Raw genomic sequence first — 56,672 nt, forward strand, 5'->3', positions numbered from 1 at the left:
GCAGCAGGTGGGATAGCAGCAGGCCCGCTGGGCCGGCGCCGATGATGGCTGCCTGGGTACGCATGGTAAGTCTCCGTCTGGTATTAATTTAAGGTCGTGAACGGATCGTAATGCTGCTGTCACAATAAAAAAATGGATGAAGCCTGCAAAAACTTGTACTATTTTGCAAAGGCCTGTGCAGGACGACATGAAAACGCTGCCCAACGAAATTCCCCGGTTCGCCCTGTACGGCGACAATACGCCGATCGACAATGCCGAGTTCGTGCACATCGAGCTGATCGAAACGCGCAGCCGGCTGCACGACTGGCACATCGGCCCGCACACGCACCTCGGGCTGTTCCAGGTGCTGTTCCTGATGGCCGGCCACGTCAGCGCGCAGGTGGAAACCATGCAGTGGGAGTGCGACGGCCCCACCGTCATCACGATCCACCCGAGCGTCGTGCACGCGTTTGATTTTTCCGAGGAAGCGCAGGGCTATGTGCTGACGATGGACCAGAACGTGGTGCTGTCGGTGGACCTGTTCGCGCCGCTGTTCCTGCGCCCGCAGGCCATGCGCCTGCACGAAAACCCGGTCGTGCAGGACCGCCTGGCGGCGCTGCTGCACCAGTTGCTGCTGGAGGCGGCCGGCCCGCGCTATGGCCAGGCGCTGATGGTGGAATGGCTGGCCCGCAGTGTACTGCTGTTGCTGGTGCGGCTGGAAACGGAGCGGCGCATGGCCGACCAGTCGGGCCATGTGGAATTCGAACTGTTCAGCCGTTTCCGCGCCCTCGTGGAAGAACATTTCCGCGAGCAGTGGCTGGTGGGCCGCTATGCCGGCGAGCTGCGCGTGACGGCCGTGCGCCTGAACCGCCTGTGCATGAAGCTGGCCGGCAAGTCCGCCTTCGAGATGGCGCAGGACCGGCTCATGCTCGAAGCGTGCCGCAAGCTCACCTACGTGCCCGCGTCGGTGGCCAGCATCGGCTATGAACTGGGATTCCAGGACCCGGCCTACTTCAGCCGGCTGTTCCGCAAACGGCTGGGCGTGACGCCGAAGCAGTACCGCGAACAGTCTCGAAGCGGCGCCGCCATCACCACCCCGTTATAGTAAAGCAAAACTGGGGACAGACCCTGGTTTCCAGGAAACGTGGCCAGGATACCGGCGAATGGCCACCGATCGCCGCAATGTCCGAGACGTTTCCTGGAAACAGGGGTACGTCCCCTATTTTTCTTCTAAGCAGGGGTACGTCCCCAGTTTTGGCCTACAGCAATGCCGACAGTTCCGCCTGGATCTTGACCATGGCCGGCAGGCAGCGCTCAACCATCGCATCGAGCGGCATCCGCCCTTCGTGCACGCTGACATTGAGCGCGGCCACGATCTCGCCGCGAAAATTACGCAGCGGGACCGCGATCGCCCGCAAGCCCAGTTCCAGCTCCTGGTCGACGAGGGCATAGCCCTGCTCGCGCGCCCGCGCGATTTCCAGTGCCAGCCGCTCGCGGTGCACGATCGTGTGCGCCGTGATGCGCTCGGGCTCCACGGTGGACAGGTAGCGCTCCACCGCGTCCGGCGGCAGGTGCGCCAGCAGCACGCGGCCGTTCGCGGTGCAGTAGGCCGGCACGCGCGTGCCCGGCTGCAAGGTCGTCGACACGAGGCGCCCCGCACTGACGGCGGCCACGCACACGAGCTCGAGGTCGTCGAGCACACCGCACGATGCCGCCTCTCCCAGCGAATACGCCAGGCGGTACAGCAGCGGTTGCGCGATGCGCGGCAGCCGCGCCGAATGCAGGTACGACTGCCCCAGCCGCAGCACGGCCGGCGTCAGCGAAAACAGCTTGTTGTCGTGCCGCATGTAGCCCAGGTGCGTCAAGGTGATCAGGTAGCGCCGCGCGGCGGCCCGCGTCAGGCCGGTACGGCCGGCCACCTCGGCGATCGTCAGCCGCGCGCGTTCCTGGTCGAATGCCTCGATCACCTGCAAGCCTTTTTCCAGGCCGGCGACGAGATCGCGCGGGTGGGGCGTCACTGGGTCCATGAGAAATCTCCTATTTTGTGCGAGTATCGCACATAGTGTGCGCACTGCGCATGGAGCCAGACATTGCCCCGTTGAAGTCGAAGGTGCCCAAGGCCTAACATGGCCTGCATCCGACCACCGCATCCATTACATTGCGCAGTGCGCACGAGGAGACTTTAGTGAAATTCGATCCCGTCCCATCCGGCGTGTATCCGGAACTCGTTCATCCCGAATACAAATCCACCATCAAGCGCGGCCCGTTGCAGCCCCTGCTGCGCCTCGACGCGGCCCTGCCCGTCCGTGACAACATCGCCACGCCCGCCCTCGTGCTGCCGGGCGAGATCGACCTGACGCGGCCGGAAGGCTGCGCCGGCGAAGCGATCGGCGAGCGCATCGTCGTGACCGGCCGTGTCACGGATGAAGACGGCAAGCCCGTGCGCAATTCGCTCGTCGAAGTGTGGCAATGCAACGCGGCTGGCCGCTACCGCCACAAGAAGGACCAGCACAACGCGCCGCTCGACCCGAATTTCAACGGCTGGGGCAAGATGCTGACGGACGACGAGGGCCGCTACCGCTTCGTGACGGTGCGCCCCGGCCCCTACCCGTGGGGCAACCACCACAAGGCGTTCCGCCCGGCGCACATCCACTTTTCCCTGTTCGGCAACGTGTATGCTCAGCGCCTCGTCACGCAGATGTATTTCCCGAACGACCCGCTGTTCGACTACGATCCGATCTTCAACAGCGTGCCCGACGCGGCGGCACGCCAGCGCCTCGTCTCGCGTTTCTCGATCGAGGAGACGATGCACGAACACCTGCTCGGCTATGAATTCGACATCGTCCTGCGCGGACGCGACGCTACCCCGATGGGCCTGTAAGGAGACCAGCATGACGAACCAAGTGAACATCACCACCTCGCAAACCATCGGCCCCTTCTCGCACGAAGCATGGCAATGGGCCGTCGACGCCACCGCCAGCGTGGAAACGACCGCCCCCACCGTCACCGTGCGCGGCATCATCTACGATGGCGACGGCGCGCCGATCAACGACGCCCAGCTCGAAGCCTGGAACCCGCACGCTGCGGCGGCCGAGGCGCAGCAGGCCATCCCGGGGTTCCGCCGCATTCCCAGCGGCGAAGCGGGCGAATTCCAGTTCCGCCTGTCCCGCCCCGCCGATGCGCCGGCCGATGCGCCCGCCGCTTTCGTCACCATCTTCGCGCGCGGCCTGGTGAAGCACCAGTTCACCGCCGTGTTCCTGGACGACGCGCCGGTGTCGCCGCTGCTGGCCCAGGTACCCGAAGCGCGCCGCGACACGCTGCTGGCGCGCCGCCAGCCGGACGGCAGCTATCGCTGGGATATCCGCATGCAGGGCGATGCCGAAACCGTCTTCTTCGACTACACGTGAAGACGGGGAGAAGAAACGGATGAGCGTATCGATCTTCGACAGCTTCCTCACGACGACCGACATGATCGCGGTCTTCGACGATGCCGCGATCGTGCAGGGCATGTTCCGCTTCGAGCAGGGCCTGGCCGCCGCGCAGGCGGCCGAGGGCCTGGTCCCGCACGCGGCGGCACGCGCCATCGCCGGCGTCTGCAATGCGCAGCTGTATGACATCCCGGCGCTGATCGCGGCCAGCCGCCGCGCCGGCAGCCTGGCCATCCCGCTGGTCAAGGAACTCACGAATACGGTCGCGCTGTACGACAAGGACAGCGCGGCCTTCGTCCATTGGGGCAGCACCAGCCAGGATGTGGTCGACACGGCCCTCGTGCTGGCCACGCGCGAGGCATTGACCCTGCTCGATGCCGGGCTGGCGCAGCTGACGGACACCCTGCTGGCGCTGGCCGAAGCGCACATCGACACACCCGTGCTGGCGCGCACGCTGATGCAGCCGGCGCAGGTGACGAGCCTTGGCTGGAAGGTGCTGGGCTGGGCCGCGCCGCTGCTGCGTGCCCGCGAGCGCTTGCGCGACGCGGCCGGTCGCGCGCTGCGCCTGCAACTGGGTGGCGCCGTCGGCACGCTGGCCGTGATGGGCGAAGCCGGCGACGCGGTGGCACGCCGCCTGGCGGACGACCTGGGCCTGCAGGTGGCCGACGCGCCATGGCACACGCAGCGCGACGAATGGGTGCGCCTCGGGCTGGAAGTGGCCGTCATGACGGGCAGCCTGGGCAAGATCGCCACGGACCTGTCGCTGATGGCGCAGGGCGAGATCGGCGAACTGGCCGAACCGTCGGGCAATGGCCGCGGCGGATCGTCGGCCATGCCGCACAAGCGCAATCCGGTATCGGCGATGATCGCGCTGGCCGCCGCCGGCCGCACGCCGCAGCATGCCGCCTCGCTGCTGGCCATGATGGGGCAGCAGCACGAGCGTGGCCTGGGCAACTGGCAGGCCGAGCTTGCCGAATGGCCGCCGCTGTTCATCAGCGCGCACGGCGCCCTGCAGGCGCTGAACGACGCCTTCGGCGCACTCACGGTCGACACGGGCCGCATGCGCCGCAACATCGATGCGCTGCAAGGGCTGATCTTCGCCGAAGCCCTGTCGATCGGGCTGGCAGAATACATCGGCCGCCCGGCCGCCCACGAATTCGTCGAAGGCCTCACGCGCCGCGTGGTGGCCGAAGGCCGTCACCTGGCCGACCTGCTGCCCGAGGCGGTGTCCTCCAGCGATGCGCTGCGCGACCGCTGCGACCTCGCTTCATTGCAGGCGCTGTTCGACCCCGTGGCCGCCGCATCGTCCGCCCGCCGGCTGGCCGTGCGCCAGCTCGCCCGGCTCCGCGAGGAAGCCGCCTCCCTCAACATGGAACCTACGCAATGACCCACGATCCTTTCGATCACGACTTCGAACGCGGCCTGCAGAACCGCCGCACTATCCTCGGCGATGCCTGGGTGGACCGCTCGCTCGACAACGCCAACGCCTTCAATGCCGATTTCCAGAACCTGATCACGCGCTTCGCGTGGAACGAGATCTGGGGCCGCCCCGGCCTGGAATACAAGACGCGGCGCGCGATTGTGCTGTCGATCACGATCGCGCTGGGGCGGTGGGAAGAGTTCGAGCTGCATGTGCGCGCCGCGCTCCGTGCCGGCGCCGAGGGCGGCTTGAGCCCGGACGAGCTGAAGGAAGTGCTGATGCAGTCCGCCATCTACGCCGGCGTGCCGGCCGCGAACACGGCGTTCGCGCACACGCAGCAGATCCTGCGCGAGATGCAGCACCCGCTCGCGCCCACGCAGCCGGGCACCGTGCCGCACCCGGGCGTCGGCAGCGAACGGCGCACCGCCAGCCGCCCCGCCCTGCACTACACCGTTCGCGAGCCGCGCAACGGCCAGGCGCCGCGCCGCACCATCGTGCTGAGCCACGCGCTGGGCATGGACCTGTCGATGTGGGACGGCCTGGGCAATCTGCTGGCCGAGGACTGCCGCGTGATCGCCTACGACCACCGGGGCCACGGCGGCTCCGAAGCGCCGGACGGCGCCTACGACATGGCCGCGCTGGCCGACGATGCCGCGCGCCTGCTGCTGGAACTGGGCACCGGGCCGGTCACGTGGATCGGGCTGTCGATGGGCGGCATGGTGGGCCAGGAGCTGGCGCTGCGCCATCCGGCGCTGGTCCAGGCACTCGTCATCGCCAACTCCTCGTCCGGCTATCCGGAAGCGGCGCGGGAGGGATGGCAGCAGCGGATCGCCACCGTGCGCGAACAGGGCATCGACGCGATTGCCGACACCGTGATGGGCCGCTATTTCCACGAAGCGTTCCGCGCCACGCACGGCGGCACCGTCGCGCGCTGGCGGCGGCGCCTGACCAGCACCGATCCGATCGGCTACGTGGGCTGCTGCCATGCCGTCGGCAACGTCGACACGACCGCCCGCCTTTCCGCCATCACGGTGCCCGTGCTGGTGATCGCCGGCGAACTCGACCAGGGCGCGCCGGTGGCCATGTCGCAAACCATCGCCGACGCGATCCCCGGCGCACAGCTGGTCGTGCTGCCCGATGCATCGCACATCGCCGCCATCGAACAGCCCGCCGCCTTCGCCCGCGCCGTCCAGGCTTTCCTGGCATAAAAACTGGGGACGTACCCCTGTTTTCAGGAAATTTCATCTAGCTTAGGCGGCCTCGCGAACCGGCCCGCCTCCAGCTTCAGCTACTTTCCTGTAAAACAGGGTCTGTCCCCAGTTTTGCCGTGATTACACGTCCGGGTCGGCGAAGTTGGCGACCTGGTCGAACTCCACGTTGAACATGCCGCCATCGACCTGCGCCGCCTTGCGGATGTACACGGTCTGCACGATGTCCCGGCTGGCCGGGTCGATCCGCACCGGACCGCGGACGCTGTTCCATGCCATGCCCTTCATCGCGGCAACGAGCTGTGCGCCATCGGCATTGCCGCCCGCCTTGGCCAGCGCCTGATACAGCAGGTGCATGCCGTCATAGGCGCCGACCGAGTGGAAGTTGGGCCGCATGCCCTTGTTGGCCGCCATGAACGCGCTCACGTAGGCCTTGTTGTCCGGCGACGGATGCGCCGCCGAGTAATGGTGGCTGCTGACGACGCCGTTCGCGGCCGCGCCGATGCCGGCAATCAGGTCGTCGTCCAGCACGTCGCCGGTGCAGATCAGCCGGATGCCGGCGGCGGCCAGGCCGCGGTCGCTGAACTGCTTCAGCACGGCCGCGCCTTCGCCGGAGGGCACGAAGACGAACAATGCGTCCGGCCGGGCATCCTTCACCCGCGCTAGAAACGGCGCGTAGTCGGGATTGCGCAGCGGCACGCGCAGCGAATCGATCACCTTGCCGCCGCCGGCCGTGAAGCGCTTGACGAACACCTTTTCCGCATCGAGCCCCGGGCCATAGTCGGCCACGAACGTCATCGCCCGGCCGATCTTGTTCTTCGCCGCCCAGTCGGCCAGCGGCGCCGTCACCTGCGCCAGCGTGAAGCCGGTGCGCACGATGAACGGCGAGCGCTGCGGGATGATCGACGTGGCCGCGGCCATCACGATCATCGGCACCTTCGCCTGCGTGGCGACGGGCGCCGCGGCCAGTGCCAGCGGCGTGAGGCCGAAGCCGGCCAGCACGCGCACCTTGTCGCGCGCCACCAGCTCCTGGGCGGTGCGCTTCGTCACGTCCGGCGCCACGCCGCCGTCGTCCTTCAGGACGATCTCGATTTTGCGCCCCGCCACGCTGTCGCCGTGCCGTTGCTGGTACAGCTTGACGGCCGCCTCGATCTGCCGGCCGGTGGAGGCGAACGGGCCGGACATCGGCACGATCAGGCCCACCTTGAACGGCTCGGCGGCGGATGCGAAAGGTGGCAGCGATGCGGTCGCGGCAGCGGCGATGCCGGCCAGCAGGGTACGGCGTTTCGGTTGGTGTGTCATGGTCTCCTCCTTGTTGTAAGTATGCAAAACTACAGGTCGAGCACCAGCAGCGCGGACTTCGCGCGCGAGCAGCACGGGGTGAACTGGTCGTTGGCCGCCTGTTCCTCCTCCGTCTGGTACAGGTCGTGGTGTTCGGGAACGCCATCCAGCACACGCGTCAGGCAAGTGCCGCAAACGCCCTGTTCGCACGACACCGGCACGTCCACGCCGTGATCGGCCAGCACCTGCACCACGGTGCGGCCCGCGGGAATCGTGTACGTGCGGCCGCTGCTGGCGATGCGCACGTCGAACGCGCGCTCGCCCCCCTCGGCGACCGCGGGGGCGGCGCCGAAATACTCGCGGTGCAGGCGGTCATCGCTCCAGCCGAGCGCACGGGCCGTGGCCAGCACGTGATCGATGTAGCCGGCCGGGCCGCACACGTAGACGTGCGTGCCCGGCGGACAGGCAGCCAGGGCGGCCGGTACGTCGAGCCCCGTGCCTTCGTCGTCGATGTGCAGGCGCACCCGCGACGCGAACGGCGCCGCCTCCAGCCGGCGGCGAAACGCGGCACGCGCCCCGCCGCGCACGCTGTAGTGCAGCGTGAACGGCAGGTTTCGCGCGTGCAGGTGTTCGGCCATCGCCAGCAGCGGCGTGATGCCGATCCCCCCGGCGAACAGCACGCTGTGGTGCGGCCCTTCGGCCAGCCCGAAATGGTTGCGGGGCTCACTCACCTCCAGCTCCGCGCCTTCGACGATCCGCTCGTGCATCGCGCGCGACCCGCCGCGCGACGCCGGTTCGCGCAGCACGCCGATCAGGTAGCGGTGCGTTTCATGGGGCGCGTTGCACAGCGAGTACTGGCGCACGATGCCGCCGCCCAGGTGCACGTCGATGTGCGCGCCGGCCGTGAACGGCGGCAGCGGCGTGCCGTCGGTGGCGACCAGCTCGTAGCTGCAGATACCCTCCGCCTCGCTGGTGCGGCATGCAACCCTCAGGCGCAGCGTGCTCATGCCGCCACCTGCGCCGATGCGGATGTGGGTGCGGGTGCCGATGCCGGCTCCGGCGCAGCAGTTTCCCGGGCGAGCCAGCGGTCGATGATCTTGCGCGACTGCACGCCGCCGGCATCGATGTTCAGCATCAGCAGCTTGCGCTCCGGATGGCGCAGGATGTTGGCCTGCTGCTGTTCCAGCATGTCCCGGTCTTCGCCGAAGATCTTGCCCTGGCCGGTGCGGATCGTGTCGGTGAGCGCCGCGTCGTCCGCCCTGAAATGGCGCGCCATGCCCCAGAAGTACCAGTGCGTGGTGTCGGTTTCCGGCGTGATGAAGTCCACCACGATCGACGAGGCCTTGAACTCGGCCGGCGCATCGTAGCCCCCCTTGCCGGCCAGCGCCACGCCCACTTCGATCATGACGTGGCTGGGGGGCGTGAAGTGGCAGATCTGCCAGCGGTCTACCGGCACGTCGTCGGGCAGGCCGTTGCCCCGCAGGGCCGCCTGCCAGAATGGCGGCGGCATTACGTTCTCCATGAAGCGGCTGGTGATCACTTCATCGCCCACCGTTTTCGTGGTGACGGGTGCCTCGTCGATTTCCTTCTGGCCGATCGACGAGGCATGCACGTAGGTCTCGTGCGTGAGGTCCATCAGGTTGTCGATCATCAGCCGGTATTCGCAGCCGATGTGATACAGGCCGCCGCCATACGCCCAGCCCGCGTCGACGGCCCAGTGCAGGTGCGGGATCGCGGCCGGATCGGCCTGCGCGGCATCGCCGGGCCAGACCCAGATGAAGCCATGCCGCTCGACGACGGGATAGCTGCGGATGCACGGGAACCCGCGCACGCGCTGGCCGGGCATGGCGACCGGCTTGCCGTCGCAGCCCATCTGCAGGCCGTGATAGCCGCACACCAGCGTGCCGTCGCGCACGAAGCCCAGCGACAGCGGCGCGCCACGGTGCGGGCAAAAGTCCTCCACGGCGGCCACGCCCTGCGCCGCGCGGTAGAACACGATCTTTTCGCCGCAGATCTGGCGGCCCAGGGGCTTGTCCACGATTTCGTCGGGCGTGGCCGCGACGTACCAGGCATTTTTTGGGTACAGGATGGAAGTCATGCAGTCTCCTTGGTCATTATTGTTGGTGCTGAACTTCGATATTCAGTACACTGAATATTCGCGCAGTCGGAACCCAAAGTAAACTGTGCGCGACAAATATTTATCGGCGACCCATGGACAATGAAAACGACAACGGCAAGAACAACGGCAATGAGCTGCTCGACCTGCACGAACACCCCGGCCACCTGCTGCGCCGCGCGCAACAGATCTCCGTATCGATCTTCCACGATGAAATCGGCGGCGAACTGACGCCGGTGCAGTATGCGCTGCTGCGCACCCTGGCCGCGCGCCCAGGCATCGACCAGGTGACCTTGGCCGGCCTGGTGGCGATCGACACGTCGACCGGTGCCAGCGTGTGCGCCCGGCTCGAGGAAAAGGGGCTACTGGAACGCAAGGTGATTCCGCACAACCGCCGCCAGCGGGCGCTGACGATCACCACGGCCGGCACCGCCCTGCTGAAGCGGCTCGACCCCGCCGTGCACCGCCTGCGCGAACGCCTGCTCGCGCCGCTGACGGAGCGCGAGCAGGCGCAATTCATGCGGCTGCTGGATAAACTCGTCCTTGAAAACAACGACCAGAGCCGCGCACCGCTGGCCCGGCCGGATGCAGCAGCATAACGCCGCATGACACGACTGCCCAGGCCGTGTCCACCATGGGGTCAACCCTCGAATCGGACACGAGCTCGTCACTAACGACCGTTGAACGTACGTTGGCAACGATTGCGACTGCCGGGCCCGTGTCCACTTTTGAGGTTGGAAGGAATAATGCCCTGCATGGCATGACCGCGACGCAGGCAAGGGGCAGTGCTCCTTGAAACCCCTGCTGCGCCCCCAAGGTGGACACGGGCTCTGCAGTGGCGGCCGTGCTCAGGCCACCGACACCAGCCGGTCCAGCTTGGCGCCATCGTCCAGCAGCTCGCGGCTGTCCGAATCGTGCACGATGCACCCGCGGTCCAGCACGATGGCGCGCTGCGTCAGCGACAGGGCGAGGCGGGCATGCTGTTCGACGACGATCACGGACAGGCCCTCGTCCTGCACCAGCTTGCGGATGACGCCCAGCAGCTCCTGCACGATGATCGGCGCCAGCCCTTCCATCGGTTCGTCCAGCAGCAGCATGCGCGGGTTCGTCATCAGCGCGCGGGCGATGGCCACCATCTGCTGCTCGCCGCCGGAGAGCTGGTTGCCCATGTTGGTGCGCCGTTCCTGCAGACGCGGGAAGACCTCGTAGATCTTCTTCACGTCCCAGCGGCCCGGCCGCGCGACGACGGTCAGGTGTTCCTCGACCGTCAGCGACGGATACATGTGCCGCTCCTGCGGCACCCAGCCCAGGCCGGCACGGGCCCGCTTGTACGGCGCCACGCGGGCGATATCCTTGCCGGCCCACCGGATCGCGCCCTTGTGCAGCCGCGTCAGGCCCATCAGCGTGGTGAGCAGGCTGGTCTTGCCCACGCCGTTACGGCCCAGCAGCGCCAGGCTGTCGCCCTCGTCCAGCGCAAACGACACGTCTTCCAGCACGACGGATTCGCCATAACCGGCCGTCACCCGTTCCACCGCCAGCAGTTCAGTCATGACCACCCTCCCCCAGGTACACTTCTTTTACGCGCCGGTCCGCGGCGATTTCCGCAGGCGTCCCTTCGGTCAGCACCTTGCCGCCCACGAGCACCGTGATCCGCTCGGCGAACTTGAACACGAGGCCCATGTCGTGTTCGATGAACAGGATCGTCACGTCGCGCGGCAAGCCCGAGATCACTTCGAACAGCTCGCGGCTTTCGGCTTGCGGGATGCCGGCGGCCGGTTCGTCGAGCAGCAGGATCTTCGGTTGCGTGGCCAGCGCCAGCGCGATTTCCACGAGGCGCTGCTTGCCGTAAGCCATGCTGCGCGTGATGCTGTTGGCCTGGTCGGCCAGGCGCAGCGATTGCAGCAGCGCCATTGCCTCGTCAACCATGTCGTGGTGGCGCGCCACGGTTTTCCACCACACGTTCTGCAGGCCGCGCCGCTCGCCTATCGCCAGAACGACCGATTCGAGCACCGTCAGCCCGGCAAACAGCGTGTTGATCTGGAACGTGCGCGTCATGCCGCGTTTCACGCGCTGGTGCTGCGGCAGCGCGGTAATGTCTTCGCCGCCCAGGAACACGCGGCCACTGGTGGGCGCGAAGCCGCCCGTGAGCAGGTTGATGAAGGTGGTCTTGCCGGCGCCGTTCGGGCCGATCAGCGCATGGCGGGCGCCGGGCGTAAACGTCAGCGACACGTCGCTGTTGGCCTTGAAGGCGCCCCAGCTCTTCGACAGGCCTTCCGTCCTCAGGGTTGTATCCATCATTTTGCCTCCTTCCGTTCGCGCCGCCGCTCCATGAGCGCGGCGCAGCCACCGACGATGCCGCCCTTCGCGAACAGCACGATGCAGACCAGCAGCAGCCCGATCCAGAATTGCCAGTACGTGGGATTGATGCCGGCGATCTTGTCCTGCGCGATCATGAACACGGCCGTGCCGATCAGCGCACCGTACAGGCGCCCCGTGCCGCCCAGCACCAGCATGATGAGCAGTTCCGCCGAGCGGGGGAAGCCCAGCATGTCCAGGCCGACGAACTGGGTCGTCTGCGCCAGCAACGCGCCGGCGATGCCGGCCACCACGGCGCCCACGGTGAAGACAGCGCGCAGCCGCCGGTTGACATCCGCCCCGATCGCCGGCATGCGGCGCCCGCCTTCGCGGATACCGCGCAGGCCCAGGCCGAACGGCGAAGCCACGAGGCGGCGCAGCACGAGGAACACGAGGAACAGCACGACATAGCTGTAGACAAAGCCGGTCTTGCCTTCCAGGTCGAACTCGAACACGCCCAGCAGGTTCCCCACCATCATGCCGGACAGGCCATCGACGCCGCCCGTCAGCCAGGAGGCCTTGTTCGCGGCCTCGAACAGCATCAGCCCGATGCCCAGCGTGACCATCAGGCGCGTCAGGTCCTGCCCGCGCACGACGAGGAAGCTGACGATCCAGCCGAAGATGCCGGCCACCACCGCGCCGGCCAGCAGGCCGGTGACCGGCTCGCCCCAGCCATGCACGGACAGCAGGCCGGCCGTGTAGGCGCCCAGCCCGAAAAATGCCGCATGCCCCAGCGACACGATGCCCGCGTAGCCGAGGATCAGGTCCAGCGACAGCGCGAACAGGCCGACGATCATGATCTGGCTGGTCAGCACCAGGTATTGCGGGAACAGGAACCAGCTGGCCACGGGCAGCAGCCAGAACACGATTTCCAGCGGATGCCAGCGGCCATCCGGCAGGCGCGGAATGGGAGACGGCGCCGCGGCGCGCGCCGGCGCATCCACGACGACTTCAGCTTTCGACAATGCGTTCATGCCTTTCTCCTTACCAGGCCGGCGGGGAACGCCAGCAACAGCACGACCATCAGTGCGTAGATGACGAACGCGCCCACTTCCGGCACGTAGTACTTGCCGGCCACGTCGAACACGCCAAGGACGATGGCGGCCAGCAGCGGGCCGGTGATCGTGCCCGCGCCGCCGACGGCGACAACCAGCAGGAAGTAGACCATGTACTTGACGGGGAAGCTGGGATCGAGCCCCAGCACGTCGATACCCAGGCCGCCGCCCAGCCCCGCCAGACCGGAACCCAGCGCAAACGTCAGGCTGAACACGCGGCTGACATTGATGCCCAGGCCCTCGGACGCCGTGTGGTTGTCGACGGACGCGCGGATCTGCGCGCCGAAGCGGGTGCGCTCGATCAGGAGACCCAGCAGCGCGGTGACGACGATGACGACGCCGATCAGGAACAGCCGGTAGGTGCCCACCTCCAGGCCGAACAGCGACACCTGCCCGCGCAGCCACTCGGGCAGGCTGACGGGTTGCTGCGTGGGGCCGAAGAAGTACGTGGCGCCGGCCACCGCCATGAACGTGAGGCCGATCGAGAACAGCACCTGGTCCAGGTGGCTGGCCTTGTACAGCCGGCGGTACAGCGTGCGCTCGAGAACGAAGCCGACGAATGCCGATGCCAGGAACGCCAGCGGCAACGTGGCGAGGAATGGCACGCCGGCGCGATCGAGCAGCATCACGCACACGTAGCCGCCCAGCATCGCGAACGCGCCATGGGCCAGGTTGATGAAGTTCATCATGCCCATCGTGACCGACAGGCCGACACTGATCATGAACAGCAGGCTGCCGTACGCCACGCCATCGAACAGGACGCCGATCATCGCCGGCCTCCAAAGGGGTATTCAGGATGGATATCCATGGTTGTCTCCTCGATTCTCCAAGAATCAAATTTCAAGGCCCGATGCGGCCGCCGCTCTTTGTCGGCTGGCCGCATTGGCTGTATTACCGCTTGCTTACATGCGCATCACACCCGTTCGATCACGATGGCGATGCCCTGGCCCACGCCAATGCACATGGTACACAATGCAAACCTGCCGCCGCCACGGTGCAGCTGGTTCATGGCCGTGGTGACGAGGCGCGCGCCGCTCATGCCCAGCGGGTGGCCCAGCGCGATCGCGCCGCCCCACGGGTTGACGCGCGGGTCGTCCTGCGACAGGCCCAGTTCGCGCAGCACGGCGATGCCCTGCGATGCGAACGCTTCGTTCAGTTCGATGATGTCGAACTGGTCCAGCGTCATGCCCAGGTTCGCCAGCAGCTTTTGCGTGGCCGGTGCCGGGCCGATGCCCATCACGCGCGGCGCCACGCCGGCCGTGGCCATGCCGACTATGCGCGCCTTCGGCACCAGGCCGTGCGCCGCCGCCGATTGTTCGTTGGCCAGCAGCAGTGCGCAAGCACCGTCGTTGACACCCGACGCGTTGCCGGCGGTGACGGTGCCATCCGGACGCACGACGCCCTTCAGTTTCGCCAGCGCTTCCATCGTGGTGGCGCGGGGATGCTCGTCCTGGCTGAACACGACCGGTTCGCCTTTCTTGACCGGGATCGTCACCGGCATGATCTCGGCAGCGAAATACCCCGCCGCCTGGGCGGCGGCCACGCGCTGCTGGCTGGCCAGTGCGAACCGGTCCTGGTCTTCGCGGCTGATGTTGAAATCGTCGGCCACGTTCTCCGCCGTTTCCGGCATCGAGTCGGTGCCATACAGCTTCTTCATCAGCGGGTTCGGAAAGCGCCAGCCGATCGTCGTGTCATAGATCGCGGCGTTGCGCGAGAAGGCGCTGTCGGCCTTGCCCATCACGAACGGCGCGCGAGTCATCGATTCGACGCCGCCGGCGATCATCAGCGTTGTGTCGCCGGAACGGATCGAGCGGGCGGCGAGGCCCACGGCATCCATGCCGGAGCCGCACAGGCGGTTGACGGTGCTGCCGGGCACGCGCTGCGGCAGGCCGGCCAGCAAGGTGGACATGCGCGCCACGTTGCGGTTGTCCTCGCCGGCCTGGTTGGCGCAGCCGTAGATCACGTCGTCGATGGCTTCCCAGTCCACGGTGGGATTGCGGCGCACCAGCTCGGCCAGCGGCAGCGCGCCCAGATCGTCGGCGCGCAGGTCCTTCAGGGCGCCGCCGTAGCGGCCGATCGGGGTGCGGATCGCATCGCAGATGAATGCTTCGGTCATTTCGAATCCTCCTTCGGTGCGGCAATCAGGGGTGCCGCCGTGCGGCGTTGCAGTTCCTCGAACGTCAGGCCTTCGACCATCTCGCGCACGACGAGGCCATCGGAGGTGACGTCGATCACGGCGAGATCCGTGTAGATGCGGTTGACGCAGCCGATGCCCGTCAGCGGGTAGCTGCACTGTTCCACGATCTTGCTTTCGCCGGACTTGGTCTGGTGGTCGGTCATCACGAACACCTGGCGCGCGCCGATCGCCAGGTCCATCGCGCCGCCGACGGCGGGAATCGCATCCGGCGCGCCGGTGTGCCAGTTTGCCAGGTCGCCGGTAGCCGATACCTGGAAGGCGCCCAGCACGCAGATGTCGAGGTGGCCGCCGCGCATCATCGCGAACGAATCGCCATGGTGGAAGTACGCGCCGCCCGTGAGCAGCGTGACCGGCTGCTTGCCGGCGTTGATCAGGTCTTCATCCTCCTCGCCGGGCGCGGGCGCCGGGCCCATGCCCAGCAGGCCGTTCTCGCTGTGCAGGAAGATCTCGCGGTCGGCCGGCAGGTAGTTCGCCACCATCGTCGGCAGGCCGATGCCCAGGTTGACGTAGGCGCCTTCGTGGATGTCCTGCGCGACGCGTTTCGCCATAGCGTCGCGGCTCATTTTCTGGATAGTCATTGCTTGCCTCCTTGTGCGCTCTCCTGTACCACGCGCTGCACGAAGATGCCCGGCGTGACGATGTGCTCGGGATCGAGTTCGCCCAGTTCGACGATGCGCGTGACCTGCGCGATGGTGACTTTCGCGGCGGTGGCCATGATCGGGCCGAAGTTGCGGGCCGTCTTGCGATATACGAGGTTGCCCCAGCGGTCGCCGTGCAGCGCCTTGATCAGCGCGAAGTCGGCATGGATCGGCGATTCGAGCACATAGTTCTTGCCGTTGATGGTGCGGGTTTCCTTGCCTTCGGCAAGCAGCGTGCCGTAGCCCGTCGGCGAGAAGAAGCCGCCGATGCCGGCGCCGGCGGCACGGATGCGCTCGGCCAGGTTGCCCTGCGGCGTCAGTTCCAGCTCGATCTCGCCGGCGCGGTACAGCGCGTCGAACACCTGCGAATCTGCCTGGCGCGGGAACGAGCAGATGATCTTGCGCACCCGCTTGGCCTTCAGCAGCGCGGCGAGGCCGGTTTCGCCGTTGCCGGCATTGTTGTTGACGATGGTGAGGTCGCGCGCGCCCTGTGCGATCAGCGCGTCGATCAGCGCCGCCGGCATGCCGGCATTGCCGAAGCCGCCGATCATCACGGTCGCGCCGTCATGAATGCCGGCCACGGCCTGCGCCATGGTGTCGATAGTCTTGTCAATCACGATGGTTCCTTTTCAAAACAAATGTTCGATAATCGAACTATAATCTGTTAATCGAACACCGCGAGTGTCGCACCGCCGCCTGCGAAGGTCAAGAAAAAAAGTCGGGCGCACAGGGTGTTCCAGTAAAATCCGTCCACTTCGAAAGAGACCGCGATGACGACAACCACCAACAAGACCGCTGCGGCGGAACGCGAACCGACGATCGCCGAACAGATCGAGGCGCTGGCCGATCCCAGCTTCATGACATCGCTGGCGCGCGGCCTCGCCGTGCTGCAGGCGTTTTCCGATTCGCGCCGCAGCCTGACGATCGCGCAGATCAGCCAGAAGACAGGCATTCCCCGCGCCGCCGTCAGCCGCTGCCTGTACACGCTCAAGCAGCTCGGCTATGCCGACTCCGACGTCAACAACTATTCGCTGCGGCCGAAGGTGCTGACGCTCGGCTATTCCTACCTGTCGTCGACGCCGCTGACCGTGTCCGCCCAGCCGTACCTGAACCAGATCAGCCGCACGCTGAACGAATCGTGCTCGCTGGCGGTGCTGGACGATAACGAGGTCCTGTACGTGGCCCGCTCCGCCACCTCGCGTGTGATGTCCGTGGCGCTGAACACGGGCAGCCGCCTGCCCGCCTACTGCACGTCGCTGGGCCGCGTGATGCTTGCGCACCTGCCTGAGGCCGACCTGCAGGCCTACCTCGACAAGGTGCGCCTGAAACCCCTGACCGAGCACACGATCACCACCCAGAAGGGGCTGCGCGCGGCGCTGGTCCAGGTGCGCGAGCAGGGCTACGCGATCAACAACGAGGAGCTCGAGGTCGGCCTTCGGTCGATCGCGGTGCCCGTGCGCGGCGCTTCGGGCACCGTGCTTGCCGCCCTGAACGTCGGCGCCCAGGCCGGCCGCGTCAGCGCCCGTCAGATGGAGGAGCAGTTCCTGCCCACGCTGCAACAGGGTGCACGCGAACTGGCCGTGCTGCTGCCGTAACCACTGCCCAGCCCGTGTCCACCTTGGGGTCAGGCCTCGAATCGGACACGAACTCATCTGCACTAGATCCGAGTTCGTGTCCGAAAACGGGGTTGACCCCATTGTGGACAGCTATTAAACCAGATGAGCTCGTGTCCGATTTCGGGGTTGACCCCATGGTGGACACAAACCCAGCCGTTGGCGGGGCGGGTCGCTCGTTCAGAAGTGGTGGCGGATGCCGGCCATGATGCCCCGCTGCGGCTTGCCGGCGCCGGCGGTGCCGCCGGCGTCCAGCGCGATGGCGGCGACCCCGTCGTTTTCCATCAATCCCAGCGCGCCGTAGACGGCGGTGCGGGTCGACAGGTAGTACGTCAGCCTTGCCACCGCCATGTCGGTATCGTCGCCGCTGCTCTTGACGTTCTTGCGGGCCACCTGCGCATCGAACGTGAGCAGCGGCGTGACGGGATGGCTCACGCCCAGGTAGGCCAGCGTCGATTCGGTGATGCCGGTGGCGGCATCGGTCTTGCGGTCGATGACGCCGGCGCCCAGCTTCGTACCGCCCAGCATCCAGTAGCCATTGACGGTCACGCGCCGGTCGAAATTGCGGCTGCTGGTCAGCCCCCCGCCCGCGCCGGTGTTCCCGTGCAGCTTGTCGAACGATGCGTTGATGCCGAACGCCTTGACTTCATAGCCCAGCAGCGCCGTCACCTGGCGGCAGGCCTTGGAGTCGACCGGCGACTCGCCCGCGCAGCCGGTGGCGGCAGGCCCGCCGGACGACGAGGTGTCGCGCCCGAAGCTGTACGTGGCGCCGGCCACGAAGCCGTCGAAGTTGCCCAGGTAGCCGATCGCGTTGTCGCTGCGCGCGTTCGGCAGGTAGGGATCGATGCTGCCGATGGCGAACAGGTTCGGCCCCAGCACGTCGGCCTTCAGGCCGGCGATGTACGTCATGTTGACCTGGCGCCCCAGCGTCAGCGTGCCCCACTTGCCTTTCAGGCCCACGTTCGCGGCGCGGCCGAACAGGCGGTTGCCCTGCCCCATCGTGCCGGTATCCGGGCCGAAGCCGCTCTCCAGTGTGAAGATCGCGGACAGGCCGCCGCCCAGGTCTTCCGTGCCGCGAAAGCCGATGCGCGACGGGAACGATCCCGTCAACGATGCCATCCGCGTGACCGAATCGCCGTTCGCGTTGGTGTTGTCCACGTGCGCCACGGCCGTATCGATGATGCCGTAGATCGTGACGTTGCTTTGCGCCTGCGCCGCGCCCGCGGCCAGCAGCGCCAGTGCGCCCGCCACCGCCATCCCCATGCGCAGGCTGCCGCCGCGTGCCCGTTCGCCAGTCGTTTTGTCCATGCTGTCTCCTGTGGTTTTATAGTCGTCGGATCATTACCGACAGTCGTTCGATAATCGAACAATAGATTGCCTATCGAACGTTGACCCGATACTATGGCCGTTGCCGGGCCTTGTCAAGAATCTCAAGGAGCCTGATGATTGGCGCGGCACAATAACCAAGGAGACACACCATGAAGTACACGATTGCCGCCGTGCTGGCCGGCGCACAGCTGTTCGCCCTGCCAGCGGTCCACGCGCAGGACACGATCAAGGTCGGCGTGATCGCCGCGTTTTCCGGCCCGTTCGCCGATTACGGCAAGCAGATGGAAGGCGGCATCAAAGCCTATATGGCGCAGCATGGCGACGCGGTGGCCGGCAAGAAGATCCAGCTGATCTTCAAGGACACGACCGGGCCTTCGCCGGAGATCGCGAAACGCCTGGCGCAGGAACTGGTGGTGCGCGACAAGGTCGATTTCCTGGCGGGCTTCGGCCTGACGCCGGAAGCGCTGGCCGTGGCACCCATCGCGCAGCAGGCGAAAAAGCCGATGATCATCATGAACGCCGCCACGTCGGTCATCACGACGAAATCGAACTACATTGCCCGCTTCTCGATGACGCTGCCGCAGATCTCGGCGCCGATGGGCACGTGGGCGGCAAAGAACAAGCTCAACAAGGTGGTCACGCTGGTGGCGGACTACGGCCCCGGCCTCGATGCCGAAGCGGCGTTCAAGAAGACACTGGAAGGCGCCGGCGGCAAGGTGACGGAATCGATCCGCGTGCCGCTGCGCAATCCGGAGTTCGCCCCGTTCATCCAGCGCATCAAGGACGCCAAGCCGGATGCGATCTTCGTGTTCGTGCCGGCAGGCGAGCAAAGCATCGCCTTCATGAAGGGCTACCGGGAACGGGGCCTGGCCGCGGCCGGCATCAAGGTGATCGCCACGGGCGACCTGACGGACGACCACGTGCTGCCCGCGATGGGCGACGCGACGCTGGGCGTGATCACCACCTTCCACTACTCCGCCGCGCACGACTCGCCGGAGAACAAGGCATTCCTGAAGAGTTATGCCGCGGCCAATCCGAAAGGCGGCCGACCCAACTTCATGGCCGTCGCCGCCTATGACGGCATGGCGGCGATCTATGACGTGTCACGCAAGCTGAACGGCAAGATCGACGGCGACAAGGCGATGGCCGTGCTGAAGACGATGAAGCTGAACAGCCCGCGCGGCCCGATCGCCATCGACCCGGCCACCCGCGACATCGTGCAGACCGTTTACGTACGCGAAGTGAAGAAGGTGGGGAACGAGGTCTACAACATCGAGTTCGACAAGTTCCCCGACATGAAGGACCCGGGCAAGCAGTGATTACCCCCGCGAAAAACTGGGGACGTACCCCTGTTTAGCGGCAACTAATCAGCGCAATGTCGTTTCCTGGAAACAGGGCGGTCCGGCGTTCCGGTCCGTCCCTGTTCTCCAGGTGATCACGCCACCGGCGTCAGCAGCGGCCGTCCCGCGAAATGCGCCAGCAGGTTGTCGACGACCAGCTGGCCCATCGCATGGCGCGTTTCCACGGTGAGGCTGCCCACGTGCGGCGTGAGCACCACGTTCGGCAGCGCGGTGAGTGCGGCAGGCACGGCAGGTTCGTCGGCGAACACGTCCAGCGCCGCGGCGCCCAGCCGGCCATTCGCGAGCGCGGCGACCAGTGCGGGCTCGTCGACCAGCGAACCGCGCGCGATGTTGACCAGCGTGCCCTCCGGCCCCAGCGCTTCCAGCACGGCCGCGTCGACGGTTCCCTTCGTGGCGGCGCCGCCCGGCGCGCAGACGACCAGGTAGTCGCTGCCCTGCGCAAGGTCGGCCAGCGATGCGGCGCGCGGCACGTCGACACCCGCCTTCACGTTCGGCTGCCAGTAGCGCAGCTGCATCCCGAAAGCGGCCAGCCTGGCCGCGACGGCCTGGCCGATGCGCCCGAAACCATAGATGCCGGCGACCTTGCCGCGCAAGGCGCGCGCCGGCTTGACCGGCACGCCAGCCTGCCACTGCCCGGCGCGCACATACGTATCCAGCGTGGGGATGCGGCGCGACGCCGACAGCAGCAGCGCGACCGCCAGGTCCGCCACGTCGTCCGTCAGCACGCCGGGCGTGTTCGTCACGCGGATGCCACGCGGGCGCAATGCGTCGAAATCCACCGCGTCCACACCGATGCCGTTCACGGCCACGATCTCAAGCTGCGGCAGTTGCGCGGCCAGCGCCGCGCCGATGCCCGCCATCCCGGTGGTGGCCACGCCGCGCACGGTGGCGGCAACGCCGGCAATGAATGCGGCGCGCTCCCCGGCCGGCACCCGCCACACGTGATGGCAGGTGAAATGCTGGTCCAGTTGCGCCATCACGGACGCCGACGGACTGGCGGCCATCACGAGGATTTCCGGTTTCATCTGAATTTATTCATGAGTGAACGATCAGTGATTCTAGAACGTCAGTCGCATTCTTACAATTTCGGAATAACTCGATATTAACCACCGGATATTTTTATTCCTCAAATGAACATTTTAATGCATGAAGCAAACACACTGACCGCAGATCGATGCTGATAAGCCATTTTCAGTCACGCTCATCTGTCGGAAAATTTTACAGTCGAGTCTACGCGACGGCACCCCAACATGGCATGTAAGACAAGTTTATGATTAAAATCAAATGCTTAGCATTTACGGTTGAGCTAAGGCACGCTATTTGCTTATCGATATACGCAATAAGAATAACAAGAGCCTATTCTGAAAGAGCACCCAAAGTGCAACCTAATCAAACCTGGAGCTAATAGTGAACCAATTCAAAAAAGCAGTACTGGGCGCAGCAGTGGCAGTGGCAACGATGGGCGCGGCAGTTGCAGCGCCACAGACCGTGGGCGGCGTGACGTGGGATCCTGACTACCTGCTGGACTTCGCTTCGTCGTCCGTGCAGATGCACCAGATCATCGATGCCAACGGCACGGTGGGCGGCTACGGCGTCGTGTCGACGATGAACGGCACGGGCCAGGAACAGTTCTGCGCAGGCTGCGAGCTGACGATCGTGTTCGGTGGCTACACCCCGACCGCGGGCGGCACCGGCGCCACCACGAACTACACGGGCGGCTTCGTCAACATCTACGTCAACAACGGCCCGTCGACGATCAATCCGTACGATCCGCTGACGGTCAACGCCGGCAACACCGGCGTGGGCACGCTGTGGCTGAGCCTGGCTGGTCACGAGTACAACGGCGCCACGCTGCTGGGCACCGTGAACTCGATGATGCCGCCGAACCTGAGCGGTCTGGGCCAGCTGGACGTCGTGGGTGGCGTTGCTGCTGCCTACTTCGACACCAACGCGCAGATCGACGGTTCCGACCTGGCGTTCTCGGCCAGCTTCACGCAGCCATACCCGGGCGAGCCGAACCACGTGGTCGGCACGGGCAACTTCTACGGCATGACGTCGCCGGTTCCGGAACCAAGCACCTACATGATGCTGGGCGCCGGCATGCTGACGCTGGCTGCACTGCGTCGCCGCAAGCAGCGTTAATGCCTGGCTGCCGGCTCCGGCCGGCAGCTTTGCCTAGCCCGACTGTCGGAAAATTTTACAGTTGATTACGCAGCTTGATCCGTAACCCGCTGTTTCCGGCAGCAGCGACCCAAGTCAGGCGCTGCGTGTGTTTTCCAGGTAAATCACGCAGCGTCCTGCACACGAACACCGCAGTGCATCCCCGCTTTGCCCTCCCCTGCTTTACATCCGCTTTACATCTCGCCTTGCCTTCCCGCCTTGGAACGTCGCCCCGCCCGCAAACCGTGCCCGGCATCGCATGCCGCCACGTCCCGGCCCGCGCGCCATCCTTCGGCGTCAGCAGGCTGCCGCGCTGCGGATGAACTGCACCGTCAGGTCCGCTTGTGCGACGGGCAGCATGTGCCCGCCGTCCACCACTTCCAATACCGCATGCGGTACCTTGCAGGCCAGCGCCTCGCCGTGCTCGCGCCACGACAGGATGCGGTCGTGCCGTCCGAACAGCACGGCCACCGGCATGCGCAATTCACCATACCGGCTGCTGTAGCCGGGCAACTGCCCGGGTAGCGCTCCCATATCCTCTGAGGCGGCGAGGAACTGGCCCGGCCGCAGGCCGAGCAGGCCCCGCCGCGGGTGGCGAAGTCATGGGGCACCGGGTCCGGCGCAAATACCTGTTCCAGCACTGCCCCACCGCGGGCGATTGCCCCAGGGGTGGCCACCGTCCACGCCATCAGCCGGCGCAGCAGCGGCGAAGGCGTGTCGAGGACGCGGAACGCGGCAGGCGTCTCGTCCGGAAGGTGCGTGAGGGGGGCGAGCAGCGACAGCCCGGCAACGCGCTCCGGGTAATCGAGCGCCAGCGCCAGCGCCACGGCGCCGCCGTAGGAATGGCCGACAACGAGGGGCTGCTCCAGTTCCAGCCGGTCGATCAGCGCGGCCAGCGCGGCAGCCTGTTCGCGCAGCCCGGCCGGTGCGCCGGGGTGGCGCGTCGAATACCCGGAACCGGGCCTGTCCACCGTGATCACGCGATGATGGTGCGCCAGACGCCGCGCGACCTCGTAGGTGAAATGCGACATGTGCCCGCCCAGGCCATGGATCATCAGCAGCGCCGGCCCCCGGCCCTGCTCCCGCACATGCAGCCGGGCGCCCGGCACGTCGACGAAGATGCCCTGCGGCGGCAGCGCCGCCTCGACCTTGCGTTCCACGTGCCGCGTGAACAGCGCCAGCCCGCCCGCGATGGCGGGGACTGCCAGGCCGGCCGCGGCCGCCGCGATTGTCGCCAGCGCCGGCATCAGCGTGCCCCCTTGCGCGCGGCATTGCCGATACGGCGGGCGACGCCGGTCACCACGGCGGCTCGTCCAGGTAATGTCATGTGCCTCTCTTCCGTTGCGCCGTGGCGCAACCCGCCGCCGCGGTGACGCCGGCCGGCGAAAGTTATTGTCGATGGAAACTGCTTGTTGTTGACTTCTTGGCGATACTTTAGCCAATCGGAATAAGCAATGCAACGACCACGCGGGGTCCGGGGGAAACTAGGAGGACGGGACCAGCGTGTGCTGGTTGCGCTGGCGGATCGCCGCGGCCGCGTCGTCGTACAGGAAAGGCAGGAAGGCGAAACGCCGGCCGCGCGTGACCGGCGTGGCTTCGTGCAGCAGCGAGCAGGAAAACACCACGGCGCCGCCGGTCGGTGCCCGCCAGGTCGCCGGGCCGAACTCCGGAAAGCGCAGGTCGCCGCCGTCGTAGTCGTCGGCATTCAGGTTGATCGTGCAGGCGAAGCGGCGGTGCGCGGTGCCGGGCGTGGTGTTGTCCCGGTGTGCGCGAAAGAAGCCTTGCCGGTCGCCGTCGTAGCACGCGACGACATAACGTTCGATGCGGGTCACGTCGAACTGGAATGCCTTGCGGATTTCCGGCAGCAGCCGGCGCGTGAGGCGCGCACGCACGGCGGCGCGCAGCGTTTCCAGTTCGGGCACGCCGTCGAACACGAAATCCTCGCGCCGCTTGAAGCTGCTCTCGAGCACACCGACCGTCCTGCCGTCCACTTCGCGCATGAAACCGGATTCGACGCCACCATGCCGCTCGTACAGCGCCACCAGTTCCCGGCAGAATCCGGGCTCGAACACGCGGGGCACGACCAGCACCGGCGCAGGCACCGCCAGCCCGGCATGCAGGGCCGGCGCCGGCAGGTTGCCCAGCACCCGCTCCAGCGCCTGGGCGTGCTGCGTGCCGGACGCTGCCGGAATGCAGGCAAGTACGCGCAGCGTCGGGTCCAGCACCAGCGTGAAGGGCGCATAGCGCACCTCGCCATCGGCCGCCCGGCGCAGCGCGCCATAGCGAGCGCTGACGGCACGGTCGAAGTCCCAGAAATAGCGCACGCCAGGCTGCGCCTGGCGCACCCGCCCCTCGCTCTCATCGCGCGGGTCGACGCTGACACCGAACCAGCACACGCGCTCGTCGTCGAACAGCGCGCGCCGCTGCGTGACGTGGTCGTTGACCGCGCGCCCCGTTTCGCTGGCCGCGCTGCCAAAGAAGGTCAGCACCACGTAGCGGCCGGCCACGGTGTTGAAATGGAAGCGTTCGGCATTGCTGGAGCGGGCCGTAAAATCCGGCACGGGATCTCCAGGCAGCCAGGCGTGGTCGTTCATGAGGCAAGGATCATGCGTTGAAAGTGCCATTATCGCAGGCCGCACGACGCGCCATTGCGCCAGCGGCATGCATCAAGTCCCCCGCATCACGCTGGATCAGGTTCCTGCGTCAAGCCCCCTGCATCGGGGCCTGCATCACCGCCCTGCATCAGGCCGCGCGCAGCTTGAACACGGCCACCGACGCATCGAGCTGGCGGGCCTGCTCGCGCAGCGACTCGGCCGCGGCAGCCGCCTGCTCGACCAGCGCGGCGTTCTGTTGCGTCGTGGTGTCGATGTGCGCGATCGCCTCGTCGATCTGTTCGATCCCCTGCTGCTGCTCGCCGCTGGCCAGCGAGATCTGCTGCACCACGGCCGCCACCTGCTCCACGCTGTCCAGCACTTCGCGCATCGTGGCGCCGGCACGGTCGACGAGCGCGCGGCCCGCTTCCACTTCCGCCACGGACGCCGTGATCAGCGCGCGGATCTCCTGGGCAGCCACGGCCGAGCGCTGTGCCAGGCCACGCACTTCGCTGGCCACCACGGCGAAGCCCCTGCCCTGCTCGCCCGCGCGGGCGGCTTCCACGGCGGCGTTCAGGGCCAGGATATTGGTCTGGAAGGCAATGCCGTCGATGACCCCGATGATGTCGGCGATCTTCGCCGACGTGCCGTTGATCGTTCCCATCGTGCGCACCACTTCGGCCACGGTCGCGCTGCCGCGCGTGGACACGTCGGTCGCCTTGCCGGCCAGCCCCGCGGCCGCTTCGGCGTTGTCACGGTTCTGACGCACGGTGCCGGTCAGCTCCGTCATCGAAGCGGCCGTTTCCTCCAGCGAGCCCGCCTGCGACTCGGTGCGCGCCGACAGGTCGGCGTTCCCGGTGGCGATTTCCTCGGAGGCCACCGCGATGGCCTGCGTGCCGCTGCGCACCTGCGCCACGATGCGCGACAGGTTGCCGCTCATCGTGCCCAGGGCCCGCAGCAGGTCGCCGATCTCGTCGGCGCGGGTGGTGCGCACGTCGTGGCGCAGGTCGCCGGCGGCCACATCCCGCGCGATACCGAGCGCATGTGACAGCGGCACGGTAATGCCTCGGACCAGCATGACGACGATGAGCGCGCCAATCGCCACGGCGGCCGCCAGCAGCACCAGCAGCGTCAGCACGGAATTGCGGTACACCTCGTCATTGCGCGCTTCCACGGCCGCGATGCGGGTAGCCGCCTCCTTGCGGATCGCCTCGACGATGGCATCGATGCGCTCCGTGGCGTCGCGGTCCATGCCGCGCACCAGCTTGTCGACCTTCTGCGCGCCCGATGGATCGGCACCGTCGAACTGGCGCAACGCTTCCAGGTAGCGGCGCCCCAGCTCACCGTGCAGGCGCGACGCCTCGTCCACGGCGGCCGTCGGCAGCCCCAGCGTTGCCATCGTGCCTTTCAGTTCAGTCAACTTGCCGGCGGTCGCCGCGCCACTGGCGGTGAACGCCTTCGTGTACTTGTCGAGCTGGGCGGGATCCTGGCCGCGCAGCAGGATGTTCTTCCATTCCTGCACCTGGATCTTGAAGTCGACCTGCGCCGAACGGGCGCCATCCACAGCTCGCATCAGCCCGCCCGCTTCTTCGAAACCGGCCGCGTTGCGCATGTTCATGTCGCGCAACGCGTTCCAGCCGGTGAAGCCCACCAAGAGCAGGGTCAGCAGGAAAAAGGCGGCAAGCAGGGTCAGGCGAACGCCTATTTTTAGATCAGCAAGTTTCATGATGGATATACCGGAAGTCGTGCAACGCAGCAGGTTGCGATGGACAGCGGGGATGGGGCTGCGGCGAGAAAATATGTTGCTGCAAGCCAATAGTAACATGAAAGCGGCGCAGTGTCCCGCCCCTGCGCACATGTGCGCATCGCTCGCGTGGCTGCACGTGTACACTAATGTTTTTGACACCTTGTCACCGATGTCCATCTTTTCCAAAGCCGCGATCAAGCATGAGGCGGACGTGGCCGCCGCGCAGCAGGCAGCGCAGGAACAGGCCGCGCGCCAGGCCCGGCTCGACTTTCGCGAACAATACCGCGGCACGCTTGAAAACGTGATTCGCCCGCAGCTGGCCGCCATGCGCAAGCAGATGTATGAGCACGACTATGACGGCAAGATCGAGGAAGGCAACGACGGCTGGAACGATTTCGTGCGCCTCACCTTCGTGCCCGACAAGAACCGGCTCGCCGCGCACGCGGGCCGCGATGCCTGCACGCTGACGTTTACCGCGCTGGAAAGCACCTGCCTGCTGGAATGGGAAAGCGCGTTCGACCGCCACGCGCGCGATGGCTCCGGCAAGGAAGGCGGCACGATCCCGTGCGCCCAGCTGACGGCCGAGCGCCTCGAACAGATGCTGTCCACGTTCTTTGAAAAGGCCTTCGAAGCGCGGCGGCTGCGCCGCCTGCCCTGATCAGCGCGCGCGCTCGATCAGCACGGGAATCTGCTTGAACGCCGGCGTGTTGGAGCCGCGCGCCACCAGCGCTGGCGACAGCAGCGGCGTCAGTTCGGGGAAGTAGCCGAACACGTCGTCCCCCTGGGCGCCCGTCGCCACCAGCCGCATGCCGTCCACGCAGCGCTCGATGCCATCCGGCGCCGCGGCGCGCACGCGCACGATGTCGCCCTCCGCGAAGCCCAGCCTGTCCAGCGTGGCGCGGCCCACGAACAGCACGTGCCGCGTGCCATACACGCCCCGATACCGGTCCACTTCGCCCTTGGGGTCGCGGTAGACGGTGGTGTTGTACTGCCGGTGCGCGCGGATCGTGGCCAGGCACAGTACCCCGTCGCCATAGTGCGCGCGGGCGCGGGCCATGATGGTGTCCACCGGCAGCGCATGGCCTATGAAGCGCGCCTTGCCCGCGGCCGTGTGCCACGCACGCCGGCCCGCGCTGTTCGGCAGATGAAATCCTTTTTCAAGGCGGATGTGCTCGTTGTAGGCCGTGAAACCTTCGACGGCGCCCTCGGCCACGCGCTCGATCAGCGCGCGCGTGGCATCGTAGTCCGTGCCGATGGTTTCCCAGTCGATTCCCGCCTTCGATTCCGATCCCCCAGTGTGTGCCTGGCCAGCCGGCTGACGATGAACGGCTCCGAGCGCAGCAGGTCGCTGGCCGGGCGGTTCCGGCCCATCGAGGCATGCACCATCGACGCCGTGTCCTCGACGCTGACGAACTGCGGGCCGGAGGGTTGCACGTCGAGCTCCGTGCGGCCGAGGCATGGCAGCAGCAGCCCCGTCTTGCCGGGATACAGGTGCGTGCGGTTGAGTTTGGTGGCCACGTGCACCGTCAGCCGCGTGCGCGACAGCGCATCGAGCACGCGCGGCGTGTCCGGCGCGGCCACGGCAAAATTGCCGCCCAGCGCCAGGAAGGCATCGACCGAGCCGTCCAGCAGGCCGTCGATCGTGCCGATCGCGTCGCGCCCCGGCACGTCCGGCGGCGTGAAACCGAACACGCGCCGCAGGCCCGCAAGCCATTCGGGCTTCGGCCGGCTGGTGATGCCCACGGTGCGGTCACCCTGCACATTCGAATGGCCCCGCACCGGCATCAGCCCGGCACCCGGCTTGCCCACGTTGCCGCGCAAGAGCATCAGGTTGACGAGTGTCTGGATGGTTTCAATGGCGAATTCATTCTGGGTCAGGCCCATGCACCATGCGGCAATCGTGGCCGGCGAAGCAAGGTAGTAGCCGACTGCCTCTTCCATCTGCGCGCGCGCCAGGCCGCTGGCCGCTTCGATGTCGGGCCATGCCTGACGCGTCACGAGGTCGCGGAAGGCCTCGAAGCCGTCGGTATGCGCGTCGATGAATTCCCGGTCGACGCCACCGCTCTCGAGCACTGCCTTGGCGATGCCGGTGATGGCGGCCAGGTCGCCACCCACGCGCACCTGGTAATACGCGTCGGCCAGCTGCGTGCCGGTGCCGCCCAGCAGCTCACCGGGCGATTGCGGATCGGCAAACGCTTCCAGGCCCCGTTCGCGCAGCGGGTTGAAGATGATGATGCGGCAGCCGCGCTGCTTCGCTTCGCGCAGGTCGCCCAGCATGCGCGGGTGGTTCGAGCCGGGATTGTGGCCGAAGCTCATGATCAGCCGGGCGTGGGCGAAATCGGCCCGCGTGACCGTGGCCTTGCCCACGCCGATCGATTCCGTGAGCGCCATGCCGGACGATTCGTGGCACAGGTTCGACGAATCCGGCAGGTTGTTGGTGCCGAAGGCGCGCGCGAACAGTTGGTACGCGAACGCCGCCTCGTTGCTGCTGCGCCCGGACGTGTAGAACACGGCGCGGTCCGGGTTGCCGAGCGCGCGCAGTTCGCTGCCGGCCAGTGCGAACGCGGCATCCCAGCCGATTTCGCGGTAGGTGTCGCTGGCGGCGTCGTACAGCATCGGTGCCGTCAGGCGGCCCGCCGCTTCCAGTTCCCAATGCTCTTTCGCACGCAGCGCGGTGACGGTGTTGGCGGCGAAGAATGCCGGCGTGGCGCGTGCCTTGCCCGATTCGTGGGCGATGGCCCAGGCACCCTGCTCGCAAAAATCCACCGACTTGCTGTCCGGCGAATCGGGATACGCGCAACCGGGGCAGTCGACGCCCTGCGGCTGGTTCAGCCGGGGCAGCGTGGCCAGCGCCTGGGCGCCGGGATTGCCGATCAGCGCCTTGGCCGTGCCGTGCAGTGAACCGAAGCCGCCGGCCGGCTTGTCGTAGGGCTTGAGTGCAAGAGGAACGATGGGGATGGTCTTGGTCATCCCCGTATTGTAGCGTTCAGATCAGTTCGCGCGCTCGCAGCTCATCCTTGATGTAGGCATAGAACACGGGTGCGGCGATCACGCCGGGCACGCCGAACACGGCTTCGGCGAACAGCATCGCCGCCAGCAGTTCCCACGCGCGCGCATTGATGTGCGAGCCGATGATGCGGGCGTTCAGGAAGTATTCCAGCTTGTGCACGACCACCATGAACGCCAGCCCGGCCACGGCCACGTGCAGCGAATGCGACAGGCTGACGACGACCAGCACCGTGTTCGAGATCAGGTTGCCGATCACCGGCAGCAGGCCGGCCAGGAACGTGATCGCGACCACTGTCTTCGACAGCGGCAGGTGCACGCCGGCCAGCGGCAGCACGATGAACACGAAGATCGCCGTGATGATCGTGTTGATTCCCGAGATCCAGACCTGCGCGAACACGATATTGCGGAAGGCGCAGGACAGGAAGCGCGCGCGTTGCAGCAGCGCCTCCAGGAAAGGCCGGTGCGGCGCGCCATCCTCGTTCGTATCGTGCAGCGATGCCATCAGCCCGATCACCATGCCGAGCAGGATGCGCGTCAGCGTCTTGCCCACTTCGGCACCGGCCGCCTGCGCCGCGCCGGCATGCTCGCGCAGCCACGCGGTGACGGCTTCGCGCAGCGAATGGGCATCTACTGGCAGGTGCTCGCTGATCCATGGCGGAATCTGGTCGCGCGAGGCATCGATGATGTCGGCCAGGCGCACGAACAGGTGCGTGATGCTGTTGGAGTCCACCCGCAGCAGCACGACGAGGCCCCACGTCGCCAGCGCGATGAGGCCCACCAGCACGCCGCCGATGACGGCCGCCGCCACCATCCGGGCCCGCGCGTCGCTGATGCGGCGGCCCAGCGCCGGCGCGATCGCATGGATCAGCGAAAACATCAGCAAGCCGGCAAACAGGGCGCCCAGCAGACCGTTCTTCAGCACGAGCAGCAGTAACAGGGCGATGAGCAGGTAGGAAGCAATGACGCTGTAGCGGGCTTGGAGGTTGGGCGGCATGGTGGCGTGGAAGTTGAGCCGGCATTATGCCTCAGGGGACGCCAGTTCCGACAACATTCCTTCCTTGTCCAGCGCAAGGCGCGCCAGGTCGCGCGCCAGGAACAGATTGCCCGCATACTCGGCCCGGGCTTCGGCCTCCACGTCGGCCAGGGTCAGCGGCCCCTGGCTGTCCTGATAGCGGGGACTGAAATGCGTCAGCACCAGGTTTGGAATGGCCGCCTCGCGGGCGAACCGGGCCACGCGCAGCGCGGAACTGTGCTGCGGGCCGGGCCCCACTTTTTCCAGCACCGCTTCCGTGTACGTGGCTTCGTGCACCAGCACATGGGCATCGCGCACGGCATCGCCCAGCAGTTCAGGCGTATCGTTGTCGCCGGCGATGACGATGCGGCGCGCCCGGCGCGGCGGCTGCAGCACGTCGGCCGGGCGCACCGTGCGGCCATCGGGCAGCACGGCATCCAGGCCGGACTGCAGCGCGCCCCACAGCGGCCCGCGCGGCACGCCGACGGCGGCCAGCCGGGCCGGATCGAGCTTGCGTTCGACGGCCTTCTCCGTGAATCCGTAGGCGAACGACGGAATGCGGTGCGACAGCGCGGTGGCGGTCACGGCCAGGTCGGACAGGAGTGTTGCGCGGCCGGCATCGGCCACGTCGATGAACTCGACCGGATACGGCAGCTGCAATGCCGTGGTGTCCATCACGCCGCGCACGTAGCGCTCCAGCGGCGCCGGCCCGACGATTGCCATCGGCGCCGTGCGGTTCAGCAGCCCGGCACTGGCCAGCAATCCCGGCAGGCCGTAGCAATGGTCGCCGTGCAGGTGCGTGATGAAGATCGCGCGCAGGGTATGCGGCGACAGGTTCGTGCGCAGGATGCGGTGCTGCGTGCCCTCCCCGCAATCGACGAGCACCCAGCCGTCGGCCGAGCGCAGCGCCACGCCCGCCACATTGCGCGTCTTCGTGGGAGTGCCCGATGAGGTGCCGAGAAATTGCAGTTCCATGGAATGCCGGTTTTTGCCAGTGATCGCCAGTCGTCGCGAGTCGTCGCCAGTGGCCGGATTATCCGCGATTCCCGCCGAGCGCGGCGTTCGAACGCGGCAGCAGTGCGGCCCGGCGGTGGGAGGCATGAAGACCCGTACCGGGTCGACGTATCCGCGATCCTCGATGCGAATGCTTTTTTGACAACTTGAATCCAGCCGGCCCGACCGCCGCCGTTGCTATAATGCGAGCCGCTCCCGACAACCCTTCCAGCCATGACCACCGACTTCCCCTTCGACCCGCCCTACAAGCTCGCCATCGATTCCCCTGCCGGAAAGCGCTGGGTCGAAGTGCTGGCCGACGGCAGCCAGGTCGATACGACGCCCCCGGCAACCACGCTGCCCCCGCCCGGCACGCAAGTGGACAATGCGCCACGCGGCGGTTCGGGTGGCGGCGGACCGGGTAGTGGTGCGCCGAGCAAGGCGCAGGCCTTCCTGAACGTGCCGTTCGCGGAAAAGGACGAAGCCAAGCGCCTCGGCGCCCGCTGGGACCCGGCGCGCAAGAAATGGTACGTGCCGAACGGCGTCGATGCCGCGCAGTTCAGCCGCTGGGCCGTCTGACGGCCGGCCAAAACTCAGATCGGATCGAACATCCGCTGGTCCACGTAACACCAGCCCCACGTTTCGCCAGGCTGTTGCGACCGCATCATGGCGTGCCCCGTGCCATGGAAATGCTTCGTCGCATGCCGGTTCTTCGACTGGTCGCAGCAGCCCACATGGCCGCAGGCGAGGCAGGTGCGCAGGTGCACCCACGTATCGCCCGTCTTGAGGCATTCCTCGCAGCCGTTCGTACGCGGCTCGTGTGTGTGGATCTGGTTGAAGTGTTCGCACTGTCCGCCCATCGCACCCTCCTTGAAAGATGCCCAAGCATACCGCCGCGGCGGCGCCGTGGCAGCGCCCCATTTGGGAGAGATTCGGAGCGATTCGGGAGAGATCAGCCCAGGACCGTGACGACCACGGTGCGCCGGTGCGGCGCCGTGCGGTGCTCCCACAGGTAGATGCCCTGCCAGGTACCCAGCAGGAGCCGGCCGCCGCCGACCGGCACCGTCAGCGCCGTATCCGTCAGCATCGTGCGGGCATGGGCTGCCATGTCGTCCGGCCCTTCCGTGTCGTGCCGGTAAGCCGGGTCGCCGTCGGGCGCCAGCCGTGCGACGATCGTTTCCAGGTCGCGCCGCACGTCCGGGTCGGCGTTTTCCGTGATCGTCAGCGAGCAGCTCGTGTGCTGCACGAACACGTGCGCCAGCCCGCACGCGATGCCGGACGCGCGCACGGCCCCGGCCACGGCATCGGTAATGTCGCGCGTGCCACGGCCGGTGGTGGAAAATTCAAGGACGGACTGATGGGCCAAGGGCGGTTCTCCAGCGGGTTGGTGTTGTCGTGCGCCGCCATCTGAAGGATAATTGGCGCCCATGAACGATACCACTCAACGCCCAGAACTGCCCGACCACCTGTCCACGGACCCGCGCAGCTCCTTCCACGTGCCTGCCGTGTTCGAACACGACATCGGCATCCTCTTCAACGACAAGGAACGTTTCGACGTGTCCGAATACTGCATCAGCGAAGGCTGGATCAAGGTCCCGGCCGGCAAGTCGCTGGACCGCAAGGGCCAGCCCATGCTGATCAAGCTGAAGGGCAAGGTCGAGGCCTTCTATAAGTAAGCCGCACCTGGGCGAAACGCCAGGCGAGACACGGGCTGCTTCTCAGCCCGATCTTCAGCCAGATTGCGTCCCGCGTCCGGCCGGCATCATGCCGGTTTTTTGTTACCGGTCGGCAGCCATGCCGGCATCGTTTCCGTAAATAATTCCCGCTCCACGGAGCCGTCGTACGGCGGCTCCAGCGTGCCCAGCGTGACCGCGATCGTTTCCGGCGATTCGGTGCTGCGCCAGAACAGCGTGGAACCGCAGACGCGGCAAAAGCCGCGCCGGCCGTGGTCCGACGACGCGTACTCGGTCACCAGCTCCGCCCCCGCTCGATGGCGAATACCGCCATGCCCACGTTCGCATACGATCCGGCACCGGCGCCATGCTGCTTCTGGCACATCGTGCAATAGCAATGGCTTGCATGGTGCACCGGCCCGTCGGCCCGGTAGGCCACGCCGCCGCACAGGCAGCTTCCTCTCAGCATCGCATTTCCTTTATCTCGATGACAGGTTCATGGTCTGCACCGCCAGCAGCCGGCATTGCCCATCCACGTTCACGTACGTGCGCATGAACTGGTAGCGGTTGGTCTTGAACGTGCTGCCGTCGGCCTGCCACTGCTCGACGACCGATATCCCGTGCAGCACGGCCGTATCGCCCAGCACGCGCGCCTGCACGTCGCGCGTCGTGCGCGACTTGAACCGCGTGGGTTTTTCCATCCGCGCCAGCAGCACGGGCTTCGTTTCGATCTCGGAACCCAGTGTGTGCACCCACACGTACTCGTCGGCCAGCGCCTCGCGCAGGAAGGCCGCGTTGCCGGTGGCCAGCGCCGCCTCGTACTGCCGGTCGCGTTCGACCAGCGCGTCGGTGGACATGCAAGGGGCGGCCAACGCGGGCAGGGGCAGCGCGCAGCACAGGAGCAGCAGGTGTTTTTTCATGGCGTTCGATGGCGGACAGGGACCCGCCAGTGTACGCCCAACGGCGGGCCGCTGGCCAGCACCGCTCATCCTGTTGAGCGAATGGCCGGCGGCAATGGCACCCTTGCCCTTTGCGACTTACCATGGCCCGATACCAATACCGGGGACACCCATGCCGCTGACACCACCGCCGCCGCGCCAAGCCGCCCTCCTCCTTGTTGCCGCCATCCTGGCCAGCGCCGCACATGCGGCGCCGATCGACCGGCAAGCCGTCGTCAAGCGCCATGATCCCCACCTGACTAAGGTCGACCCATGGTCGCCGCTTTCCGTCGGCAATGGCCGCTTTGCCTTCACGGCGGACGTGACGGGCCTGCAAACCTTCGCTGATCATTACTACAAGAATGGCACGGCCACGGAAACGCAGGCCCGCTGGAGCTGGCACACGAACGCGAACCCGAACAATTACAAACTGTCCGACGCCAACCGCGATTTCACGGCCCACGGCCGCACGCTGGGCTATCCGACGAACCAGAACTCGCCGGCCGGCCAGTGGCTGCGCGAGAATCCGCACACGCAACCGCTGCCGCGCATCGGCTTCGTGCTGACCGGCGCCGGTGCGCGGCCGCTGGTGCCCGCCGATGTCGGCGCGGTCGACCAGCGCCTCGACCTGTGGCAAGGCCACCTGGCAAGCCGCGTCACGCTGCGGGGCCAGCCGGTCTCCGTATCGAGCGCCGCCGATCCGAAAACGGATACCGTGGCGCTGCGCATCCGCTCTCCCCTGCTGGCACGCGGCGCGCTGGCGGTGCGCATCGCACTGCCGCTGGGCTACGACCTGAAGGTGAAGCACAACCCGCCGCTGGACTGGTCGCAGCCGGGGGCGCACAGTACCAATGTGCTCGAGCAAAAGCCGGCATTGCTGGCCGTCGAGCACCTGCGCGAAGGATCACACAATGCATCGCGCTATGCCATGACGGTGGCCAGCGCCGCGCCCTTGACGATCACCCGGCCGGACGCGCACGCCTTCGTCATCACCCCGGCGCGCGGCGACACGCTGGACATCACCGTGTCGTTCGCGCAGGAAGGCCGCGCTCCCGCGCCCCGCAGCGCCGACGTGTTCGAGTCCAGCAGCCGGCACTGGAAGGATTACTGGCAAAGCGGCGCGGCCATCGACTTCGCCGGCAGCACCGACCCGCGCGCGAAGGAACTGGAACGGCGCGTGGTACTGTCGCAATACCTGGCCGGCATCCAGCTGGGCGACACGCTGCCCGCCCAGGAGAGTGGCCTGACGACGTCCACCTGGTACGGCAAGCACCACACGGAAATGGTGTGGTGGCACACGGCGCACTTCGCGCTGTGGGGCCGCCCCGAATACACGGCCCGCACGCTGACGTGGTTCCAGCGCACGCTGCCATCGGCCCGCGCGGTCGCCGCCGAGCGTGGCCTGAAAGGCGCGCGCTGGATGAAGATGACGGGCCCCGAAGGCCGCGAAAGCCCCGGCGGCAACCCGATGATCATGTGGAACCAGCCGCACCCGATCCACCTGGCCGAACTGATGTACCGCGCCGACCCGTCGCCGGCCACGCTGGAACGCTACCGCGAACTGGTCATGGAAACGGCGGCCGGCATGGCGTCGATGCTGCATTGGGAAGACGCGCGCCAGCGCTATGTGCTGGGCCCGCCGATGTGGATCGCGCAGGAGATCTACGACCAGGCCACCAGCATGAACCCGACCTATGAATTGAGCTACTGGGCCCGTGGCCTGGAAATCGCCCAGCAATGGCGCGAGCGCCTCGGCCTGCCGCGCGACGCGGACTGGGAACACCGTCGCACGCACCTGTCGGCCCTGCCGCAGAAGGATGGCAAGTACGTGGCCATCGAAAGCACGCCGGACACGTGGGACAACCTTGCCAGCCGCCACGACCACCCGTCGTTCCTGATGGCGTTCGGCCAGTTGCCGGGCGATGGCGTGGACCGCGCCGTGATGCGCCGCACGCTGGACGCGACGCTGGCCACGTGGGACTGGGCAACGAAGATCTGGGGCTGGGATTACCCAATGGTGGCGATGACCGCGGCGCGGCTGGAAGCGCCGGACCTGGCGGTGGACGTGCTGCTGAAAACGGACGGCCCGAACAACGCCTACACGGCCGCCGGCCACAACCCAACACGGGCCTGCCCGTCTACCTGCCGGGCAACGGCGCCCTGCTCGCCGCCGTGGGCATGATGGCCGGCGGCTGGGATGGCGGCCCTTCGCGGCCGGCGCCCGGCTTTCCGGACAATGGCAAGTGGGTGGTCAAGGCGGAAGGGTTCAGGAAGCTGCCCTGAACCCACAGGCAGAATCCGGGGTCAGACCCGCCGGGTCTGACCCCAGTGCTTGCTTCTGGGGTGAACGCGTGCGGTTTCGACATGCCGGCCAACCACTCATAAAACCGGTGACAGACACCCATTTTCCAGGAACATCTGTTGCAAAAAAACCGGTGTGTGTCACCGGTTTTGTCACCGGTTTTGCTGCAATGGTCATTGCCATTCGTCAGCGCTTCTGCTTCCACTTTTCATAAGCCGCCAACGCCGAAGCCGGCCCGGTGCCATACCACCCGTAGCCGTCACGCCGTTCCTTGCTGAGCTCATTGACGTCCGTATGGATGGTGCCGTCGCGGTCGCCGAAGATCGGCTTCATCGTGGCGATGTCGACCATGCGCGGCCACATCGGTCCGGCACCGGGCCGCGCCTCGAGGAAGCGGCCGTTCTCGCCTTTCGCACCCCAGGCCACATCGCGCACGGCCACCCGCTTCAGCCAGGCGGTGCCGGCATCGATGGCCGCCACGATGTCCGGCGTCGGCTGCGGCAGCTCCATCAGCAGCTTGAGCAGCCGCGACGTTTCGGAAGTGGACAGCGACACCGGTTCGAAATTGCGCGCGCCCACCGGCGCCAGGGTCAGCGCGTCGTGTTGCTGGCACCAGCCGGTCAGCTGGCCGTTGACGCGGATCTGGCTGGCCACCAGCACCTTGATCGCGCGGGCGTGCGCAGCCTGGGCGCGTGCCGCCAGCTCCGGCGCCACGAACGCAAAGTCGCCCTGCCGCGCCGCCACGGTGGCCAGCAGGTCGACAACCTGGGCGAACGCGTTGTCGTTGAACGTGATCGCATCGTGGTAGCCGCCCTGCAGCGGGTACACCTGCGGGAAGCCGCCGTTCGGGTACTGCGCGTTCAGCAGGTAGCTCACGCCCTTGTCGAAGGCCTTTCGGTAAAGATCGCCGGCGGCACCCGGCAGCGCCGTCACCACGCGGGCCAGGAACGCCAGTTCGGTGGTGGTGGCATCGTTGTCGATCGTGCCGACGTAGTTCCAGCCTTTGGTGGCGACGACCACGCCGCCCGATGGATCGTCGTCGATCGGTGCGTAATGCTCGCCCTTCTGCCGCAGGTGACCCGTGCGGTTGACGTTCTTGCCCCAGCCGCCGGCAGGCGTCTGGAAGCTGACGATATTGTCGGCCACGTGGCGCGCCTCCGGCGATGCATACCACGCCGCCGGCTGCTTCAGCGGCATGCCGGAATCGCCGTGCAGCCGGGCCTGCGCCTCCGGTGGCGCGGCGCCGCTCGCACGTTCCGCGGCCAGCGTGGCCTTGTCGCGCGCCATCAGCGTGCGCGATCGCTCCAGATACGTATTCCAGGCGGCGCGTTCCGGCGCCGCCAGCGCCGCGATGCGTGCCTCCGTCACCGGCTGCGCGCGCGTCATCGTGCCGATCACCGTCGCCTGAGCAGCCGGCAGGCCCGCCGCCAGTGCCACGGCCAGCGCCAGCGCCATTCCCGTTTTCCTCATGTCTCTTCCCTCATGTTGATGTGGACAGCCATCAGCCCGACAGCTTGTCGTCGTAGCGCTTGCCGCCGATCGTCACATTGCGCAAGGTGACGTCGCGCGCATTGTGGATGAACCACGGCGCATCGGCGCGCACCGCATTCCCGAAGTCGCAGTCGGAGATCGTCACGTTGCGCACCGGGAGCACCGGCTTGTCGGCCGGGCCGTTATAGCTCTTCATCACCGGCCCGAGCACGACAAAGGCCTGGTAGCAGCCGAAGCTGCCGTCCGGTGTGTTCACGTTGCTCACTCTGATGCCGGAGATGTGCACGTCCGACACCTCCGGCGGCCGGCTGCGCACCAGGTCGAACGACGGCGTATAGTCGCAGTCGAAGGTGATGACGGCACCACCACCGGTCGGCACCGTGTTCGCCGGCACCGGCCCGCCGGGGATCGGCTTGTAGAAGCCCGGCTTCAGGCGCACGCCGTTCGGCAGCTTCAGGTCGCGCACGTAGAAGTGGCGCAGGTAGCCGCCCCGGTTCATGTTCGTTTTCAGGCGCACCACCGTGTTGATCGGATCGGTGGCGTAATGGATGTTGCGCACATCGATGTTCTGCGCGTACACGTGCTCGATCCCGGCCGACATTTCACTGCCCAGCGTGATGCCGCCATGGCCGCTGTTCATCACGCAATTCTGGATCACCACGTTGCGCGTGGGGCCGTAGCCCACATCGGCGTTCTTGCCGGCCTTGATGGCGATGCAGTCGTCACCCGTGTTGAACCAGCAGCCGTCCACCAGCACCGTGTCGCACGATTCCGGATCGAAGCCGTCCGAATTCGGGCCGATCGATTCCATCTTCACTTTGGAAAAATGCACGTTGCGGCACTTGACCGGATGGTGGACCCAGAACGGTGCATTGACCGCCTGGTAACCGGCCATCAGCACGTCTTCGCAGTCCATGAATTCGATGAGGCAGGGCCGCAGGTAGTGGCCCAGGCCGAAGACGCGTTTTTCCACCGGCACGCCCGCTTCGGACAGCGCTGGCAGGTATTTCTCGTCAGCGCGGCCATTGGGCCGGTCGCCCTCGATGCGCGCCAGCATCGCCGCGTCCAGGTGCGGCGCCATCGTGGCCAGCGGCGGGTTGGCGGGGTTGTCCACGCCCTGGTGCAGGGCGCCCTTCTCTGCGCCTTTCTGGTTCATGCCCCACCAGCCCGGGCCGCTGCCATCCTCGTACGGCACGCCGGCCTGGCCATCGAGGATGCTGGTCCAGTCCTCGCCCGTGATGGCGATGTTCCTTTGCCCGCGCGCGTAGACGAGTGGAGAAAAATTGAAGCAGTCGTTGCCCTGCCAGCGCGACAGCACCAGCCTGCCGTTCCTGCCGCAGTCGACCGTCCGTGCCTCCGGGTAGTCGCGCGCGTAGTCGGCCGGGTTGGCGCTGAAATACACGCGCGCGCCTTTCGCCAGGTGCACGTGCACGTTCGACAGCAGCACGATCGGCCCCTTCAGGTACCAGTCGCCGGCGGGCACCAGCACACGCCCGCCGCCCGCCTTGTGCGCGGCGGCGATCGCGGCGCGCAGCGCGGGATGGCTGTCGTGCGAGCCCGGCAACGGCGTGACGACCTGCCCTTTCGCGCGGATGGTCGGATAACCCGCCACCTTGTGCACCTTGCACGGCTTGCCGCCATAGGCCGTCACCACGAAGTCGCGCTTCGGGAACGGCAACGGCTTCGCGAACACATCGGCGATTTCCTTCGCGCGGGCCCACGGGTCGGCGGCCTGGGCGCGGCCCGGTGCCGGCAAGCCCAGGAACGACACCGTGCCCAGTGCGGCCGTGCCCTTGATCCACTGGCGCCGTTGCAGGAAGCTCTTGTCTGTCATATCGATCTCGGTTGGTTCGGCGAGCCGGTGCATGCCGCGGATCGCCATCGGGAACGCGACGAAGCCGGCGCATGGCCGGCTTCGTCGCGGATGAACACTACGTCAGAACTTGTACTCGACCGAAAGTCGGGCCACGCGTCCCAGCATGTCGGCCATGCTCGTCACGTAGCCACCGCCGTAGACGCTGTTGGCGGTGAGTGGCGGCCATTCTTCCGTGATGTTGTTGACACCCAGGCTGACGGTGGTGTTCTTGATGCCCGTGTAGCGCAGGTTCACGTTGAACTGGCTGTAGTCGTCCACCTTCGTGAGCGTGGAGCCGGCACGCGGCGTCAGGTCCGTCACGCCGCGCTGGTAGCGCTGCGACAGCGTGGCGCGCCACGGGCCCTGGCCCCAGCTGAACGACGCCGTGTGCTTCCAGCGCGGATTGATCTGCGGCATGCCGGCCAGGCCGGCATTCGGACCCGCGCCGCCGTAGCGGCCATCGTTGGTGATGACGCCGATGTTGGTGAACCACGGGCCATCCCTCTCGGACTGGAACTCGTACTTGTGGTACCACGTGCCATCGAGCTTGGCGTCGAACGTGCCGTAGCTGGTGGCCGGGAACCGGTAGCTGGCGGAAACGTCGGCACCGCGGATCCGGCTCATGCCGCGGTTGGCCTGGCTCGCCACGATGTGGTCGATCGTGCCATCCGGGCGGCGCAGGATCGAGCTCGCATACTTGGCCGGATCCTGCTGCACTTCGGCGATCGTCACGGCGCCCAGCACATCCTTGATCTTCAGGCCCCAGTAGTCGACCGTGACCGACAGGTTCCGGATCGGCTCATAGCCGAAGCCGAACGAGAAGCCGCGCGATTTTTCCGGCTTCAGGAAGCTGTTGTCCGGCGACTTGGTCCAGTACTCGGTGTTCACGTTGCAGACCTGGTCCGCCGTGTAGCCCGCCACCGGCATGCCGGTGCCGGCCACCGTGGGCTGCCCGCTCGGGCACAGTACCGGGTCGTCCATGTCGATCGTGCGCACTTCCGCCGTCGGGTTCTGCACATCCATGATGGACGGTGCCCGGAAGCCCGTGGACACCGAACTGCGCAGCAGCAGGTTGTCCACTGGCCGCCAGCTCGCCGCCAGGCGTGGATTGACGGTGGTCTGCTTCAGGTCCTCGTAGTAGTCGGCCCGCACGGCGCCGTTGATCGAAATCGTCTGCGTGATCGGAGCTTCCACTTCGGCCAGCAGCGAGGCGATGTCGCGCGAGAGGCGCCGGCCCACGCCCTGCGGCGTTTCGCCGACCAGGTCGTGCTGCAGCACGTTGCCGGCCGCATCGAGGTTGTAGCTGCCATCGGCCTTCTTGTAGACGAAATCGAGCGGCGCATCATAGGTGCGCGCGGCATCGCGGCGCAACTCGGCGGCCACGGCCAGCGTCAGGTCGCCGCCGCCGAGTGCCATCAGGCCTTTCGACAGCGTCACGTCCACGCTCTTGTTGTAGGCCTTGTTCAGGCGATACGTGTAGTTGTCGGCCTCGATGCTGCGCAGGTAGGCGGCGCCCGCTTCGTCCTGCAGCCCGAACGGGTTCAGCGTGCCGTTGTTGAAGCCTTCCTGCGCCTTCGAATACAGGATGTAGCCGCCGCCCACTTTCGTGTCGCGCTTGCTCATGCCCCAGTTCACGCCGGCGCGGTAATCCCAGCCCAGCACTTCGCCTTCGGCCGTCAGCACCACGCGGTCGTTGGTCTGCTCGTCGTTCCGGTACGCCGAACCCAGTTCCGCCGGGCCCCATTGGAAGTACAGCGTGCGGCCGTTCATGTTCAGGTTGCTGACGGTGCCCGGCGTTCGCGTGCCGTCGATGTACATCGCCGGCGAGTTGGCGCCGGTATTGTCGCCCACCACCTGCACGGCCGGCGTGATGCCGTTGCCGGGATAGAAGCGGCTCGACGACGGCAGCGAATAGGTGGTAAAGGGATTGGTCCCGCCCGGCACCTGCATGCCGCGGAACTTCTGCACGGTGAACTTCGAGTGCAGCACGTCGATGTCGATCTTGTGCCCGCCCGGGATATTGAAGCTGGAGCGCGCGGCGATGGTCTGGATCTCGCTGCCATCCGTCACCGCGTTGTAGAACAGCGGATTGCGGTAGCAGCCCGGCGCATACACGGGCGGCGTATTGGCGCTCTGGTTGCCCAGCGTGGGGCGCGAGTACGGCTCGACGCAACCGCTGGCATACGTGGGGTTGTAGTTCGAGTTCGCGTTGCGGGCGAAGCCGAAGTTGGCCGTGGGGCTCGGGTTGCGGCCATCGGGCAGCAGGCCGAGGCCCAGCGTGCGCAGCACGTCGGGATCATGCTGCTCCGCGCGCTCGCCCTGGAACAGTGGGGTCTTTTTCTGGTGGTCGATGGCGATGTAGGCATTCCAGCCATCCTTGCCCAGGTTGCCGATACCGGCGATGGCGCCGAAGCTGGTGGTCTTGCCGCCGCCGCTTTCTTCCGGCCGCGCATATTCCGCTTTCAGGTTCACGCCCTCGAAGCCGCGCTTGGTCCAGAAGTTCTGCACCCCGCCGATGGCATCGGCGCCATACGTGGACGAGGCGCCACCGGACAGCGTCTCGACGCGGTCGAGCGCCATCCGCGGGATGACGTTGACGGACACGTACTGGTCCTGCAGCGGCTCGTTGGCCAGGCGGCGGCCGTTCAGCAGCGTCAGCGTGCGCATCGGGCCAAGGCCGCGCAGGTTCGTCATCGGGCCGGCGGCGCCCGAATTGGTGCCCAGCGACAGCGACTGCGGCTGCTCCAGCACCAGGTCCTTCAGTTCGGTGTGGCCGCGCGATTCCAGCTCGGTGGCCTTGATGGTGGTCACGGGCGTGGCGCCCTCGGTGGCCACGCGGCGGATCAGCGAACCGGTCACGACGACCGATTGCACTGCTTCCGCCGGGGCGGAATCTTGCGGATTCGCCTGTGCCTGGGCCACGCCCGTCATTTCGCAGACTGCGACGGCCACGGCGAGAGCCATCGTGGCGCGCCGCAGCGCAGGTTGGCGCTTGGCCGGTTGTGGTGCGTATTTCATGTGTCTCCTCCGCCGATGTTTTTTTGAATTGGCTAGATCACTTGCTTGTACTGGTAGACCAGTCCTTAGATTGGCCGGACCAGTTGCACCGAGTATGCGCCGACACATGCGCGAAAGTCACGGGTAACATGCATCAACGTTGTGAAAATGCATCAATGGGCAAACGGTCACGAAGTTGAGCGTTCGGCTTCCGGCGCTTGTGCTGCCGCCCGAGCCAACCGCTCTCACAATTGTCGGTCGTCGCCATTCGCTTCACTCTTCAGAAAGCCACAGTCCGCAATTTGTTTTGCATGCCACGATTTGTCTGCACGCGTTAGCGATACAATCGCGTTGCGTCCTGCAATGAAAGACGCCACCTCTTCAAACGCTCGATATCGTTTTCCCCATCAAATAGTTCTCCTGCACGCAGTGAAATTTATTTACGGAAAAATATCATGGCAAATAAAAACCACGCGAAGTGCCTCGTCATTCTCGGAATCGTTGCAGCGGCAATGGGTTGCGGTGTAGCGCAAGCGGAAAGTGTCAGCTCGAGTCAATTGATTGCCCATGAAAACGCCGTGCACGAACTGCAGGTGAATACGGTGGGCATCCTGAACAATGATGAGCGCGGTGCGGCGACTAATGTCATCCTTGATTTCTACGTCGGCGCCGGAGCGTCGATTACAAGCTTTGCCTGGAACGTCAATGTGACGAGTTATCCGGGGAGCTATTTGTCCGAAATGCAGCTCACTTTCACCGATTCGCTGGGCTACGGGGTCACGTTCACACCCGGCAGTGGCGATGATTTTGACGGAACAATGGATTACGCCGGCTTCCAGGACCTGGGCGAGCTGGGGCAGGTTTTTGCGGTGGGCGCCGATGGCATCCTGCGCCTCGAATTTCATGATGGATTCAAGGATCTCGCATTTGACGAGCCCGAGGGCGTGTGGAATTCGGGCACGCTGACCTTCGGTATTGCGCCAGTGCCCGAGGCGCCAATGGTTGCGATGATGCTGGGCGGTTTGCTGTTGCTGCCGGGTGCTCTCAAGCGGCGTCGCCGATAGAAGCCGGTATTTCACGATTGCAGAACCGCTTTCCCGAACAATGTCCGATCCCTGAATCGTCGTTACTGGAGCTCGAAAAATGCTGATACACCATTTCTACCAGTCGCTCAAGCGGATTTTTTCAGGTTACCGCCAGATCGCGTTCCTGCTGACGGCACTTGTATTTGCCGCTCCGGCATCTGCGGAAGCCACATTCGAGAAGGCAAAACCGATCCCTCTGTATTCCTATTTCGCCACGGGCGATGTCAATGCCGTCGTCACCGCACCGTCGACACTTCCGGCACCGTCGTTCGTACTGATGGGTGGCGGTCCCGACGTGGATTCCGCCTTTCGATGGCTGATCCAGCGGGCCGGCATCACACCGGAAACGGGAGGACGATTCGTCGTCATCCGGGCAACCGGAACGGAAGCTTATAACCCTTACATTTATTACAGTGACGAAGCGTTGACGACCTCCACGACGATCGCCGAACTGTGGGTGGGCGGTGCCTCCCTGGGCCTGACATCGGTGGAAACACTGGTGATTCCCAGCGTCAAGGCGGCCAACAGCCCGGCCGTCAATGCCATCCTTTCCAAAGCCAACGTCGTCTTTATCGCGGGCGGCGACCAGAGTCATTACATCCGTTTCTGGAAAGGCACGGCGCTGGAACAGACGCTCAAATCACTGATGGCGAAAAACGTCCCGGTCGGTGGTACCAGCGCCGGTCTGGCCGTGCTGGGCCAGTTTGATTATTCGGCGCTGTACCAATCCGCCACGTCGGAACTGTCGATGCTCGATCCTTATTACAAGGATATTACGTTCGACCCGGCGCCACTGAGTCTCCAGGGCGGCTTCATCGCACCACCGGCATTGGCAAACATGATTTTCGATTCGCATTTCGACAGCCGCGATCGCATGGGCCGCTTCATTACCTTCCTTTCCAGGATCGTCGCGCCGACCAGTTCGGCAAGCGGAACTTTCGGATGCCCCGGCGGCGTACTTCCCGCATCCTCCAGCGGCAATATGACCGCGCGCGGTATCGGCATCGGCGTCGAGACCGCATTGCTGGTCCAGGGAAATGGGAACGGAAAGCCTGTCACGGCGAAACGGGTCACCAACCCTTCGACAACGACGGAAAGCGCGGTCTATTTTGTTCGCCCCTCGGTCCCGCCAAGTGTCTGCGAACCCAAAACACCCCTGACGGTTGCCAACGTCGAAGTCAGAAAGCTGGCCGATCCGGATGGTGTTTTCAATATGACCGACTGGACCGGCGTGCCGCTGTACAACCATCTGGACGTCACTTCCGGCACGTTATTCCCCGCGGACTGGTATTGAAGGCTTTTGGGTGCGGCTCGAAAAACCGTTGCAAGCCGCAACGGTTTGGGTCGCACGGCGCTGATGTGCCGGGCCGCCCACCCGAATCTTTTCGCGCCAGGAATGTATTATTTTTTACACATCACGGCCGAGACCTGGAATTCGCCGCAAAATTCATTGATCAATTGCCCGGCTCACGCTAGTGTAAAGCTGAAACTATGCGCATTGGCCACATCAATGTAAATGATCATCGAAGACCAATAATACGAGCGGCATGGCGCCAATTTTCACGACTATATCGCCATCGGTAACGGTGGCCGAATCCGTATCTCCCGAAATTGCCTGTGAAGGCCCAAGCGGCAGTCAGGGCAATTGCGGCCGTCCATCAGAAAATCGAAAAATTTCCAATACATCCACCTGGAGGGATTGCATGTCAACTCCGCACGGAAACCGTCTGGTTCCAACGCGTATCGCCGTCAGCGTAATGCAGGCATTCGGCGCCACTGCCACCGCTGGATTGCTGGTCTCGCTGGCCCTCCCGGCTGCCGCCCAAGACGCACAACCGATGCAAAGGGTCGAAATCACCGGTTCTTCGATCAAGCGCATCAACGCGGAAACCGCGTTGCCGGTGCAACTGATTACCCGTGCCGAGATTGAAAAGAGCAGCGTCACCACCGCGGCGGAACTGCTGTCGAAGGTGTCCGCCAACACGGCCGCGCTGACCGATGGCGCCAGCTTCAGCGATATTGCCGGCCAACGCGGGTTCAATGGCGCCAACCTGCGCGGCATCGGCGTGTCGTCGACGCTGGTGTTGCTCAATGGCCGCCGCCTGGCCAACTTTGCCTCGCCAGGGGGCAACGCCGGCGTGGACCTGAACGCCATCCCGTCTGCGGCCATCGACCGGGTTGAAATACTGAAAGACGGCGCCTCGGCCATCTATGGCACCGATGCGATCGGCGGCGTGATCAACTTCATTACGCGAACCAATTACAAGGGTGCCGACGCAAGCGCCTACTATGCCGACACCGAGCACGGCGGCGCTCGCAAGGCCATGGCAACGCTGTCGGGCGGCATCGGCGATCTGGCGACGGATCGCTACAACGTGCTGGCCGTACTCGATTACCAGGACACGAGCAGCCTGCGCTCGTCGCAGCGCAGCTGGATCGGTTCGGCCTTCCAGCCCGATATCAATCTCGATTCGGGCAGTTCGAATACTTTTCCCGCCAACGTACGCCGCACGCGCGCCAATGGCACCACCGCAACCGGCCCCCGCCTGAATCCAGGCGCACCGGCCTGCAATCCGCCGGCAACCGTCTACGCGCCCGAGAGCTTCGTCGGTCCGGCCGCCTGCATGTACGATTACATGCAGGACACCGAACTCTTCCCCGATTCGCGGCGCGTGTCGCTGCTTACCCGCGGCCAGTTCGCGTTCAACAAGGACACGACCCTGTATGGCGAATTGCTTGTCAACGAAACGTCGACCACTTACCGCATCAGCGCATTGACGGTCTCGGGCGAGATTTATCCGTTGGCCGGGCAGTACTATCCGCATTCGCTGATAACGGACAACAAGACTCCGCTCGTCGTCAACATGCGCCTGACCGAAGGCGGCCCGCGGACCAACGAAATCGATGCGACGGCCACGCGCATGGTGGTCGGCGTCAAGGGCGGCGCGCTGGGATGGGACTACGACATGGCGCTCAATCACAGCGTCAACGAAGTCGACGACAAATACGTCGACGGTTACGTGAGAACATCGCTGTTCGATGCTGCTTTCGCGAGCGGCAACATCAATCCTTTCGGACCATCCGGCCCTGACGGCCAGGCCTTGCTGGCGGCGGCCAAGATCAACGACCTGGCGCGCCATTCGCGCGGCACCACCGACTCGTTCGATATCAAGGCCACGCGCGACCTGTTCGCCATGGCCGGCGGCAATGCCGCCATCGCGCTCGGCGCGGAATACCGGCGCGAAAAGATGGCCTTCACGCCGTCGGCATTGCTGGCGGCCGGGGAAATCCGCGGCGAAGGCGAGGCCACGCCGTTTTCGGGCGGGCGCAACGTCAAGGCCGTGTATGCCGAGCTCAATCTGCCCTTGCTGACCAGCCTGGAAGCGCAACTGGCGCTGCGCCATGACCGCTACAACGACGTGGGCTCGACGACAAACCCCAAGGTGGGCGTACGGTGGAATCCGATGCGGCAGGTGGTGGTGCGCGGATCGTATGGCACCGGCTTCCGCGCACCGTCCCTTGCCGACCTGTATGGCCCGGTGCGGCTGGGCCAGGCCAACGGCATCTACAACGACCCGCTAGGCTGCATCAGGGTCGGGGCAATCGACAACACCGACAATCCCGATTACTGCGGCCTGCAACCGGACAAGCTGCGCGGCGGTTCGGCGTCCCTGCGCCCGGAGGAATCAAAGCAGTTTTCGGTGGGCCTGGTGCTTGAACCGCATCGCGACCTCACGACGACACTGGATTACTGGCGCATCAAGAAGACCGACGTCATCGTCTCGCCGGAAGGCTCGTATTTCACCGACCCGGTGCGCAACGCCGCCTTCATCATCCGCGGCGAGCCCGATCCGGCCCTGCCCGGGATTCCGGGCCCCATCCTGTCGATCGATTCGCGGCTGCGCAATATCGGCGCGCTGGAAACCTCGGGCGCCGACCTGGGCATCAACTGGCGCCTGCCGGCCACCGACCTGGGCAAATTTGCCGTCACGTTCAACGGCACCTATGTGTTCGACTACAAGACGCGCGAAGCGGCCGACGGTCCCGATATCAGTGCGCTGGGCGTGTACACGAACGACCAGATCGTCCAGCGGTGGCGCCATACCGTGAGCCTGGACTACGACCGCGGGCCCCTCAGCCTGACCTTGCAGCAAACCTTCCTGAGCGGCTATCGCGACCAGAACCTGCTGGCCGACGGGTCGGTCCATCGTGTCGATGACTATTCGCTGCTCGACCTGAGCGGCGGGTACCAGCTCACGAAGGGGCTGAAACTGCGGGCCGGTATCAAGAACCTGCTCGACAAGAATCCCCCGCGCTCGAACCAGCTGTTCAGTTTTTCGGTCGGCTACGATCCCAGCTATACCGATCCGCGCGGCCGCCAGTTCTACACGTCGCTGGCTTACGCGTTCCGTTAGCGCGCATCACGTCGGCCTGGCTGTCGCGTTGACCGACAGCCGGGCTCGACCGGGCGGTGTCGGCCTGAGGCGACGGTCGTGCTGATGGCCTTACCGATAGATGACCTGGGGCCTGTCCTGCGAGGACGTCGGGAACTGCGCCGCGAATGCAAGCACTTCCGCAAGCGGCTCATCGTCGTGCGAGGTCGTGACGATCATGTGTCCACCCTCGCCGTCGTCACCAGCGCAAGCCCAGCCCATCCTCCTGACCCTACAGGTCAACCTCCGTCTTTGCGGCTACGTGCTCGTGAGTGGCGCGACATTTGACGAGTTTGAACCAGGAGGGGCAACCGCCCGAAAGCCCTTTTTAGATCTGGCCAGGATACGCTTGCAGCTTCACTGGTGCCGTTGTACGCGTGTCGACCGAGAAGATGGGACCATGCCATTCTCGGCTATTTACCAAGACCCTCTGATAGCCAGCAGGCCACGCTGTAAGCAGAAGCGATTCCCAGAATGCTTGCGCTGCCTGATTTTCCTGAATCACGCGGATTTCCCATCTGGCGGGGCACTGGGACAGGATTTCCCGCGCAGCCAACCTGCCCACGCCGCGTCCCCGATATTTGCGAACGACGAAGAACTCGACGATTGCGCACGTGTTCCCAAGTGTATGGACTTCGTCGTTCGTCAATACAAAGCCGGCCCACTTGTCATCTACCTTGATTACATAAGCCGACCATGCCGGCTTGATCCAGAAGCAGTCCAGATCGTAATAGCCGTACTGACCATGATCATCTAAATCCGTGCCGTCAAGCTCGGAAAAATCGTGCTGGTAAAGCTCCATCAAGTTCCGCACGATCAGGCGTTCAGCAAGCTGGGCTAGTCGGATTTCGATTTTCATTTATCAGCTTGGGATTGCCATAGTTTGACGAGTGCTCGCCGCAGAAGAAGAGTCCAGCCAATGACCGCTCCTGGTCGAATCCGACAGGTCGCAATGGATCATTGTCTGATCATCGCAGGTCAACAATCGGCTTGTTGCAGCTTTCAGGTGTCTTTCGTGGTGGCTTTCAGTTGAGTCATCAATGCGTCGATCTTGCGTTCCACTCTCAGGTTCGACGCTCCCATAAAGAACCATATGCAGGCGAAATTCGTTATGGGGATGAGGGCCAGAATCGTCCACAGAGCGACGTTTCTTCCCTTATCCCTGGCCAGGAAATTTGCGGAAATCGCCATACCTACGGACATCAGAATCAGGGGGTGAAGGTCGCGAATGTGTTGAGAGCATCGTTAGCCACTGGGTACAGCCCTTTCGTCTATAAGATTGAGGAAGTGCATCGAATATGATAGATAGGATAATACCCGATACCCATGAGAAATTTTCGACTAAGAAGCTTTGCTCGTATAAGCCAACCCAGCCGTCTGTCGTCGGCCGCAGTCGCGGCACCACGTGATGCGCTTTCCTCGCCGTTGCGCGCAGAGCTTTTCCGCTGTCAAAGCGGTCAAATATTCAAATTCTTGTTCCAACGTTTGCCCGACTTCGCCGGGGTCCTAGCTGGCCGTGTGTGCTACAAGCGGGGCTGACCAATATGTTCACTCGCGCACGCCACCCATTGGCGCTCCCTTGGTGGACAAACGTGGCGATCCAACCGTCCAATCGTTCAGTCACCGCTACAGACCAACAATGCTACGTCACCGTAAGCTTCGTATCCACCCACGCAACACGCTTCGAACGGACTTGCCTTGGTATCGCGGTCTCTCCGGGTACATATTGCATATTGTCCCGGCTTACGCCGTGCCGCGGACGTGCAACCGCTTCAGGCGCCTGGTACGGTTGCGACACGCTCCGGAACTACCTGCGACACCATTGGCTTGCACAAGTCGAGCGAGTGGATTGAAAGCCAGCCTACGAACGCGACAAGGGCCACGACGACGATTGGGGTAGCCCATGCCATAAGCGCTTTCTTGATTGCGTGCGAGGACCGTGGCGAATTCCTGGCAGTCGTGCTTGCAGTACGGTGGCGTGAAACGAAATAAACGTTCACGGCAATAATCGGGATGACCAACACTAGCGTCAATACGACTGCCGCGATGATTAAATTCTTCTCCTGGACACCGATCTCGACTGCCGAATTCATCAGTTGTACGGCGTAAGCGCCAAGCATCGCTAATATGGCCCACGCTGAAACACGCTTGACCATTTTCACGTAACCGTGGGTCATTGCCTGTTCCGCCTGCACTGGAAGAGCTGCCAGGCCTTGCACAGAATTCACATTCTTCATTGGGTTTTCCTTTGATAACCATGGCGAACCTGTCAGGTTTGCCAGACATTTAGAGAGGAGAAAGCTGAATCGCATGGCAAGACCCGTGTGACGCTGGTTCTTTCATGCCTTCCACAGCATATTATTCCGAAGCAATTTCCATACATCAGGAGAAAATGTCCCAGCTGAAAACCATGCAAGATCGATCAACGCAATTATGGCTGCCCCACCTGACCGGACGGTGGTCTGCTCAGTTCGCACTGTCACGCCGCTCACTGTGCAGGAGAAAGTGAGCCGGCTTCCTATGCATTTTTCAACTGGCGCCTGCGGGCGCATACAGGTTGCGGCGACAACAACTTGCATGGCTCACAACTGGGGCATTTTGTCCCGATGTATGGAAATTGCTTTTAAGTAGAATGCCTTTACACGTGCAGCAAGACCATGCTCCCCTGCCATCCATTGACGTTGTGAATGGTTTGAGCAGCAGAATGAATTAGTGGAGCCGTGTTCGAGGCAGTTCTTCTTTCGATAGACAATCAAGTAATCGCTGAAGGTTCCTGAAATCATGGATTGGTTCCCGATAGTTGCCGGTACGTTCAAGGCTCTCGCATTAGCGACGGGCATGTTTTTCGCCATCAAGTGGCATTACGATCAAGGGGAGAAGGAACAGGACAAAAGAAAGCAGAGGCGAGCGGTGCTGCGCGCAGCCGGCAAGGTTACCGTGGTCTTTATGCTATCGCTGTTCGGTCTGGGGCTGTTTACCCTGGCACTTGTCAGGCAGTTCGATGTGAACCTCGCCTTGCCATGATGGCAGGAAATGAGCGGCGGTCTGGTGAGGCGGCTGATACGCAAGATCTTCCTTGCAGCCATGCGCACGCTATAGCTGCTGAAGCTGAACTAACCAGGTAAGGGTTTGTCATGGTACAGAAACGTTCATTCCTCGCCTCGCTCACTGCGATCGCCTGGTCCTTCATTGGACTGCGCCGCAAGAAGGATTTCGACGTCGATGCGGAAGGCGCATTCAATCCGCTTTATGTGCTTATCGCAGCAGTTCTGGCACTGGCCGCCTTCATTAGTGCCCTACTGCTGGCGGTTCGGCTCGCCGTTTCGTGATTTCATTGACCGGGTCATCCAGAAGTTGCAGGCCACGGTCCAAAACACCAGAAAGTCAGCCAACGCCTTCCAGCCATGTCATTCCAACGCCACGGCCACTGCTGCAAACCAAGGGCCACGTAGACGCAGCACGGCGCCTTTTTCAGGTCCAGCCCCCGCCACGAATAATCAGCGTTTCTTCAGCAAAGCTAATGGGTGAATGTCGGCACCAGGCCGGCGCGCCGTGGGCAAACAGCCGGAAAAAACGCATGCAGGTCCGCCGGTTTAAATCCCTTACAAAGATTATTTTGTAATAGTTTCAATCGTCGTTGACATCGAATTTGCGCTTGGCTAGAGTCGTACGGCCATAAGGCGAATGATCTACCCGGAGCTAGCCCCCATTATTGCTTGATCAACGTAAAGGTTCGAAACATGAAGACTTCGACTCGTTTTGCTTTCGCAGCAGCCGCTTTTATTTGCAGCTTGTCCGCCCCTGGCGCGCAAGCTGCAGGGAATTTCTGGGATCTTGGTTACGGCATTACGGTTTCGGGTTCTTCGGCTGACGGCAGCGTGATTGGCGCTTATGTCGCAAACGATTCGTATTACATGTGGACCGCCGCCACCGGCGTGAAGGCCATTGGCGGGGCATGGCACGGTGGCGTGGCCAGCGTGTCGGCGGACGGATCGCGCATATCCGGCTCGGCCTACGGAAGCGACGGCCTGACCTACGCGGGCTACTACTCGGTCGGCACCGGCCAGTGGACGACACTGGGCGGCATTGGCGGCAGCTCGGATGCCTCGGCAAGCTCCGGCTGGAACATCTCCGGCGATGGCAAGACTGTGGTTGGCCTGGGGTGGGTTAACGGTGGTACCGCGCATGCCATCGCGTCCACGCCCGCCGGCGGCATGAGCGACCTTGGCTCGATCGGGGGCTCCTCACGCGCCAACGGCGTGTCATATGACGGCAGCGTCATCGCCGGATGGGTCGAGCAGCCCGACGGGCAATGGACCGGTGCCTACTGGAAGGACGGCACATTGCACAACATGGTCGATGACCAGGGCAATGCGCTGCAGGAGGCGGGTGCGGTATCGGCTGACGGCAGCTGGATTGTCGGGAAGGGTTACTTCGGTCAGTCCTGGCGGTACAACACGCTCACGCAGCAGACAGAATGGTTGGGTGACCTGGATGCGATGGCGGACTTCCAGGGGGCAACCGGCATCTCGGCGGACGGTAACATCATTGTTGGCTACGATCGCGGCTTCGGCCCCGCTGTCTATGGCAAGGGCACCATCTGGATCGAAGGTCAAGGCATGCTCGATTTCACCGACTACATCACCAGCCAGGGGATAGATCTTGGCGGTCGCACGCTGGCATTGCCGATGGGCGTTTCGGCCGATGGAAGAACGTTCTACGGCATGGACAGTACCGGCAGTGGCTTTGTCATTACGGTGTCGGCGGTCCCCGAACCGGCCACGTACGCCATGATGGCCGGGGGCCTCGCGCTGCTGGCTGCACGCCGGCGCCTGCGTCGTGGTTCGGAAAAGAATCAGTGAACGTCGACCTGCGCGTTCTTTTTCAGGCTGACGTAAACAGGTCAGTCGCCGCTGAACCATACGCGTAACGCGTCGCTGCAGGAACCGCACTGGCCGGCAAGCCGCCGCGTCCAGTGCGCCGCCTACCGCCCCACCCCGTTCGCCCTGCGCGCCACCGAATCAAGCATCGTGCTGCGCGCCGAATCCAGGTGCCGGCCCATGGCGGTCAATGCCCCCTTGCGATCGCGCCGCGCCAGCGCCCGCAGCAGCGCAAGGTGTTCGTCCAGCGCGCGTTCATTGCGCGGCACCTCGTCCCCTTTGTCCCACTGGTAGTGATAGTGGAACACCAGCGACACGAGATCGTTCAGCCCCATCGCGAACCGGTTGTCCAGCAGGCCGATGAGAAAGGTGTGCATCTCCCGATCGAGCGCGGGGAACGCCTCGGACGTCTGCGGCAGTCCAGCCTTCACCTGCTCATGCCGGGCGATCAACGCGTCCAGCCGGTCGAATGCCGGATGACCGGCCGGCAGCGCGACCAGCTGCTCCACGGCGGCCAGCTCGAACATGCGCCGCACCTGTTCCAGCTCCGTCGCGAACGTGCGGTCGAACGCGCACAGGCGCCAGCCGCCTTGCGGCTTCTTCTCGATCAGGCCGAAGCGTGAAAAGCCGATGAGGAACTCGCGCACGCTGATGGTGCTGGCGCCCGCGGCGCGCGCCAGTTCGGTCTCGGTGAAATCGGCGCCGGGCGGCAGGTCGTTGCGGTAGATGCGCTCCATCAGCACTTCCTGGATGCGCTGCGCGCCGGACTGCAGTTCCGCCTCGTCGAAGTAATCGGCCGGCCGCGGCTTGCGCAGCAGCCGCCGGTCATCGAGCCCGGCGATCAGGCCGCGCTCCTGCAGGTAGGCCAGGCTGGCACGCACCGCCGTGCGGCTGCCCCGCGTCACTTCGGCCATCCGCTGCTCCGCGGGCAACGCATCGCCCACGGCCACGGTCGCGGCGATGTGATCGAGCAGGATATTCGTGTTGCGCTTGAAGATGATGGGCGGTTTCGCCATGTCGGAGCGGGAAGCCTCGCGGAACGAAGGAAGAGGATTATACCTGCGCGCGTACCCCGCCCCGCCCGTGCCGCGAACACCGAAAGCGCTGAAACCCATTGCGGTTTTTTATATATTTAAATACACTGCACGCAAATTCCCGCTGGCAGCCGTTCTCGAAAAAACACCATGGAGACAAGATGAAACGACACACCGCCCCCGACCGCATGCGGCGCAACCTGATGCTGGGCATGGGCGCCCTGGCCGCCACGCCGGCCCTCGGCCTGGCCGCGCCGGGCACCGCCGGCACCGCCGCGGCGAAGCGGAGTAATACGCTGTGGTACCGCCAGAGCGCGGCGCGCTGGGAAGAGGCCCTGCCGCTGGGGAACGGCCGCCTGGGGGCGATGGTCTTTGGTGGCGTGGGCCAGGAACGCCTGCAGCTCAACGAAGACACGCTGTGGGCCGGCGCGCCCTACACGCCGGACAATCCCGATGCAGTGGCGGCCCTGCCGAAAGTGCGCCAGCTGCTTGCCGAGGGCAAGTACGCCGAAGCGACCGAAGGTGTCGCCGCCGGCATGATGGGCAAGCCGATCCGCCAGATGTCGTATGGCACCCTGGGCGACGTGCTGCTGACGATGCAGGATGCCCGCAAGCCCACCGGCTACGAACGCTCGCTCGACCTGGCCAGCGCCATCACCAGCACGCGATTCACCACGGCGCTTGGCGTGCACACGCGCGAAAGCTTCGTGTCGGCGCCCGACCAGGTGATCGTCATGCGTCTGCAGGTGCCGAAGGGCAAGCTGGGGTTTACGCTGGGCTGGCGCGGGCCGCGCAAGGTCAAGGCGATCGCGTCGAACTATCCGGGCCTGGCCACGGATCTCGCCAATGCGCCGCCCACCGACTGGCTGCATGTGGAAGAAGCGGGGGCCTTGCCCGCCGACGCGGCCATCGAGGCGGATGGCCCCGGTGCCATCCTCGTCACCGGCCGCAACGAAGCCATGCACGGCATCCCGGCGGGCCTGCGCTATGCGATGCGCATCCAGGTCACGGGCGACGGCCAGCTGCGCTTCGCGGATGGCCAGCTCACGCTGACGGGCGCCACCACGGCCACGGTACTCATCGCCGCCGCCACCAGCTACGTGAACTACGCCGACGTGAGCGGCGACCCGGTGGCAATCGTGCGCCGCCAGATGGCCGCGGCGTCGGCCAAACCCTATGCCACCCTGAAACGCGCGCACATGGAGGAGCATGGCAGCCTGTTCGGCACGATGTCGATCGACCTGGGCACGGGCGCCGGCGCCGCCAATCCCACCGACGTGCGCATCGCCACGGTCGACAAGGAAGGCAACCAGCGGGACGACCCGGCGCTCGACGCGCTGTACGTGCAATATGCCCGCTACCTGCTGATCGCCTCGTCGCGGCCCGGCACCCAACCGGCCAACCTGCAGGGCATCTGGAACGAAGGCACGAATCCGCCATGGGGCGGCAAGTACACCATCAACATCAATACGGAGATGAACTACTGGCCGGCCGACCCGGCCGGGCTGGGCGTGTGCGTGGAACCGCTGCTGCGCATGGTCGAAGACCTGGCGCAGACGGGCGCGCGCACGGCGAAGACCATGTATGGCGCGCGCGGCTGGGTCACGCACCACAACACCGACCTGTGGCGCGCCGCCGCGCCGATCGACGCGGCGAAATACGGCATGTGGCCGTGCGGCGGCGCGTGGCTGTGCAATACGGTGTGGGACCACTACGACTACAGCCGCGATGCGGGCGTGCTGCGGCGCCTGTACCCGGTGATGCGCGGCGCATCCGAATTCTTCCTCGACACGCTCGTCGAAGACCCGCAGGGGCGCGGGCTCGTCACGTCGCCATCGATGTCGCCGGAGAACAGTCATCCGTTCGGCTCCTCGCTGGTGGCCGGCCCGGCGATGGACCGCCAGATCGTGCGCGACCTGTTTGCCCACACGCTGGAAGCCGGTCGCCTGCTCGGCCAGGATGCCGCGCTGCTGGAACGCATCGACGCCGCCCGCGCGCGGCTGGCGCCGGACCGCGTCGGCCAGCAGGGGCAGTTCCAGGAATGGCTGGAAGACTGGGATGCGCGGGCGCCGGACCGGCGGCACCGCCACGTGTCGCACCTGTATGCCGTCTACCCGAGTTCGCAGGCCAATGTGCGCGACACGCCCGAACTCGTGCGCGCCGCGCGCCAGACACTGCTCGACCGAGGCGACCTCGCCACTGGCTGGGGCACGGCATGGCGCCTGTGCCTGTGGGCGCGCATGGGCGATGCCGAGCACGCGTATTCCGTATTGAAGGGACTGACCGGGCCGCGCCGCACCTACCCGAACATGTTCGACGCCCATCCGCCGTTCCAGATCGACGGCAATTTCGGCGGCGCGGCGGGCATCATGGAAATGCTGCTGCAATCGTGGGGTGGCGAGGTACTGCTGTTGCCCGCGCTGCCGGCGGCCTGGCCTTCGGGCCGCGTGACCGGCATCCGCGCGCGCGGCGCCCTGACGATCGATCTCGCC

50 protein-coding genes and 1 pseudogene (2 of these 51 cut by a window edge) are annotated in these 56,672 nt (G+C 65.4%); 20 read left to right on the top strand and 31 right to left on the bottom strand.

Annotation, left to right across the window (positions count from 1 at the left end):
* Positions 1–64: the beginning of a 4-hydroxybenzoate 3-monooxygenase gene (locus EWM63_RS00265; RefSeq protein ID WP_130184768.1), read on the bottom strand. Its footprint begins 1,103 nt before the window's first position; 64 of the gene's 1,167 nt are visible here — the first part of the coding sequence; it begins with the start codon at positions 62–64; its stop codon lies off the left edge, out of view.
* 123 nt (positions 65–187) lie between these two features.
* Here EWM63_RS00265 and EWM63_RS00270 point away from each other — a divergent pair, with 123 nt between their 5' ends.
* Complete coding sequence (locus EWM63_RS00270) at positions 188–1,084, top strand: helix-turn-helix domain-containing protein (protein WP_130184769.1); 897 nt, start codon at positions 188–190, stop codon at positions 1,082–1,084.
* Between the two features lie 154 nt (positions 1,085–1,238).
* Here the strand turns inward: EWM63_RS00270 and EWM63_RS00275 are convergent, their stop codons facing one another.
* Complete coding sequence (locus tag EWM63_RS00275) at positions 1,239–2,006, bottom strand: IclR family transcriptional regulator domain-containing protein (protein WP_130184770.1); 768 nt, start codon at positions 2,004–2,006, stop codon at positions 1,239–1,241.
* Between the two features lie 158 nt (positions 2,007–2,164).
* Here EWM63_RS00275 and pcaH point away from each other — a divergent pair, with 158 nt between their 5' ends.
* From pcaH to pcaCD, 4 genes are read left to right on the top strand one after another with little or no spacing between them, the layout of a single operon-like run.
* Positions 2,165–2,860, top strand: coding sequence for a protocatechuate 3,4-dioxygenase subunit beta (gene pcaH / locus EWM63_RS00280; RefSeq protein ID WP_130184771.1), 696 nt, complete (start codon positions 2,165–2,167; stop codon positions 2,858–2,860).
* A 10-nt stretch (positions 2,861–2,870) separates the two neighbouring features.
* Complete coding sequence (locus EWM63_RS00285) at positions 2,871–3,386, top strand: peptidase associated/transthyretin-like domain-containing protein (protein WP_130184772.1); 516 nt, start codon at positions 2,871–2,873, stop codon at positions 3,384–3,386.
* A 19-nt stretch (positions 3,387–3,405) separates the two neighbouring features.
* The gene (locus EWM63_RS00290; RefSeq protein WP_130184773.1) at positions 3,406–4,794 is read left to right on the top strand and encodes a lyase family protein; all 1,389 of its coding nucleotides are present in this window, start codon (positions 3,406–3,408) and stop codon (positions 4,792–4,794) included.
* On the top strand, positions 4,791–6,035 hold the full coding sequence (pcaCD, locus tag EWM63_RS00295) for a bifunctional 4-carboxymuconolactone decarboxylase/3-oxoadipate enol-lactonase PcaCD (RefSeq protein ID WP_130184774.1): 1,245 nt from the start codon (positions 4,791–4,793) through the stop codon (positions 6,033–6,035). The genes EWM63_RS00290 and pcaCD overlap by 4 nt, the downstream gene beginning before the upstream one ends.
* Before the next feature lie 123 nt (positions 6,036–6,158).
* On the opposite strand, the gene EWM63_RS00300 is transcribed toward pcaCD, so the two are convergent.
* Genes EWM63_RS00300 through EWM63_RS00310 form a run of 3 tightly spaced genes read right to left on the bottom strand, consistent with a single transcriptional unit; the run spans position 6,159 to position 9,402 of the window.
* A complete protein-coding gene (locus EWM63_RS00300) occupies positions 6,159–7,337 on the bottom strand; it encodes an ABC transporter substrate-binding protein (protein ID WP_130184775.1) in 1,179 nt (392 codons plus the stop codon).
* A gap of 29 nt (positions 7,338–7,366) precedes the next feature.
* Positions 7,367–8,323, bottom strand: coding sequence for a PDR/VanB family oxidoreductase (locus tag EWM63_RS00305; protein WP_130184776.1), 957 nt, complete (start codon positions 8,321–8,323; stop codon positions 7,367–7,369).
* Positions 8,320–9,402 (bottom strand): Rieske 2Fe-2S domain-containing protein, encoded by a 1,083-nt coding sequence (locus tag EWM63_RS00310; protein WP_130190079.1) that lies wholly within the window; start codon positions 9,400–9,402, stop codon positions 8,320–8,322. The genes EWM63_RS00305 and EWM63_RS00310 overlap by 4 nt, the downstream gene beginning before the upstream one ends.
* Positions 9,403–9,527: 125 nt before the next feature.
* On the opposite strand from EWM63_RS00310, the gene EWM63_RS00315 reads away from it, so the two are divergent.
* On the top strand, positions 9,528–10,031 hold the full coding sequence (locus EWM63_RS00315) for a MarR family winged helix-turn-helix transcriptional regulator (protein WP_130184777.1): 504 nt from the start codon (positions 9,528–9,530) through the stop codon (positions 10,029–10,031).
* A gap of 249 nt (positions 10,032–10,280) precedes the next feature.
* On the opposite strand, the gene EWM63_RS00320 is transcribed toward EWM63_RS00315, so the two are convergent.
* From EWM63_RS00320 to EWM63_RS00350, 7 genes are all read right to left on the bottom strand, one after another.
* Entirely contained in the window at positions 10,281–10,982 is a 702-nt protein-coding gene (locus tag EWM63_RS00320; protein WP_130184778.1) for an ABC transporter ATP-binding protein, read from the bottom strand.
* Positions 10,975–11,727: an ABC transporter ATP-binding protein gene (locus EWM63_RS00325; RefSeq protein ID WP_130190080.1), complete on the bottom strand. Its 753-nt coding sequence runs from the start codon at positions 11,725–11,727 to the stop codon at positions 10,975–10,977. Before EWM63_RS00325 ends, EWM63_RS00320 begins: the two co-directional genes overlap by 8 nt.
* Positions 11,727–12,761: a branched-chain amino acid ABC transporter permease gene (locus EWM63_RS00330; RefSeq protein WP_130184779.1), complete on the bottom strand. Its 1,035-nt coding sequence runs from the start codon at positions 12,759–12,761 to the stop codon at positions 11,727–11,729. Before EWM63_RS00330 ends, EWM63_RS00325 begins: the two co-directional genes overlap by 1 nt.
* Positions 12,758–13,612 carry a branched-chain amino acid ABC transporter permease gene (locus EWM63_RS00335; protein ID WP_130184780.1) on the bottom strand — a complete coding sequence of 285 codons (855 nt, stop codon included), beginning with the start codon at positions 13,610–13,612 and terminating at the stop codon, positions 12,758–12,760. Before EWM63_RS00335 ends, EWM63_RS00330 begins: the two co-directional genes overlap by 4 nt.
* A gap of 143 nt (positions 13,613–13,755) precedes the next feature.
* Positions 13,756–14,958 (bottom strand): 3-oxoadipyl-CoA thiolase, encoded by a 1,203-nt coding sequence (gene pcaF, locus EWM63_RS00340; RefSeq protein ID WP_130184781.1) that lies wholly within the window; start codon positions 14,956–14,958, stop codon positions 13,756–13,758.
* A complete protein-coding gene (locus EWM63_RS00345; protein ID WP_207221208.1) occupies positions 14,955–15,617 on the bottom strand; it encodes a CoA transferase subunit B in 663 nt (220 codons plus the stop codon). The genes pcaF and EWM63_RS00345 overlap by 4 nt, the downstream gene beginning before the upstream one ends.
* Positions 15,614–16,270, bottom strand: a complete 657-nt coding sequence (locus EWM63_RS00350; protein ID WP_371861266.1) for a 3-oxoacid CoA-transferase subunit A — start codon at positions 16,268–16,270, stop codon at positions 15,614–15,616. The genes EWM63_RS00345 and EWM63_RS00350 overlap by 4 nt, the downstream gene beginning before the upstream one ends.
* Positions 16,271–16,447: 177 nt before the next feature.
* On the opposite strand from EWM63_RS00350, the gene EWM63_RS00355 reads away from it, so the two are divergent.
* Positions 16,448–17,272 (top strand): IclR family transcriptional regulator domain-containing protein, encoded by an 825-nt coding sequence (locus tag EWM63_RS00355; protein WP_130184783.1) that lies wholly within the window; start codon positions 16,448–16,450, stop codon positions 17,270–17,272.
* A 198-nt stretch (positions 17,273–17,470) separates the two neighbouring features.
* Here EWM63_RS00355 and EWM63_RS00360 read toward each other — a convergent pair whose 3' ends face one another.
* Complete coding sequence (locus EWM63_RS00360) at positions 17,471–18,553, bottom strand: porin (RefSeq protein ID WP_130190082.1); 1,083 nt, start codon at positions 18,551–18,553, stop codon at positions 17,471–17,473.
* Positions 18,554–18,768: 215 nt separating this feature from the next.
* On the opposite strand from EWM63_RS00360, the gene EWM63_RS00365 reads away from it, so the two are divergent.
* A complete protein-coding gene (locus EWM63_RS00365) occupies positions 18,769–19,938 on the top strand; it encodes an ABC transporter substrate-binding protein (RefSeq protein ID WP_130184784.1) in 1,170 nt (389 codons plus the stop codon).
* A 116-nt stretch (positions 19,939–20,054) separates the two neighbouring features.
* On the opposite strand, the gene EWM63_RS00370 is transcribed toward EWM63_RS00365, so the two are convergent.
* The gene (locus EWM63_RS00370) at positions 20,055–21,005 is read right to left on the bottom strand and encodes a 2-hydroxyacid dehydrogenase (RefSeq protein WP_130184785.1); all 951 of its coding nucleotides are present in this window, start codon (positions 21,003–21,005) and stop codon (positions 20,055–20,057) included.
* A 382-nt stretch (positions 21,006–21,387) separates the two neighbouring features.
* On the opposite strand from EWM63_RS00370, the gene EWM63_RS00375 reads away from it, so the two are divergent.
* Positions 21,388–22,122 (top strand): PEP-CTERM sorting domain-containing protein, encoded by a 735-nt coding sequence (locus EWM63_RS00375; protein ID WP_130184786.1) that lies wholly within the window; start codon positions 21,388–21,390, stop codon positions 22,120–22,122.
* A gap of 350 nt (positions 22,123–22,472) precedes the next feature.
* On the opposite strand, the gene EWM63_RS00380 is transcribed toward EWM63_RS00375, so the two are convergent.
* The 3 genes from EWM63_RS00380 to EWM63_RS00390 all read right to left on the bottom strand — a co-directional run bounded on the left by EWM63_RS00380 (position 22,473) and on the right by EWM63_RS00390 (position 26,457).
* The gene (locus EWM63_RS00380) at positions 22,473–23,582 is read right to left on the bottom strand and encodes an alpha/beta fold hydrolase (RefSeq protein WP_229487643.1); all 1,110 of its coding nucleotides are present in this window, start codon (positions 23,580–23,582) and stop codon (positions 22,473–22,475) included.
* A 42-nt stretch (positions 23,583–23,624) separates the two neighbouring features.
* The gene (locus tag EWM63_RS00385; RefSeq protein WP_229487644.1) at positions 23,625–24,701 is read right to left on the bottom strand and encodes a 2OG-Fe(II) oxygenase; all 1,077 of its coding nucleotides are present in this window, start codon (positions 24,699–24,701) and stop codon (positions 23,625–23,627) included.
* Positions 24,702–24,882: 181 nt separating this feature from the next.
* A complete protein-coding gene (locus EWM63_RS00390; RefSeq protein WP_130184788.1) occupies positions 24,883–26,457 on the bottom strand; it encodes a methyl-accepting chemotaxis protein in 1,575 nt (524 codons plus the stop codon).
* Positions 26,458–26,647: 190 nt separating this feature from the next.
* On the opposite strand from EWM63_RS00390, the gene EWM63_RS00395 reads away from it, so the two are divergent.
* A complete protein-coding gene (locus EWM63_RS00395) occupies positions 26,648–27,136 on the top strand; it encodes a hypothetical protein (RefSeq protein ID WP_130184789.1) in 489 nt (162 codons plus the stop codon).
* Here EWM63_RS00395 and EWM63_RS32885 read toward each other — a convergent pair whose 3' ends face one another.
* The 4 genes from EWM63_RS32885 to EWM63_RS00410 are packed head-to-tail and all read right to left on the bottom strand — an operon-like array spanning position 27,137 to position 31,474.
* On the bottom strand, positions 27,137–27,691 hold the full coding sequence (locus tag EWM63_RS32885; protein WP_307720817.1) for a hypothetical protein: 555 nt from the start codon (positions 27,689–27,691) through the stop codon (positions 27,137–27,139).
* Positions 27,692–27,699: 8 nt separating this feature from the next.
* Positions 27,700–29,448, bottom strand: coding sequence for an FdhF/YdeP family oxidoreductase (locus EWM63_RS00400; protein WP_307720818.1), 1,749 nt, complete (start codon positions 29,446–29,448; stop codon positions 27,700–27,702).
* A 16-nt stretch (positions 29,449–29,464) separates the two neighbouring features.
* On the bottom strand, positions 29,465–30,481 hold the full coding sequence (locus EWM63_RS00405; protein WP_130184790.1) for an AI-2E family transporter: 1,017 nt from the start codon (positions 30,479–30,481) through the stop codon (positions 29,465–29,467).
* A 24-nt stretch (positions 30,482–30,505) separates the two neighbouring features.
* Positions 30,506–31,474 (bottom strand): ribonuclease Z, encoded by a 969-nt coding sequence (locus EWM63_RS00410; RefSeq protein WP_130184791.1) that lies wholly within the window; start codon positions 31,472–31,474, stop codon positions 30,506–30,508.
* Between the two features lie 252 nt (positions 31,475–31,726).
* Between EWM63_RS00410 and EWM63_RS31980 the strand changes: the two genes are divergently transcribed.
* Positions 31,727–32,071, top strand: a complete 345-nt coding sequence (locus tag EWM63_RS31980) for a DUF5710 domain-containing protein (protein WP_207221386.1) — start codon at positions 31,727–31,729, stop codon at positions 32,069–32,071.
* A 14-nt stretch (positions 32,072–32,085) separates the two neighbouring features.
* Here EWM63_RS31980 and EWM63_RS00420 read toward each other — a convergent pair whose 3' ends face one another.
* Positions 32,086–32,352 carry a UBP-type zinc finger domain-containing protein gene (locus EWM63_RS00420; protein WP_130184792.1) on the bottom strand — a complete coding sequence of 89 codons (267 nt, stop codon included), beginning with the start codon at positions 32,350–32,352 and terminating at the stop codon, positions 32,086–32,088.
* 92 nt (positions 32,353–32,444) lie between these two features.
* Positions 32,445–32,858, bottom strand: a complete 414-nt coding sequence (locus EWM63_RS00425) for a secondary thiamine-phosphate synthase enzyme YjbQ (RefSeq protein ID WP_229487645.1) — start codon at positions 32,856–32,858, stop codon at positions 32,445–32,447.
* Positions 32,859–32,919: 61 nt separating this feature from the next.
* On the opposite strand from EWM63_RS00425, the gene EWM63_RS00430 reads away from it, so the two are divergent.
* Positions 32,920–33,168 (top strand): DUF3297 family protein, encoded by a 249-nt coding sequence (locus tag EWM63_RS00430; protein WP_130184794.1) that lies wholly within the window; start codon positions 32,920–32,922, stop codon positions 33,166–33,168.
* 86 nt (positions 33,169–33,254) lie between these two features.
* Here the strand turns inward: EWM63_RS00430 and EWM63_RS33170 are convergent.
* Positions 33,255–33,634, bottom strand: a pseudogene (locus tag EWM63_RS33170) (GFA family protein).
* Between the two features lie 10 nt (positions 33,635–33,644).
* Positions 33,645–34,085, bottom strand: a complete 441-nt coding sequence (locus EWM63_RS00440) for a nuclear transport factor 2 family protein (protein WP_165390702.1) — start codon at positions 34,083–34,085, stop codon at positions 33,645–33,647.
* 151 nt (positions 34,086–34,236) lie between these two features.
* Here EWM63_RS00440 and EWM63_RS00445 point away from each other — a divergent pair, with 151 nt between their 5' ends.
* Positions 34,237–36,285 (top strand): hypothetical protein, encoded by a 2,049-nt coding sequence (locus tag EWM63_RS00445; RefSeq protein WP_207221209.1) that lies wholly within the window; start codon positions 34,237–34,239, stop codon positions 36,283–36,285.
* Between the two features lie 306 nt (positions 36,286–36,591).
* Here the strand turns inward: EWM63_RS00445 and pelA are convergent, their stop codons facing one another.
* From pelA to EWM63_RS00460, 3 genes are all read right to left on the bottom strand, one after another.
* The gene (gene pelA / locus EWM63_RS00450) at positions 36,592–37,875 is read right to left on the bottom strand and encodes a pectate lyase (protein ID WP_229487646.1); all 1,284 of its coding nucleotides are present in this window, start codon (positions 37,873–37,875) and stop codon (positions 36,592–36,594) included.
* 31 nt (positions 37,876–37,906) lie between these two features.
* Positions 37,907–39,730, bottom strand: coding sequence for a glycoside hydrolase family 28 protein (locus tag EWM63_RS00455; protein ID WP_130184797.1), 1,824 nt, complete (start codon positions 39,728–39,730; stop codon positions 37,907–37,909).
* Positions 39,731–39,832: 102 nt separating this feature from the next.
* Positions 39,833–42,769 (bottom strand): TonB-dependent receptor domain-containing protein, encoded by a 2,937-nt coding sequence (locus EWM63_RS00460; protein WP_165390703.1) that lies wholly within the window; start codon positions 42,767–42,769, stop codon positions 39,833–39,835.
* 434 nt (positions 42,770–43,203) lie between these two features.
* Here EWM63_RS00460 and EWM63_RS00465 point away from each other — a divergent pair, with 434 nt between their 5' ends.
* From EWM63_RS00465 to EWM63_RS00475, 3 genes are all read left to right on the top strand, one after another.
* A complete protein-coding gene (locus EWM63_RS00465) occupies positions 43,204–43,812 on the top strand; it encodes a PEP-CTERM sorting domain-containing protein (RefSeq protein ID WP_130184799.1) in 609 nt (202 codons plus the stop codon).
* A 79-nt stretch (positions 43,813–43,891) separates the two neighbouring features.
* A complete protein-coding gene (locus tag EWM63_RS00470) occupies positions 43,892–45,127 on the top strand; it encodes a cyanophycinase (protein ID WP_130184800.1) in 1,236 nt (411 codons plus the stop codon).
* A 544-nt stretch (positions 45,128–45,671) separates the two neighbouring features.
* The gene (locus EWM63_RS00475) at positions 45,672–48,248 is read left to right on the top strand and encodes a TonB-dependent receptor (RefSeq protein WP_165390704.1); all 2,577 of its coding nucleotides are present in this window, start codon (positions 45,672–45,674) and stop codon (positions 48,246–48,248) included.
* A 346-nt stretch (positions 48,249–48,594) separates the two neighbouring features.
* On the opposite strand, the gene EWM63_RS00480 is transcribed toward EWM63_RS00475, so the two are convergent.
* Positions 48,595–49,125, bottom strand: coding sequence for a GNAT family N-acetyltransferase (locus tag EWM63_RS00480; RefSeq protein ID WP_130184802.1), 531 nt, complete (start codon positions 49,123–49,125; stop codon positions 48,595–48,597).
* Between the two features lie 913 nt (positions 49,126–50,038).
* The gene (locus EWM63_RS00485) at positions 50,039–50,503 is read right to left on the bottom strand and encodes a cytochrome ubiquinol oxidase subunit II (protein ID WP_130184803.1); all 465 of its coding nucleotides are present in this window, start codon (positions 50,501–50,503) and stop codon (positions 50,039–50,041) included.
* Between the two features lie 544 nt (positions 50,504–51,047).
* Between EWM63_RS00485 and EWM63_RS00490 the strand changes: the two genes are divergently transcribed.
* From EWM63_RS00490 to EWM63_RS32220, 3 genes are all read left to right on the top strand, one after another.
* Positions 51,048–51,290, top strand: coding sequence for a hypothetical protein (locus EWM63_RS00490; RefSeq protein ID WP_130184804.1), 243 nt, complete (start codon positions 51,048–51,050; stop codon positions 51,288–51,290).
* 110 nt (positions 51,291–51,400) lie between these two features.
* Positions 51,401–51,595: a DUF2970 domain-containing protein gene (locus EWM63_RS00495; protein WP_130184805.1), complete on the top strand. Its 195-nt coding sequence runs from the start codon at positions 51,401–51,403 to the stop codon at positions 51,593–51,595.
* 411 nt (positions 51,596–52,006) lie between these two features.
* Positions 52,007–53,128 (top strand): PEP-CTERM sorting domain-containing protein, encoded by a 1,122-nt coding sequence (locus EWM63_RS32220; protein ID WP_130184806.1) that lies wholly within the window; start codon positions 52,007–52,009, stop codon positions 53,126–53,128.
* Between the two features lie 122 nt (positions 53,129–53,250).
* On the opposite strand, the gene EWM63_RS00505 is transcribed toward EWM63_RS32220, so the two are convergent.
* On the bottom strand, positions 53,251–54,162 hold the full coding sequence (locus tag EWM63_RS00505) for a GntR family transcriptional regulator (protein ID WP_130184807.1): 912 nt from the start codon (positions 54,160–54,162) through the stop codon (positions 53,251–53,253).
* A 179-nt stretch (positions 54,163–54,341) separates the two neighbouring features.
* Between EWM63_RS00505 and EWM63_RS00510 the strand changes: the two genes are divergently transcribed.
* Positions 54,342–56,672, top strand: partial view of a glycoside hydrolase family 95 protein gene (locus EWM63_RS00510; RefSeq protein WP_207221210.1) — the 5' portion only. Its footprint extends 150 nt past the window's final position; 2,331 of the gene's 2,481 nt are visible here — the first part of the coding sequence; its start codon is at positions 54,342–54,344; the stop codon falls past the right edge of the window.

The sequence above is a fragment of the Pseudoduganella lutea genome (assembly GCF_004209755.1).
Taxonomy (GTDB): domain Bacteria; phylum Pseudomonadota; class Gammaproteobacteria; order Burkholderiales; family Burkholderiaceae_D; genus Rugamonas; species Rugamonas lutea.

Excerpts from the sequence above, each read along its gene's own strand:
- EWM63_RS00465 (WP_130184799.1), top strand. The coding sequence starts at position 43,204 with ATGGCAAATAAAAACCACGCGAAGTGCCTCGTCATTCTCGGAATCGTT.
- EWM63_RS00300 (WP_130184775.1), bottom strand. The coding sequence starts at position 7,337 with ATGACACACCAACCGAAACGCCGTACCCTGCTGGCCGGCATCGCCGCT.
- EWM63_RS00360 (WP_130190082.1), bottom strand. The coding sequence starts at position 18,553 with ATGGGGATGGCGGTGGCGGGCGCACTGGCGCTGCTGGCCGCGGGCGCG.
- EWM63_RS00330 (WP_130184779.1), bottom strand. The coding sequence starts at position 12,761 with ATGAACGCATTGTCGAAAGCTGAAGTCGTCGTGGATGCGCCGGCGCGC.
- EWM63_RS00485 (WP_130184803.1), bottom strand. The coding sequence starts at position 50,503 with ATGAAGAATGTGAATTCTGTGCAAGGCCTGGCAGCTCTTCCAGTGCAG.
- EWM63_RS00475 (WP_165390704.1), top strand. The coding sequence starts at position 45,672 with ATGCAAAGGGTCGAAATCACCGGTTCTTCGATCAAGCGCATCAACGCG.
- EWM63_RS00275 (WP_130184770.1), bottom strand. The coding sequence starts at position 2,006 with ATGGACCCAGTGACGCCCCACCCGCGCGATCTCGTCGCCGGCCTGGAA.
- EWM63_RS00495 (WP_130184805.1), top strand. The coding sequence starts at position 51,401 with ATGGTACAGAAACGTTCATTCCTCGCCTCGCTCACTGCGATCGCCTGG.
- EWM63_RS00420 (WP_130184792.1), bottom strand. The coding sequence starts at position 32,352 with ATGGGCGGACAGTGCGAACACTTCAACCAGATCCACACACACGAGCCG.
- EWM63_RS00460 (WP_165390703.1), bottom strand. The coding sequence starts at position 42,769 with ATGAAATACGCACCACAACCGGCCAAGCGCCAACCTGCGCTGCGGCGC.
- EWM63_RS00290 (WP_130184773.1), top strand. The coding sequence starts at position 3,406 with ATGAGCGTATCGATCTTCGACAGCTTCCTCACGACGACCGACATGATC.
- EWM63_RS00315 (WP_130184777.1), top strand. The coding sequence starts at position 9,528 with ATGGACAATGAAAACGACAACGGCAAGAACAACGGCAATGAGCTGCTC.
- EWM63_RS00480 (WP_130184802.1), bottom strand. The coding sequence starts at position 49,125 with ATGAAAATCGAAATCCGACTAGCCCAGCTTGCTGAACGCCTGATCGTG.
- EWM63_RS00410 (WP_130184791.1), bottom strand. The coding sequence starts at position 31,474 with ATGGAACTGCAATTTCTCGGCACCTCATCGGGCACTCCCACGAAGACG.
- EWM63_RS00355 (WP_130184783.1), top strand. The coding sequence starts at position 16,448 with ATGACGACAACCACCAACAAGACCGCTGCGGCGGAACGCGAACCGACG.
- EWM63_RS00325 (WP_130190080.1), bottom strand. The coding sequence starts at position 11,727 with ATGGATACAACCCTGAGGACGGAAGGCCTGTCGAAGAGCTGGGGCGCC.
- EWM63_RS00370 (WP_130184785.1), bottom strand. The coding sequence starts at position 21,005 with ATGAAACCGGAAATCCTCGTGATGGCCGCCAGTCCGTCGGCGTCCGTG.
- EWM63_RS00390 (WP_130184788.1), bottom strand. The coding sequence starts at position 26,457 with ATGAAACTTGCTGATCTAAAAATAGGCGTTCGCCTGACCCTGCTTGCC.
- pelA (WP_229487646.1), bottom strand. The coding sequence starts at position 37,875 with ATGAGGAAAACGGGAATGGCGCTGGCGCTGGCCGTGGCACTGGCGGCG.
- EWM63_RS00400 (WP_307720818.1), bottom strand. The coding sequence starts at position 29,448 with ATGACCAAGACCATCCCCATCGTTCCTCTTGCACTCAAGCCCTACGAC.
- EWM63_RS00285 (WP_130184772.1), top strand. The coding sequence starts at position 2,871 with ATGACGAACCAAGTGAACATCACCACCTCGCAAACCATCGGCCCCTTC.
- EWM63_RS00350 (WP_371861266.1), bottom strand. The coding sequence starts at position 16,270 with ATGGCGCAGGCCGTGGCCGGCATTCATGACGGCGCGACCGTGATGATC.
- EWM63_RS00470 (WP_130184800.1), top strand. The coding sequence starts at position 43,892 with ATGCTGATACACCATTTCTACCAGTCGCTCAAGCGGATTTTTTCAGGT.
- EWM63_RS00335 (WP_130184780.1), bottom strand. The coding sequence starts at position 13,612 with ATGATCGGCGTCCTGTTCGATGGCGTGGCGTACGGCAGCCTGCTGTTC.
- EWM63_RS00395 (WP_130184789.1), top strand. The coding sequence starts at position 26,648 with ATGTCCATCTTTTCCAAAGCCGCGATCAAGCATGAGGCGGACGTGGCC.
- EWM63_RS00430 (WP_130184794.1), top strand. The coding sequence starts at position 32,920 with ATGAACGATACCACTCAACGCCCAGAACTGCCCGACCACCTGTCCACG.
- EWM63_RS00445 (WP_207221209.1), top strand. The coding sequence starts at position 34,237 with ATGCCGCTGACACCACCGCCGCCGCGCCAAGCCGCCCTCCTCCTTGTT.
- EWM63_RS00320 (WP_130184778.1), bottom strand. The coding sequence starts at position 10,982 with ATGACTGAACTGCTGGCGGTGGAACGGGTGACGGCCGGTTATGGCGAA.
- EWM63_RS00270 (WP_130184769.1), top strand. The coding sequence starts at position 188 with ATGAAAACGCTGCCCAACGAAATTCCCCGGTTCGCCCTGTACGGCGAC.
- EWM63_RS00305 (WP_130184776.1), bottom strand. The coding sequence starts at position 8,323 with ATGAGCACGCTGCGCCTGAGGGTTGCATGCCGCACCAGCGAGGCGGAG.
- EWM63_RS00345 (WP_207221208.1), bottom strand. The coding sequence starts at position 15,617 with ATGACTATCCAGAAAATGAGCCGCGACGCTATGGCGAAACGCGTCGCG.
- EWM63_RS32220 (WP_130184806.1), top strand. The coding sequence starts at position 52,007 with ATGAAGACTTCGACTCGTTTTGCTTTCGCAGCAGCCGCTTTTATTTGC.
- EWM63_RS00490 (WP_130184804.1), top strand. The coding sequence starts at position 51,048 with ATGGATTGGTTCCCGATAGTTGCCGGTACGTTCAAGGCTCTCGCATTA.
- EWM63_RS00365 (WP_130184784.1), top strand. The coding sequence starts at position 18,769 with ATGAAGTACACGATTGCCGCCGTGCTGGCCGGCGCACAGCTGTTCGCC.
- EWM63_RS00455 (WP_130184797.1), bottom strand. The coding sequence starts at position 39,730 with ATGACAGACAAGAGCTTCCTGCAACGGCGCCAGTGGATCAAGGGCACG.
- pcaF (WP_130184781.1), bottom strand. The coding sequence starts at position 14,958 with ATGACCGAAGCATTCATCTGCGATGCGATCCGCACCCCGATCGGCCGC.
- EWM63_RS31980 (WP_207221386.1), top strand. The coding sequence starts at position 31,727 with ATGACCACCGACTTCCCCTTCGACCCGCCCTACAAGCTCGCCATCGAT.
- EWM63_RS00405 (WP_130184790.1), bottom strand. The coding sequence starts at position 30,481 with ATGCCGCCCAACCTCCAAGCCCGCTACAGCGTCATTGCTTCCTACCTG.
- EWM63_RS00505 (WP_130184807.1), bottom strand. The coding sequence starts at position 54,162 with ATGGCGAAACCGCCCATCATCTTCAAGCGCAACACGAATATCCTGCTC.
- pcaCD (WP_130184774.1), top strand. The coding sequence starts at position 4,791 with ATGACCCACGATCCTTTCGATCACGACTTCGAACGCGGCCTGCAGAAC.
- EWM63_RS00440 (WP_165390702.1), bottom strand. The coding sequence starts at position 34,085 with ATGAAAAAACACCTGCTGCTCCTGTGCTGCGCGCTGCCCCTGCCCGCG.